Consider the following 45,599-nt stretch of genomic DNA (forward strand, 5'->3'; position numbering starts at 1 on the left):
GCGTCGCCGCGCGCACCGCACGCCAGTCGATGTGATGCAACGTGCCCGGCAGGGCCAGCGCGCTGTTCACCAGCGTGACCAGACTCACGAGAATGGCCACGCTGGCGACCGGCGCGAGGCCGAATCCGCTCGCGCCGCCGAGCACGATCATGCCCAACCCGAAACCCGTGACTGTCTGGAAGTACGTGGCGAAGCCCAGCAACAGCATCAGCGGCAAGTAGCCCAACGCGACGTGCAGCGTCATCCTCGCATGGCCGGCGCCGGCGTTCCGGTCAGTTTGGCGCGGGCCGCCTGCGCCTGCACGCAGGTGACCCCGATCACGTAATAGATGTCGTCGGCGCTGCATCCTCGCGAGAGGTCGTTCGCCGGGCGATTCAGCCCCTGCAACAGCGGACCGATGGCCTTTGCGCCGCCGATGCGTTCGGCCAGCTTGTAGCCGATGTTGCCCGCATCGAGATTCGGGAAGATCAACGTATTGGCGTGTCCCTCGACCTGCGAATGCACGACCTTGCGCTGTGCGATCTCCGAGACGATGGCGGCGTCGAGTTGCACGTCGCCGTCGATGGCCAGTTGAGGCCGGGCTTCCTTGACGAGACGGGTGGCTTCGACCACCTTGTCGACGGCCGCGTGCCGGGCGCTGCCGCTGGTCGAGAAGGACAGCATGGCCACGCGCGGTGGTTCCATCAGCAGGGCGTTGGCACTATCGGCCGCGGCCAGCGCGATCTGGGCCAACTGCGCGGCATCGGGATCGACGACGAGCGCGCAGTCCGAGAAGATCAGGCCGCCCTTCATGGTGTGGAACGGCTCGCAGAGCATCATCAGGAAGAAGCTCGACACGAGTTGGAACGACGGTTGAATCCCGATGATCTGGATCGCCATGCGCACCACGTCTGCGGTGGTGTTGACGGCCCCGGCCACCGAGCCGTCGGCGTGCCCGAGCCGCACCATCATGTTGGCGAAGCCCAGCGGCGTGCGCATTTCCTCACCGGCCTGTGCGCGTGTCATGCCCTTCTTTGCGCGCAGGCCGTGCCATGTCTCGGTGAACGCGTCGGTCATGTCCGACGTAGCGGGATCGATCAGTTCCATGCCGGCGAGATCGATGCGAGCTGCATCGGCGGCGCGTTGTGTCTTGCCGATATCGCCCACGAGCACGATGCGCGCGATCCCCTCGCGCGTGGCACGGGCGGCGGCACTCAGGACCCGTTCGTCTTCCGATTCGCACAGCACGATGCGCATCGGTGCGCGGTGCGCCGTATCGATGATGCGATGGATGGCTTTCATGATGTCGAAAAAATAAAAAAGCGCCCCCGGCACCCACAGAGCCGGGAGCGCTGTAACACGATCAACCTCAGGTGCTCAGACGTAATCCTTGTACTTGTCGAGCGTGCGCACCGGCTTTGACAGTGCGTCGCGGCGGAACGGATCGCCCAGCTCGCGGGTGCACATGATTTCGATGATCGTCGTCTTGCCGTGATTCATCTGGCGGTCGATGGCCTTCTTGAGCGCCGGGCCGACGTCTTCCAGACGATCGACCACGATGCCCTCGGCACCCATCGCGCGCGCGATGTTCGCGAAGCTCGGGCTCTCCAGCTCGCCCGCGACGAAGCGGCGGTTGTAGAAGTCCACCTGGTTCTTCTTCTCCGCACCCCACTGACGGTTGTGGAACACCACGGCCGTGACCGGAATGTTGTGACGTACACAGGTGAGCGTCTCCATCAGGCTCATGCCCCATGCGCCGTCACCGGCGTAGGAGATGGCCGGACGGTGCGGTGCGGCGACCTTGGCGCCGATGATCGTCGGAAACGCGTAGCCGCAGTTGCCCCAGCTCATTGCCGCGAAGAAGCTGCGCGGCTTGTTGAAGCGCAGGTAGCTGTTGGCCACCGAGTTGATGTTGCCGATGTCGGTCGAGACCATGACGTCTTCCGGCATCGCCTTTTCCAGCTCGCGCAGCACCTGACGCGGATGCAGATACTCGCCGCCGTTGAACGTCTTCTCCTGCTTCTGTTCCTCGATCATGTCGAGGCTGTACGGATCGCGTTCGTGGGTCCACTCGTCGAGTTCCTTCTCCCACGCAGCCTTTTCCGTCGCGATCTGATCGGCACGCGCGGCACGCGTGGCGTCGCACACGAGCGTGCGTTCGGACAGACGCTGCGACAGGGCAATCGCGGCAGCCTTCGCGTCGCCGCAGATGCCCACCGAGATCTTCTTCACGAGGCCCAGCATCTTGTGATCGGCGTCGATCTGAATGATCTTGGCGTTCTTCGGCCAGTAGTCCATGCCGTGCTGCGGCAGTGTGCCGAACGGTCCGAGACGCGAGCCGAGGGCCACGACCACATCGGCCTGTGCCAGCAGCTTCATTGCGGCCTTCGAGCCCTGATAGCCGAGCGGGCCGCACCACAGCGGGTGATTGGCCGGGAAGGAGTCGTTATGCAGATAGCTGTTGACGACCGGTGCGCCCAGACGCTCGGCGAGGGCCTTGCATTCCTCGACAGCGTCGGCCATGACCACGCCGCCGCCCGAGATGATGACCGGGAACTTGGCGTTGGCCAGCAGCTCGGCCGCTTCGTTCAGACGCTCGTCGCCACCGGCGCCGCGATCCAGGCGTTGCGGACGCGGAATCTCGGCCTTGATCTGGCCGTAGAAGTAGTCGCGCGGAATGTTGAGCTGCGTCGGGCCCATTTCTGCCATCGCGCGATCGAAGCAGCGGCCGGTGAATTCGGCCATGCGGGCCGGGTGCGTCACGTGGCCCTGATACTTCGTGAACTCCTGGAACATCGGCAGTTGCTTCGCTTCCTGGAAGCCGCCGAGGCCGATACCCATCGTGCCCGCTTCCGGCGTCACGATCACGACCGGGCTATGGGCCCAGTACGCGGCGGCGATGGCCGTCACGCAGTTGCTGATGCCGGGGCCGTTCTGGCCGATCACGACACCGTGACGACCCGACACGCGAGCGTAACCGTCGGCCATGTGGCCGGCGCCCTGTTCGTGCACGACCGGAATCAGACGGATGCCGGCCGGCGCGAAGATGTCCATTGCGTCCATGAAGGCCGAGCCCATGATGCCGAACATCTCGCTGACGCCGTTGGCGACCATCGTTTCGACGAACGCCTCCGAGGGCGTCATCGTTTGAGGACCGGCGTCGGAGGCCGTCATTTGCTGGGTGGCCGTAGCCGGATCTTTGGCGTTCATGGGTGTCTCCAGTGAAAAATAAACGGAACAAATAATTCCGATTTCATTGCGTAAGTGAAAATCTAGGTGATCTGTCTGCCGTGGTCAATCGGTATTTTTATTATTTGGTACGTTTTGTATTGAAAATTTGCATTGACCTTGGCGATGCCCTGAAACCGCGAGGGTGCGTGGGCGACATCAGAACGCCGGTCGATCCTTGCGGAACGCGTTCTTCACTTCGATCTTCCCGTCGCGCAGGGTGAAGACATCGACCATGCGGGCCTCGACACGCGAGCCGTCGGCCTTCGTGCCGCGGAACGTCGATTCGGACACGGCGCGATTGCCGGTGACGAAATGCACGCCTTCCGTCCACGAGGCATCGGGGAAGTTTTCCCATGCGGACTGGAACGCGGCGCGCACGGCGTCGCGCCCTTCGAACGTGCGGCCCAGCATGTCGGGGCCGGCGACCGCGTGGAATACGCAGTTGTCGGTCATGCAGGCCATGAGGGCGTCGATGTCGTGACGATTCCAGGCGTCGTTGAACGTCGTGAGCAACTGGATATCGGCGGATTCGTTCTGAGTCGTCATTGCAGGTTCCAAAATGAAGCGGAAGTAAAAGGGGGCCAATTCGGGGTCGCCAGTCGGCGCTCGGTCGGTCTCAACGCGCTTCGTCTTGCGCGTGGTATCGCTGATAGAGGAAGCGCTGGCCGATCCGTCGGAACGGCGCGAAGCCCTGCCACTGCACCGCGCCGAAGACGTTCGGGTATTGCAGTGCGGAGTCGTAGATCGGCAGATCCCACGACGGGTCGCGTTGTCCGGCGATGCGCTGCGCGAGGCGGCGTCCGGCATGGGCCGAGAACGACACGCCGTTGCCGCCGTAGCCCACGGCGTAGAAAAGGTTCTGGCGTGGATCGGGTTGCGTGACGCGCGGCATCATGTCGTGGCTCACGTCGACCCAGCCCCACCACGAGTAGTCGATGCGAATGCCCTTGAGCGCCGGAAACTTGCGATGGAGTCCCTCGACGAGCACCGCCATGTGTTTCGGATTTGTCGCATCGGCGCCCGTGATCGAGCTGCGGCTTCCGATCTGCAGACGGTTGTCCGGCAGCAGGCGGTAGTAGTAGCGCAGTGTGCGCGTGTCGGTAATGACTTCGTGCGTGCGGAAGTTCGTCGCGGCGATTTCGTCGGGCGTGAGCACACGCGTGACGAGCGAGTTCGACAGGATCGGCATGATCTTGGCGCGCAGCGCTTTCGTCACATCGTTGCGCGTATAGCCGCCCGTGGCGAATGCCACGGCCTTGGCGCGCACCACGCCGCGCGGCGTGCGCACGTGATGCATGCCGTTGATCGTCTCGACACCCAGCACGGGGGTGGACGGATGCACACGGGCACCGAGGGCGCGGGCCATGCGCAGATAGCCGAACGCGAGCTTGAGCGGATGCACGCCAATGCCGTCCGGCTCGTGCAGCGCGCCGCAGTTTTCCTGATCGTCGACGTACTGCTCGCTGACCTCGGCGCGCGAGAGAATGCGCGTGTCGTAACCGAATACGTCGCGCATGACCTTCGCTTCGTTGCGCAGGAACGCCATCTTGCGATCGCGGTGTGCGATATAGAGATGGCCACCCGGTTGCGGGTCGCACTCGGGTACTTCGGCGATGAGCGACTTGAAGGTGTTGAAGCCTTCGCGGATCTCGGCGTCCAGACGCAGTGCCGTTTCCTTGCCCCAGCGTGCGATCCACTGCGAGCGATAGAGTCGTCCGCTCGCGTTCTGGCCCTGGCCGCCGTTACGGCTGGTGCAACCCCAGCAAGTGCGATTGGCTTCGAGCACCGTGGCCCGGATGCCGTGTTCGCGAGCGAGGAAGAGGGCGGTAGACAAGCCGGTGAAGCCTGCACCGACGATGACTACGTCGACGTCGGCATCGCCGGGCAGGGGCCCGTCGTCTTCGGGCGGCTCACCGGCGGTGGCGACCCAGTAGGTGGGGGCGTACTCCATCCCGAGACCGGGACTGGACGAGACAAGCGGATCGTAAAGCGGATCGTATGGCGCAGCTTCGGAGCGGCGATCCAGCGCGAAGGATTCAATCGTACCCACGGTAGGCTCCTGACGGAAATGAGCCAATACTGCCAAGAACATTTTCGCGGGATTAGTACCACCGGCGCTTTGTGATGGTGCCAGCGAAAAGCACTACGGCCGCAGCGTTTCCGGCGCGGTGTGAACACATCTCTGGCACCACAGTTTTCTGCCATGTGGCTCTAAACGGCGCGATTTTTGGCTGGGGATACTGGGCCAGAACAGTGGAGACAGGACATGCTCAGATTGTTGATTGGCCTTGGATTGCCGTATCTCGGTGTGGTGGGTTTGCTGCCTTGGGCAGCTTCCGTCGAACGCTACCTGTTCGGCGTGCCGTTTATTTATGGCTGGATCTTTTTGTGGTTCGTGCTGACGTCCGGCTGCCTTTGGGTGTGCTGGATGCTCTTCGACCGGCACGCCGCCGAAGAACCGGCCTGATCCCGCGCATCGCCTAATGCCCCTCGTGGCACACGCCGGCAGGCGTCGTGCCTCTGCGGGTGCGGCCCGGTCCCCCCGATGACCCGCCGCGCCCGGCCTCGAAAATCCGGAGATTACGTCGATGGCAACCCTCATCTTTGCCGGCTTCATTCTGTTGTCGGTCTATCTCGCATTGCGCGCGCGCGGCGGACGCGGCCCGCAAAGCGTTCACGATTTTTTCGTGGCGTCACGCCAGTTCGGCGCGTGGCTGGTGTTCTTCCTCGCCGCAGGTGAGATCTACAGCATCGGCACGATGGTCGGTTTCCCTGGCGGCATTTATGCCAAGGGGCCGACGTATGGCGTGTGGTTTCTCGGCTATATCCTGCTGGCCTATCCGGTCGGTTACTTCCTCGGCCCGAAGATCTGGGACGCCGGCAAGCGCTACAACGCGATCACGCTGCCCGATCTGTTCAAAGGGCACTTCAACAATCGCTTCCTTGAACTGGTCGTGGCGGTGACGGCCATCGTCTTCCTGCTGCCGTGGGGCCAGTTGCAGTTCACCGGTCTGGTGGCCGCGCTCAAGGGACTGGGCTGGAATTTCCAGCCGCTGTGGCTCATCTGCTTTTCCGCGTTGCTGGCATTCGTCTATATCGCGATTGCGGGGGTGCGTGCGTCGGCCTACATCGCGGTGCTCAAGGACGTGCTGATGGTGGCGGCCATTGTCATCACCGGTGTGGCCGTGGCGTGGGAATCGGGCGTGACGCCCGTGTTCCAGGCAGCGAGCCAGCACGTGAGCAATGCGATGAGCACGCAGCAGCTCACGTTCGCGATGACGACCATCGTGTTCCAGTCGCTGGGCATGTACGTGATGCCGTTCGGCGTGCAGAACTTCTTCACGGCGAAGAGCGCGTCGACGATTCGCCGCACGCAGGTCGCGATGCCGCTCTACATGCTGATGTATCCGTTCCTCGTGCTGGCCTCGTATTACGCGATCAGCCAGAACATCCAGCTGGCCTCGCCCAACGAAGCATTCTTCGCCGCCGTGACGCAGCTGCTGCCGCAGTGGCTCGTCGGTCTGGTGGCGGCCGGTGCGGCACTGTCGGGGCTGCTGGTGCTCGCGGGCATCTGCCTCGCATTGGGTCCGATCGTCACGCGCAACATTCTGTCGGGCATGCCGGAGCATCGCCAGAAGCAAAGCTCGAAGCTCGTGATCGTGCTGTACCTGCTTGGCTCCATCGTGCTCACGCTCCTCACGCCGAATCTCATGCTCACGCTCATCAACATGGCGTACTACGGCGTGACGCAGTTCCTGCCAGGCGTCATCGCCGTGGTCTTCCGCATGCGCGTGCGGGCAACGGCGGTCGCGGCCGGCGTACTGGCCGGACAAGGACTCGCCCTCGTGCTTTACTACAAGAATCCTGACCTCGGCGGTGTGAACCTCGGGCTGATCTGCCTGATCGTCAACGTCGTGGTGATGTCGGTGCTCAACCTGATCCTCGGCGGCCGGCGCGCCGGATCGATGGACGCGGGCGTGGGCACGCTTTCCACCTATAAGAAGTCACAATGACAGACAGAGACAATAGTACCGATACCCGCAACGACAACGCCGCGATCCACGAGGACATCCGCGTCTACGTGGCCCGCAAGATCCTGACGATGAACCCGGCGCAGCCCGTCGCCACGCACGTGGCCGTGTGCGACGGGCGCATTCTCGCGGTCGGCGGACCCGACGACATGCGTCGCTGGACCCATGCCGCACCCATCGAAACGTTGCAAGACAAGGTGCTGATGCCCGGGCTCGTGGAAGGGCACTGTCACCTGATGGAAGGGGCGATGTGGGACGCCGTCTATGTCGGCTATTACGACCGGCGCGGCCCCGACGGCCATCTGTGGGAAGGGTTGAAAACGCCGGCGGCAGTGCTGGAGCGGTTGAAAGCGGCGCAGCGAAAGTTGACCGACGATCACAAGCCGCTGCTCGCCTGGGGCTACGATCCGATCTTCTTCGAGGATACGCCGCTGGTCGCCAGGGACATCGACGGTGTGTCGATCACGCGTCCGATCGCGATTCTCCACGCCAGCGTGCATCTGATGAACGTGAATACCGCGATGCTCGAACTTGCGGGCATCGATGGCGACACCGACATCGAGGGGATCGTCATGGGCGAGGACGGTGAGCCGACCGGCGAGCTTCAGGAGTTCGCGGCCATGTTACCCGTCTACCGGGTGATCGGCGAGGGCCTGTCCATTGCCGCGAGCGAGAGTGTGCGGGCGATCTGGAACTTCGGGCGCGTGGCGCAGCTTGCCGGGGTGACGACCACGACCGACCTCGTCAACGACCTGACGCCCACCGGCACGGCAAATCTCCGGGAGGTTACCGGCGATCCGACGTACCCGGTTCGGATCGTGCCGGCATTCGCGCCGCAACGCTGCCCGGAGGGCGGGCCGCAGCGCGTCTTGACCGCGCGTGAGGGTAACACCGACAAACTGCATTACGGTCCGGTGAAGTTCATCGTCGACGGCTCGATCCAGGGCTTCACCGCACGCCTTCGCTGGCCGGGCTATCACAACGGCAAACCCAACGGCTTGTGGCTGATTCCGCCGTCGCAACTGGTCGAGACGTTCCTGCCGTTCCACGCGGCGGGCCTGCAACTGCACATCCACACGAACGGCGACGAAGCCACGGAAGTCGTGCTCGACGCCATCGAAAAGCTGCTCGAGTTGCACCCGCGTGCGGACCATCGGCACACGCTGCAACACTGCCAGATGGCGGATGTCGCGCAACTCACGCGCGCGCAGCGGCTGGGGATGTGCGTCAACTTCTTTGCGAATCACGTCTACTACTGGGGCGACGCGCACTATCGGCAGACGATGGGGCCCGATCGCGCCAACCGAATGGATGCCGCCGAGATGGCGCGCCAGCTCGGGATACCGTTCGCGCTGCATTCCGATGCCCCGATCACGCAACTCAATCCGCTGTTCACCGCGTGGTGCGCGGCAAAGCGCGAGACGTCGTCGGGCCGTGTGCTTGGCGAGTCGTTGCGGTTGCCGGTGGCCGACGCACTGCATGCGATTACCCTGGGTGCTGCGTTCACGCTGGGCATGGACCACCTGATCGGCAGCATCGAAGTCGGCAAGTACGCCGACTTTGCGGTGCTCGACGCCGATCCGTTCGAAGTTCCGGTCGATGATCTGCGCCAGATGCCGGTGTGGGGAACCGTGCTCGGCGGCGACGTGTTCCGTGCGCCCGCATGACGACGGGGCAGACAACGCAGAACGAGACGCGCATGCCAGACGAGCCAATCCCAACGCCCGTTGCACCTGCGACGGGCGTGCGAGCGCCGATTCCGATGGTGGTCCTCGGCGGCTATCTCGGCGCGGGGAAGACGACGCTTGTCAACGCGCTGCTGCGCAATGCGAACGGTCTGCGCGTGACCGTGCTCGTGAACGACTTCGGATCGATCAACATCGACGCGTCGCTCATCCGTGAGCGCGGCGACGATGTGATCGGTCTGGAGAACGGTTGCGTATGCTGCACCATCGGCGGACGCCTGGTCGAAACGCTCATCGCCCTCGGTGAGCGCGAGGTCCGGCCCGACTTGCTGGTGATCGAAGCGAGCGGTGTGTCCGATCCGCTGCGCATCGCGCAAGTGGGGCTACTCGACCGCGCGTTCCGGCTGCACGGGATTGTCGTCGCCGTCGATGCGAACGGCATCGAGGAAACCCTGGACGACCGCTACGTGGGCGACATCGCCCGCAAGCAGATCGCGGCGGCGAGCACGATCGTGCTGACCAAAACCGATCTGATCTCCGACAGCCATCTGACGCAGGTGAGGGCTCGTCTCGATGCGCTTGGCGCCACGAAGATCGTCGTCAGGGCGGATAACGGCGTCGTGCCGCCCGCCATCCTGTTCCCGGACGACACGTTCACCTTGCCGGGCCTGTTGCGTCCGAGACCGCTGCGCGCCACGCGAGACGCCTTGCCCGCAGGGCTGAGAAGCTTCGCCTGGCAGACGGACGCGGTGCTGGATCGCACCCGTCTGAAATCCGCTTTGGCAATGTTCCCGGGGAAGCTCTTGCGCGCGAAGGGGTTTGTCGCCTTGTCGCATGGCATGAGCGAAATGCACGCCGTGGGTTCGCGCGTGGCATTCGTGCGACGCCCGGAGATCTCGTCTCGGGCGTCGTCGATCGTGTTCATCGGGGTACTCTCGGACGATGAGATCGCGCAGCTGCGCAATGCGTTGCAGGCTTCCTGACTCGACTGACACCGATACCCTTCGAACGATCAAATCCGGGCGACCGCATACGCGATCGCCCGAATTCATTTACAGCTCGTAACCCGGATCCGGCGCGCGCAGCTTGCGCCAGATCGAGCGCACGGTGAACGCGACGAGCAGGACCGTCAGGCTGGCCACGCCGAGCGCGAGCGGCGTGCGCTGATCCGGAATGAACGCCATGGCGCCGACGATCGTCAGCATGCCGACAATGGCCACCCACGTGAGATACGGAAAGCCCCACATGCGCACCTTGAGCTTGCCCGGGGCCTCGCGCTCGAGCCGTTTGCGCAGCTTCAGTTGCGAGAACGCGATGAGTACGTACACGAAGATCGCTACCGTGCCATACGAATTCACGAGGAAGGCGAACACGGTATCGGGCGACACGTAAGACATCACCACGGCGGCATAGCCGAACAGCGTGCCGACGAGAATCGCGCGCACCGGCACGCCACGTGCATTGAGCTTCGCCAGCGACCGTGGGGCATCGCCGCGACGCGTCAGTGCGAACAACATCCGCGACGACGCGTACAGGCCGGAGTTCAGCGCTGAGAGCACCGCCGTAAGCACCACCGCATTCATGATGTGCGCGGCCGCCGGAATACGCATCGCTTCGAGTGCGCTCACATACGGCGTTGCCATGCCCGCGGAATTCCAGGGCACCAGCATCACGACCAGCAGGATCGAGCCGATGTAGAAGAACAGCACCCGGCCGATCACCGAATTGGTCGCGCGCGCCACGGCCTGTTGCGGCTCGGCGGCTTCCGCTGCGGCAATCGTCACGATCTCCGCGCCGAAGTAGAAGCCGGTCGCGGCGACCGCGCCAGCCATCACGGGACCGATGCCGTTCGGCATGAACCCGCCGTGCGAGAGCAGATGGCCGGTGCTCGCAACCGCGCCGGGCCACATGCCGAACACGAAGAGCGCGCCGAGGAACAGGAACACGACGATGGCGGCCACCTTGATCGAAGCGAACCAGAACTCGAATTCGCCGTACGACGCCACCGACACCAGATTCGTCAGCGTCAGCACGACCAGCAGGGTGAGGCTGATGGCCCAGGCGGGAATGTCCGGCAACCAGAACTGGATCAGATTGGCGCCTGCCACGGCTTCGACGGCAACCACGATGACCCAGAAGTACCAATACATCCAGCCGGTGAGAAAACCGGCCAGCTCGCCACCCACGGGTTTGTCGTTCCACGCGAGGCGCGCGTATTCGTAGAACGAGCCGACGGCAGGCAGGGCGCAGGCCATCTCGCCGAGCATGCGCATGACCAGCACCACCAGCGCGCCGGTAATCAGGAAGGAGAGCACCGCAGCCGGACCGGCCGCGTGCACGACAACGCCACTGCCGACGAAAAGGCCCGCGCCGATCACGCCACCGAGCGCGATCATGCTCATGTGCCGTTGCTTCAGACTCGATTGGAGATGCGTTCCGCTGTCACGATCGGCCATGACGACCTCCCGTGCATGCATCGGCGTAGTCGGCGCGCGCCGCTGCGACGACGCGGGGGGAGTGCCGGGCGCTACGGAAAACGGGGGATGGGAAGAATGGGACTACATGGGGGGAAACAACCAATGTCTCGACTGCCACACAACCTCCTGAATGCCTTATTCGACGGCAGGTGCGGCCGGGGGAGCCGCCCTGCGTCTTTTGTGATGACCAACGGACCGCAACTGCCTTGTCAGACCTTGCCTTTCCAGGGCACCAGCACGCGCTCGAGATGGCGCATGATCAGATCGAAACCGAAAGCGAAGAAGCCGATCACGATGATCCCCATGATCACGATGTCAGACGCGAGGAACTCCGCCGCGTTGAGCACCATGAAGCCGAGGCCGCTCGATGCTGCGACCATTTCGGCGGCCACCAGCGTGGTCCAGCCCACACCGATGCCGATACGCATGCCGGTAAAGATCTCCGGCAACGCGGACTTCACGATCACGTGCATGACGATCTGGCGCGGGGAAGCGCCCATCGAATATGCCGCGTGAATCTGTTCCATCGAGACCGAGCGCACGCCGGCACGTGCGGCGATGGCGAGCGGGGCGAAGATGGCCAGGTAAATGAGGAAGACTTTCGAGAACTCGCCGATACCGAACCAGATGATGACGAGCGGCAAGTAGGCCAGCGGCGGCAGGGGACGATAGAACTCGATGGGCGGATCGAAGACCCCGCGCGCAATGCGCGACACGCCCATCAGAATGCCGACCGGAATCGCCGTCACGCAAGCCAGTGCAAAGGCGCCGAACACGCGGTAGAGGCTCGCGAGCGTGTGTTGCCACAGCGTCGATCCGGCAAAACCTTCGGTCGAGACCTGAATGAATTTCTCGACGATGGCACGCGGACCCGGCAGGAACAGCGGTTTGATCATGCCGGAGGACGTAATGGCGACCCACAGCAGCAGCAGGGCGATCACGGTCACGATGCTGATGAGCAGGCTGGGACCTTGTCCGGGCGCGCCAAACGATTCGCCGGCCTTGACCGGGCGCGGCGCGAACAGGCGGGCGAACCACCCGCGTTGACGCGGCGGGCGGGGCGAAGACGCGGGTGAGGCGGGGGAGGCCGGGCGGGGCATACCGGTGCCAGGCGTCGTGACGGGTTTGGTCATCATGATGGCAACATCTCCTGCGGCATCAGGCCGCGACAGCGTTGGCGTCGGACGTTGCCGTCTGACCTGCGCGCTCGTCGCCGTAGATGATGCTGAGCACGGTCTCGCGCATGGCGATGAAATCGGGGCTCGACTTGATGGCGCGCGCATCGCGGGACTCGAGATAGCGCTTGTTGAAGTCGAGTTCGTAGGTGTGCGTGATGCGACCCGGGCGCGGCGACATCACGATCAGGCGGCTCGCCAGAAAGAGCGCCTCTTCCACGCTGTGCGTAATGAAGAAGATCATCTTCTGCGTCTCGCGCCATACGTCGAGCAGCAGTTCCTGAATGGTTTCGCGCGTGAGGGCGTCGAGCGCGGCCATCGGCTCGTCCATGAGCAGCATCGACGGATTGCACGTGAGCGCGCGCGCAATGCCCACCCGCTGCTGCATGCCGCCCGAGAGCTGATAGATCATGTGGTTGTGGAAGTCCTGCAGGCCGACGAGCGAGAGGTTGCGCGCCGCAAGTGCACGTCGCTCTGTCTTCGGTACGCCCTGCAGCTTCAGGCCGAACTCGGTGTTTTCCATCACGTTCAGCCAGGGCAGCAGCGCGTGCTTCTGGAACACCACGCCGCGATCGGCGCCGGGACCTTCGATGGGCGCGTCGCCGAGCAGCAGTTCACCGGAGGTGGGGGCGATGAAGCCGGCCATCAGACTGAGCAGCGTGGTCTTGCCGCAACCCGAGGCGCCGAGCGCCACCACGAAATCGCCGGGTGCGATGGTCAGGTCGACATGGGCGAGCGCCTGCACCTGCTCGCCGGGACGCCGGCCGGGATACACGACGCTGACGTCGTTGACGATGAGTTGTTCCATGAAGCCCTTCTCCTGTCGATCGAGCGATCGGGGAGGGGCGACTGCGCCGCAGACTTCCGGCGCAGCGGCCCCGGTACGGCTTACTTCAGTTTGAGTGCGGCGTCGACGTAGCGCGAGGTGACGTACGGCGCATAGTCGCTCTTCACGGCGTTGATTTTCTGCTGACCCTTCAGGAAGTCGGCGGTGTCCTTGAGCGCCTTGGCCGCGCGGCTGTCCTTGCCGCCGAGCCATTCGCCCGACGCTTGCTGTTGTGCCGACGGGTAGGCGTACAGGGAGAGCGCACCGGGAACGTCTTCCGGTTTGCCGCCGATCATCTTCACGATCGCCTTGACCTGCGGCGAGGCGGGCGTCCATGCGGCCTGATTCTGACGATAGGCCGCGTCGGCATCGGCGATCACCTTGACGAACTTCGCCATGAAGTCGGCGTTCGCCTCACCCCACTTGCGATCCACGGCAATGCCGTCGAAGGTCGGCTTGCCGGCCTTCGTCAACTCGCCCGACGTGATGAGCACGTGACCGCTCTGCTTGATCTGGGCGAGCGCCGGATCCCACACGTAAGCCGCGTCGATATCGCCACGCTCCCACGCCGCCACGATCTGGTTGGGCTGCATGTTCAGCACCTGCACTTCGGTCGGCTTGATGCCCCAACGCTGAAGCGCGTACATGGTGTGGTAGTGCGTGGTCGAGACGAACGGCACGCCGATCTTCTTGCCCTTCAGGTCGGCCGGCGACTTGATGTTCGAGGCATTGCGCACGACCATCGCTTCGGCCTGGTTGATGTCGTCGAGAATCCAGAACAGTTGCAGGTCGAGGCCCTGCGAGACGGCCGCCGCCATCGGGCTGGAACCGAGCACACCGATCTTGATGTCACCCGACGCGAGCGCCGTGGCGACCTTGGCACCCGACTCGAACTGGCGCCAGTGGATCTTGTAGCCGGTCGCCTTCTCGAACTCGCCGCTGGCGATGGCGACCAGCCAGGGATCGACGATCTGCTGGTAGGCGATCGTCACCTCTTTTTCCTGCGCCTGTGCCGTGGCGGGCACCGTCAATCCGAGCGTCAGGGCGGCAGGCAATGCCGCTGCCGCCAATGCTGTGGCAGCGAACACCCGTCGCAGCCGGTTCGGAAGTCCATTCATGGTTCACCTCTAATCGGGAAGTTTTCGATGGAACACTCGGATTGACGCATTTGGCGTTTCAGATACGCGTCAAGTGACTGCATCATTGCCGCGCGCATTTTTGTTCGTTAGAGCCAGTTGGCCGTATTTGATGATGCCAACTGGTCCAGTCGGGACTGAATCGTCTCGAAAGCCGCATGAATGCTGGATTTCGACGAGATTCGCCCGGACTGCGGATAAACCCGAATTCGGAATTAACGTCACCGCTTGATGAGTAATAATTGACGCTCTGGAAGTGACAAGAAGCGGGAGGCGCGATGTCGAGCCGGATTTCAGCGGCGATGTGGAACCAGTTGTTTCTGGTGTCGGCACGTGCCGGCATGAGTCTGCAGAGCCAGATACGTCAGATGCTGGTGTCGGCCATTCTGGACGAGCGCCTGATGCGCGGTGCGGCCGTGCCGTCGTCGCGCGAACTGGCCGAAGGGCTGGGCGTGGCGCGCAACACGGTGGTGCTGGCCTACCAGCAGTTGGTCGACGAGGGGTACCTGATCGCGCGAGAACGGCGTGGGTACTTCGTCAATGGCGACATCCTCGCGCCGCGCGTCGGGTCGCAAAGCGGGGCGCAGAGAGATACCACCGAGCCCGACGCTGGCACCATTGCACCGCTGGATCCGTCCACGCCCGACTGGGAGGGGCGCTACGTGGTGCGGCCTTCGGTGCAGCGCAACATCGTCAAGCCGGTCGACTGGCAGCAATACCAGTACCCGTTCATCTACGGGCAGTTCGACCCGACGATGTTCCCGACGGCCGACTGGCGCGAGTGTTGCCAGAAGGCACTCACGGTCATGGAGATTCGCGACTGGGCGCCGGACATGATCGCCCGCGACGACGAGACGCTGATCCAGCAGATTCGCACCCGCGTGCTGCCGCGCCGGGGTGTCTGGGCGGACGCCGACGAGATCGTGCTCACCAATGGTGCGCAGCAGGCACTGTATCTGCTGGCCGACCTGCTGGTCGGTGCGCGCACGACGGTCGGCATCGAGGACCCGGGCTATCCCGACGCGCGCAATATCTTTGCCATTCGCACACCGAAGCTTGTCGGCCTGTCGGTTGACGAGCACGGCCTGCCGGTCGACGAACGTCTGTCGCAGTGCGATTACGTCTACGTCACGCCATCGCACCAGTGTCCGACCACGACGACGATGCCGCTGGCGCATCGGGAGGCGCTGCTGCGCCGGGCCGAGACCGACGACTTCGTTGTGATCGAAGACGACTACGAAAGCGAGAACAGTTATTCGGACATCCCGATTCCGGCGCTCAAGAGCCTGGACCGCAGCGATCGCGTGATCTACATCGGGAGTCTGTCGAAGTCGTTCGCGCCGGGGTTGCGGCTAGGCTACATCGTGGCGCCGGCGGCGCTGGTGGCCGAGCTGCGCGCGTTGCGACGCCTGATGATCCGCCATCCGTCGGCCTTCATTCAGCGTTCCTTTTCGATGTTCCTCGCGCTGGGGCACCACGACGCGCTGTTGCGCCGTCTGGCCGACACTTATGCGAAGCGCGCGGAAGTGTTGAGCGCTGCGCTCGCCACGCACATGCCGGAGGTGTCGTTCGTGCAGGTGAAGGGCGGGGCGTCGTGCTGGGTACGCGGACCGGACTCGCTCAATGCCAATGCGCTGGCCGCCCGGGCGAAGTCGCGCGGCATTCTGATCGAGCCGGGGGATGTGTTCTTCATGGGGGACACGCCACCGCGAAACATGTTCCGGCTGGGTTTCTCGTCGATCCGCCTCGAACACATCGAGGCGGGAATCGTGGCGCTGGCGCAGGTCATGCACGAGACGATGGCGGCGCAGGCGTAGCGGTAGCCACCCTGTCCCGGGCAAGGCCTCAGGGAGCGCCGTTGCGGCCGTAGAGTCGGAAGCCTTCCCGTGTGGAGAGCCGTTCGTAGTAGGCCGAAACGCCTTCCAGGGGCGGGTGATCGATGGGCACGCTGAACCAGCGATGTACCGACAGGCCGATGGGGATGTCGGCGAGCGTGAAGGCGTCGCCGGCCACGAACGCTTGCGTCGCCTGCAACTGACGATCGAGGACGCGCATCAGGCCGCTCCAGCGCTCGATACTGCTGGCAAGGGCGCGAGCATCGCCATAGTCGGGGGAGCGACGTACCAGCGACATGAACGGATATCGCCAGTACCAGTTCAGATCGGTGGCTTGCCAGTCGATCCACTGGTCGAGACGGGCGCGCTCGCGGGGGGCGACCGGATACAGATCGGTGCGCCCGCGCGAGGTGACCAGATAGCGCAGGATGCTGTTGGACTCCCACATCACGAAGCCGTCGTCTTCGATGACCGGCACCATCAGGTTCGGATTTAGCGCGGCGAATGCGGGATTGTCCAGCGTGCGCGACGCATCGCCATCGCCCCACGGTTCGTTCACGAACGGCAGACCGAGCTCATGGCTCAGCCACAACACCTTGCGTACATTGATGGACGACGGTCTGCCGAGAATGCGGAGCATGAGGCACCTTGATCGAGGGACGGATGCGGAGGACGGGATTGTCCGACAGCCCGATTCTAGGCGGGAAAGGGGTGCTCGGAACAGATACAGATCGTGCCTGCGTCGGGCAGAACAGAGGCGGTCAGCATTCGTGCAGCCCTCGATGTTCGGCATGCGGGAGCGGGCATGCGAGCGACTCGGGCCACGCGCGCACGCCGCCACCGGCTGGCGGCGACGTGCCCGTCAAACCGTCATTCGTCCCACGCCGGCGCGAGGCCTTCAGGGCTGACTTCGCGTCCATTGCGCTCCAGCGCGCCGATTCGCGCCATGTCATCGTCTGTCAGGCGCAGCGTCTGCGCCAGCAGGTTGCTCGCGAGGTTCTCTCGCCTGGTCGACGACGGGATCACGGAGAAGCCACGTTGCAGCGCCCATGCAAGTGCCACCTGCGCGGGTGTGGCTCGATGGCGCCGGGCGATCTCACCGATGACCGGATCACCCAACACCTTGCCGTAGCCCAGCGTCATGTACGACGTGACGCGAATCTCCGCTTGCGCCAGGAACGCGACGAGCTTCTGATTCTGGAGATACGGACTTAACTCGATCTGGTTGGTCGCGATGTTCTCCTTGCCGACCGCCGCGATCGCCTGCTTCGTAAGGTCGATATTGAAGTTCGAGACCCCGATCTGGCGCGTCAGGCCCCGGGCTTTCGCGTCCGCCAGCGCGGTCATGAATTCGTCGAGCGATACGCCGTTGCCGGGCGCCGGCCAATGAATCAGCGTGAGATCGACGTAATCGGTGCGAAGCTTGCGCAGGCTGTCTTCGAGGCTCGGCACCAGTTTGTCCTTGCCGTAGTTCTCGACCCAGATCTTGGTGGTGAGGAACAGTTCGTCGCGGCGCACGCCGGACTCGGCAATCGCCTGACCGACGTCGGCTTCGTTGCCGTAGATCTGCGCCGTATCGACGGCGCGGTAGCCGAGATCGATGCCGTTGCGAACGGAGTCGATGACGGCTTGCCCCTGCAGGCGGAACGTACCGAGACCGAAGGCGGGAATGTTGCTCATGACGAAGCTCCTTGAATGGGGAAAGTCGGTCGCAGTTTGCCCGCTTTACTTTTGATGAAAAAGTCGCTTATAAACGAAATTATTTTGATTTCAAATCAACAATGAAGATCACCCTCGATGAGCTTCAGGCCTTTGCTACCGTGGTGGACACGGGGTCGATCACGGCGGCGGCGCCGCAGCTCGGCCTGACGGTGTCGGCTACGAGCCGCACGCTGGGGCGGCTGGAGGAGAAGCTGAAGACCACGCTGCTGCGGCGCACGACACGGCGACTGGCGCTCACCGAGGAAGGCAAGGCGTTCCTGCAGAGCGCGCGCACGATCATCGATTCGGTCGAGAACGCCGAGGAGCAGATGCTCATGCGGCGCGAAAAGCCGTCGGGCCGACTGCGCGTCGACGCCGCAACGCCGTTCATGCTGCACGTGATCGTGCCGTTGGTGCAGGGCTACCGGCAACGTTATCCCGAGGTGGAACTGGAACTCAACAGTAACGAGGGCATCATCGACTTGCTGGAGCGCCGCACCGACGTTGCGATCCGCATCGGCCGGTTGAAGGACTCCACGCTGCATAGCCGCCTGATCGGCCACAGCCGCGTGCGGCTCTTCGCGAGTCCGGCCTATCTGGCGTCGCACGGTACGCCGCGTAAAGTCGAAGATCTCGCCAGACATACGCTGCTCGGCTTCACTGAGCCGGAATCGCTCAATGACTGGCCGATACCGGGGTCCGACGGCGCGCCGTACCGGATCGCACCGGACGTGACGGCGTCGAGCGGCGAGACGTTGCGGCAACTGGCGCTCGACGGCGCGGGCATCGTCAGCCTGTCGGACTTCATGACGGTGCGCGATCGAGAAGCCGGGCGCCTCGTGCAGATCCTGAGCCGTCAGACGCAGGAGGTGCGTCAGCCGATTCAGGCCGTCTACTACCGGAATACTGCCATCTCCGCGCGTATCGCCTCGTTCATCGATTATCTGGTGGAGGCACTCGATACCACGGTGTCAAAAGCGCCCGGGCGGTCGTGGACGTCCGGATGATGTCTGCAGGATTGCCACGCGATTCTCATCCTGTGGTGACGCGTTCCCGATTTCCGGACTGAACGTTTGCGTTTGATCAATTGCCGGAAAAATCATCGTGATATGGTTGATTCGCCATACTAACAATATCGCCCTTCCCCCGCGGGCACACGATGAAAATCAACCGACCAGCCTTTGTCCGTCGCGCGTTCGCGACGGTTGTCTTCGCCCTGACGATGGGGCACGGCATCTCGCAAGCCGCCACGCCCGAACCAGTGCCCGCCAACGCCGCATCGTCCGTCATCATCGACGATCTGCCGCAGAACTACCCCGCCGACATGGACGCCGCCACCCGGGCGCAAGTCATTCGGGGTCGCTATCTGGCTCGCCTGGGCGACTGCGTTGCCTGTCACACGGGCGACAAGTCGAAGCCGCTCGCCGGTGGCCTGTCGTTGCAGACGCCATTCGGCGAGCTGCATTCCACGAACATCACGCCGGACCCCGACACGGGCATCGGTCGCTACACGTTCGAGCAGTTTGAGAAGGCGATGAGAAAGGGCGTCGCTGCGGACGGCCACAACCTCTATCCGGCCATGCCCTATCCGTCCTACGCGAAGATGACGCCGCAGGACATGCGCGACCTCTATGCCTATCTGATGAAGGGGGTGACGCCCGTGCGTCAGGAGAACCGGCCGCTGGGTCTGGGCTTCCCCTTCAATCAGCGTTGGGGTCTGGCGATGTGGAACTGGATGTTCCTCGACAATACACCGTTCGTGAAGAACGAAGCGAACAGCGTGGAATGGAACCGTGGCGCGTACATCGTGCAGGGGCTGGGCCATTGCGGTGCCTGTCACACACCGCGCGGGGTCGGCTTCCAGGAAAAGGCGATGAGCGATGCCGGCAGCAACGGGAAATTCTTCCTGTCCGGCGAGACGGTGGAGCACTGGCGCGCGCTGAGTCTGCGCAATCTCTGGACGCCGCAGGAAACCGCACGCATGCTCAAGACCGGCCGCAACGACTACGGCACCGTGTCGGGCAACATGGTTGACGTGGTGCAGCACAGCACGCAGTACATGACGCAGGAAGACCTGCTGGCGATCGGCACCTACCTGAAGTCGCTGCCGGTCTCCGATGTGGAGAAGCCGATGACGGTGGCCCGCAACGGCGCAGTGAACATTGTTCCCGCGCCCGACATCGTGCCGGGTACGACGATGGCTGTCAGTGCCGCACATGAGCCCGTGGGGCTTTATACGACCCGTGGCGGCCTCGGCTACCTGCAATTCTGTGTGGACTGCCACCGTGCCGACGGCGCGGGTGTCGTGAACGTCTTCCCGCCACTGGCCGGCAACCCGGCGTTGCAGTCGGCGGACGCCTCCACGCTGGTGCACATCATGCTCACGGGATGGGCGTCGCCGAAGACCGCCGCTCATCCGCGCGTAATGACGATGCCGGGCTTCTCGCGACTCGGCGACGGCGAAATTGCCGACATCCTGACCTTTGCGCGTACCGCCTGGGGACGCGCAGGGTCGCCGCCGGTGACGAGTGCAATGGTGGCGAAGATGCGCAAGCAGCTCGACGTCAAGATCGACAATTCGACGTTCGTGACACCGCGACTGGCCGACATGCTGGCGGCGCCCAATGCGTCTCAACTGGTGCTGGGCGCACGGCTCAACATCGACACGCGCACGCTGCTGCCGCGCAACGTCGGCAACGCGTTGAACTGCGCCAGTTGCCATCTGAACGCCGGTACCGTCGCCGATGGATCGCCGTATGTCGGCGTGTCGGCTTCGTTCCCGACGTACATCGCCCGCTCGGGCCGGGTCATTACGATCGAAGAGCGCATCAACGGGTGTTTCAACCGCTCGATGAATGGTAAGCCGCTGCCGCTCGAGTCGACGGAGATGAAGGCCATGGTGGCGTACTTCGACTGGATGCGCGCCGAGACCTCGCCCGAAGGCAAGGTGGAGGGACGCGGCATCGGCAAGATCAGCCAGAAGATCGTGCCCGATAGCGTCAATGGGAAGCGCATCTACGCGGCCCAGTGCGCACTATGTCACGGTGAGAACGGCGAAGGCGTGAAGAACGCACGCGGCGAATGGACCTACCCGCCGCTGTGGGGTGACGATTCGTTCAACATCGGCGCCGGCATGGCCCGAACTTACACGGCGGCCGCGTTCGTGAAGCGCAACATGCCGATCGCCTTCCATGGCCGCTTCCCGCTCGGGCAGGGGGGGCTGACCGATCAGGAAGCCGTGGACGTCGCGGAATACTTCACGCATCAGCCGCGTCCGGACTTCGCGGGCAAGGCGAACGACTGGCCCAAAGACAAGAAGCCGGCAGACGCGCGGTACTGACGCGGCCTGATGTGACGTGCGGCGGCGTGCGGTGTCGCGCCCTCAGGCGAACGCCGCCGAGCCCATGCGGAACAGGGCCACGCCACCCGCCGCGATCACGCCGATGAAGGCGCACCACTCGGGCACGGAGAAGAACGACTTTCCGTGCTCGTGCCGGGCCCACGCGTAGAGCAGGCTGCCCGGCGCGTACAACAGCGCTGACAGCAACAGCAGGTCGATGCCGCAGATGTAGAGCAGGAACGCGGTGTAGATCGTGGCGACGATCGCGATGGCATAAAGCCGCCGCCTGACGCCCGGGTTGTCTTCGTTGGCGGCGGCACGGGCACGGATCACCTTCAGGCTGAAGAGCGCCACCAGCAGATAGGGGATCAGCGCCATCGTGCTGGTCATGCGCAGCATCATCGAGAATGCGTCGGTCGACCAATAGGTACTCACGACAAACGCCTGCACCACGCAAGACGTCAACCAGACGGCGCTGACCGGCAGCTGTTTGTCATTGACCCGCGCAAAGACCTTCGGCATCGCATGGGCGAGCGCGGTCGCGTAGATCACTTCCGCGCAGATCAGCGACCACGCGAGATACGCGCCCAATACCGACAGGATCAGTGCGCCGGAAATGAACGCCACGCCTGCCGGGCCTGCGACCGCCCCCAGCACCGAGGCCATCGATGGCTGTCGCATGACGCCAAGCTCGGACTGCGGCAGTACGGCGTAAGGCAACAACGTCACGAGGACCAGCAGCAACAGGACAAAGGCGAAGCCGAACAGCGTCGCCTTGCCGACGTCCTCACGCGTTCGCGCGTATCGGGAGTAAACGCTCGCCCCTTCAATCCCGATAAAGACGAATACCGTGACTAGCATGGTGGAACCCACTTGGGTCCCCAGTCCTGTTTCGGCTGTCGCAATATTCAACGAGAAGGCATCGGGATCGATCCGGGTAATGAGGATTCCGATAAAAACGAATATCGGTAGGATTTTGATGACGGTGACGATCGAGTTGATCAGCGTGGCCTGGCGAATACCTCGCAGCAGCATCAGGTGAAAGCACCAGATCCCAACGGACGAGACGCCGATGGCGATGGCGGTATTGCCGTCGCCGAAGGCGGGGATATAGGCGCCCAGCGTGGATTTGATGAGTACCCAGTAGGAGACGTTGCCGAAGCACCCGGCCATCCAGTAGCCGAAGGCGGAAATAAAACCGGCGTAATCGCCGAAGCCGTCGCGCGCGTAGGCAAAAATGCCTGAATCCAGGTCCGGCCGGACTTCTGCAAGGTATTGAAAGACGCGCGCGAGCATGAACATGCCGCCGCCCGCAATGCACCACGAAATGATCGCGCCCACGGGCCCGGTCGACATGCCGAAATTGCGTGGCAGTGAGTAAATGCCTGCGCCAACCATGGAGCCGACCACAATGGCCCACAGCACAGGAAGCGAGACTTTCGATTCGTCGGACGACTTCATTTTTGTCTCCTCGCGCCGCTCGAATGCTCATTTTTCCAACAATGCATGCTACATTGCCTTCTGAAAACTTCGGAAGCCGGGTTTCTCCGGTTCCCCGCAAAGATTTCACCGTGCATGATAGGCCCGTATTCCGCAACATGTTCCATCGCGATACGGGCTTTGAAAGTTAACACGTTCATTCCCCGCTCCGCATCCGTCGGCAGCGAAACGACACAAACGGCATTTCAACGGTTCAGCAGGGCGTTTCATTCGGTTTCGACTTAGCGCATTTCCCCCAGATTGCGAGGTCGCAGATGACGAATAACGAACTCAAGATGTCCCGTACTCAACTCACTGCCATGGTGGTGGGCGGGATGGTAGGGGCCGGGATCTTCTCGTTACCCCGAACGTTCGCGAATGCCACCGGACCGGTGGGCGCCATCATCGCGTGGTGTATCGCGGGTGTCGGCATGTACATGCTCGCCCGGGTCTTTCAGTTCCTCGCGCAGAAAAAGCCGGACATGGACGCCGGCGTCTTCATGTACGCGAAGGCGGGCTTCGGCGACTACCCGGGCTTCCTGTCGGCCTTCGGTTACTGGATCGGCAGTTGTATCGGCAACGTCTCCTACTGGGTGCTCATCAAATCCACGTTGGGCGCTTTCTTTCCGATCTTCGGCGATGGCAACACACTCATTGCCATCGGCACGGCGTCGGTCGGGATCTGGCTGTTCCACTACCTGATTCTGCGTGGCGTGAAGCAGGCCGCGTTCATCAACACCGTGGTCACGTTCGCGAAGGTCATCCCGATTCTCGTGTTCATCGTGATCCTGATCTTCGCCTTCAAGGCCGACATGTTCCGGCTGAACATCCAGTCGGCGTCGGTGGACGCGGGCGGCATCGTGGAGCAGGTTCGCGCCACCATGCTGGTGACGGTGTTCGTCTTCATCGGGATCGAAGGGGCGAGCGTGTATTCGCGCTATGCGAAGAAGCGCGAAGACGTGGGCTACGCGACGATTGCCGGCTTCGCCGGCGTGACGGGCCTGATGGTGCTCGTGTCGATGCTGCCCTTCGCGGTGTTGCCTCGCGGCGACGTTGGCGGTATGCGCCAGCCGTCGATGGCGGCCGTGCTCGAGAGCGTGGTGGGGCCATGGGGCGGCATCTTCGTGAGTATCGGCCTGATCGTCTCGGTGCTCGGCGCCTATCTCGCCTGGTCGCTGATCTGCGCGGAAGTGATGTTCGCTGCCGCGAAGAACAACGACATGCCCTCGCTGTTCGCGAAAGAGAACGCCAACAACGTGCCGGCCAACGCCCTGTGGATCACGAACATCATTGTGCAGTTGCTGGTGGCGAGCACGTATTTCTCGCGTGACGCCTTCTCGCTCATGCTCAACCTCACCAGCTCGATGTCGCTGATTCCGTATCTGCTGGTGGCGGCATACGGCTGGATGATTTCGCGTCGTGGAGAGGGCTACGCCGCCGGCGCAGACGACCGCAGGCGCGACCTCACCTTCGCCGTCATCGCGGTGGTCTACACGCTCTTCATGATCGTGGCGGGCGGCGTCAAATTCATTCTGCTCTCCGCCATCCTGTACGCGCCGGGCACGGTGCTTTACGCATGGGCACGTCGTGAGCGAGGGCTCAAGGTTTTCGAAACCCCGATCGAATGGGGCATCTTCATTGTGGCGGTGGTGGCTGCGGTTGCCGGGGTCGTGGCAATGGCGACCGGTGCCATGACCATCTGAACGAGCGGAGATCGACATGGCAAAGACGAAAGGCGGCAAGAAGCAGACAGACGCAAACGCCAGCCCGTTTGGCGTGTATTCGGAAGTGGGCCAGCTCCGCAAGGTGATGGTCTGTGCGCCCGGGCTCGCGCACTCGCGTCTGACGCCGAGCAATTGCGACGAACTGCTGTTCGACGACGTGCTGTGGGTCGACAACGCGAAGCGCGATCACTTCGACTTCGTCACGAAAATGCGCGATCGCGGTGTAGAAGTCGTGGAGATGCACAACCTGTTGGCCGAGACCGTGGCGATGCCTGAAGGCAAGCAGTGGATTCTCGACAATCAGGTGGTGCCGAATCAGGTCGGTCTCGGTTTCATCGACGAGTTGCGCAGTTACCTCGAAGGGCTCGACAACCGCAAGCTGGCCGAGACGCTGCTCGGCGGCCTGTCGATTCACGACTTTCCCGAGACTCACGGAGGCGCGGCGCTCAAGGTCGTGCGCGAGGCCGCCGGCGCGACAGAGTATCTGCTGCCGCCGCTGCCCAACACGCTCTACACGCGCGACACGACGTGCTGGATCTACGGCGGCGTGACGCTCAATCCGCTGTACTGGCCGGCGCGCCATGAAGAGACGATCCTGACCACGGCGATCTACCGGTTCCATCCGGACTTCGCCGGCAAGGTCAATGTGTGGTGGGGCGATCCGACGCAGGACCACGGGCTGGCCACGCTCGAAGGCGGCGACGTGATGCCCATCGGCAACAAGACCGTGCTGATCGGCATGAGCGAGCGCACGTCGCGCCAGGCGATCAGCCAACTGGCGAACGAACTGTTCAAGCGCGGTGCCGCCGAGCGCGTGATTGTTGCGGCCATGCCCAAGATTCGCGCCGCGATGCACCTCGACACGGTGTTTACCTTCGCGGATCGCGATTGCGTGCTCACGGCCCCGGACTTCATGGCAAAGACACGCACGTTCTCCTATTGGCCGAGCGACGGCCCTGCGGGCGTGGAGCTTCGCGCCGAGAAAAAGCCGTTCGTCGACGTGGTCGCGAGCGCGCTGAATCTCAAGAAGCTGCGCGTAGTCGAGGCGGGCGGTAGCGATTACCAGCGCGAGCGTACGCAATGGGACAGCGGTGCCAACCTCGTGTGCGCGTCGCCGGGCGTGGTGTTCGCCTACGACCGCAACACGTATACGAACACGCTGTTGCGCAAGGCAGGCATCGAGGTGATCACCATCGTCGGTGCGGAACTCGGCCGCGGCCGTGGCGGCGGTCACTGCATGACGTGCCCGATCATTCGCGATCCCGTGGACTATTGAGATGACGATCCTACGGCGTTCGGGGCGCAGGCTTCGCGCCGTCGCGAGGGTGGCGGCATTCGCCACCTTCGCCACCCTTGTCATACCTGCCTATGCCGCGATGTCCGTGTTGCGGCCGCCGCGCGAGGCTCGCTCCGACCAGCCGTTGGTCGTGACCATCGTCTACTCGGGCGACGCGAACGGTTTTACCGGCGAGATTCCGGCGGAGCTGACCGTCACGCTGACCAACGGCGAGGCTGCACCGCGACGCGTTGCCCTGACGCGCGATACGTCGTCACCCGCGCAAGTGGCGCTCGCTCCCGGCGAAATGAAGGCCGTTTCGTATAGCGCAGCCTGGCCCGAGTGGGCACGCGGCCTGCTGAAAATCGATGTACCCGACACGGACGTCTCGCCGTCCGTGGTGCTGCTCACACGTATGAAGGACGGTGCGCCGGTAGCCGAAGACACTTCGCCATCGTCGTCGTGGATGACGGCGGCCGCACCCACGGACGCCACGTCGCCACGCAATGACGGTACGGTGCCGATTTCACCGTCACCGCCCAGGGCATCCGACCTCGGCACGTTCCTGGGCGGACGGTTGTCGAGCTACGAGCCGATGTACTTTGCCGATGGCTTTGGCTCGCACGGCGAGAATCTCGCCAAGTTCCAGGTCAGCATCAAGTTCCGGTTCATCATGCCGGACGATCCGCGCTCGCGTCGTTTCACCGACAACATTTACTTCGGCTACACGCAGGTGTCACTGTGGGACATGCGCGAGTATTCGGCGCCATTCCGCGATACCAGCTACAAACCGGCGCTGTTCTACTACGTGGCCGACACCGGCTGGCGTACGAGCTGGTTCACGCGCATGGGGTTCGAGGGCGGCTACGAGCATGAGTCGAATGGCAAGGCTGGGCCGGATTCGCGCGGCATCGATACCTTGTTCGTCAAACCGATCTTCGAGTTTGGCGACCTCAACGCGAATTACCTGACCGTCGCACCGAAGATCTATTGGTACGAGCACAAAGCCGACGAGAACAGCGACATTGCCGATTATCGCGGCTACGTCGACCTGCTGCTGAAGTACGGCAGCAACGACGGCTGGCAGCTTGCCGCGACCCTGCGCAAGGGGATGAAGGGAGGCAAGGGCAGTATCGACACGCAATTCACTTATCCGCTCGCCAAACTCATTTCGAGTGCTTGGGGGGGATACATCTGGGTCGGCTATTTCAACGGCTATGGAGAAGACATTCTCGATTACAACAAGCATCGCTGGATAGCGCGTATCGGCTTTGCCGTCTCGAGGTAGCATCGGCGGGGACGGTTCACGATCAACGGTCGCCACAGAGAGTCGAGAGTTGTCATGCAAGCGAAATCTCGCGGTGGGTTCTGGAAGTGGAGCAAGCGCCTTCTGATTGCGCTGCTGCTGGTTTTGGCCACATTCCTTGTCTTGCGCATCTACGAGACGCAGCGTGGCCCGTCGCTCTCGCTCTGGCACACCTACGTGCCGCCCGACTGGCATGCGTCCGAGATCGACCACGCCACCTGGGCGCAATACATCGCTCACGAGAACGAGCTCTTCGACGATGTGCGCCAGCACGTCAGCGCGAAGCTGCCCCCCGGCGAGCGGGTGCTGAGCAACCGCTTCAACCCCGAAAGCGCCATCTACCCGCCGCATTTTTCACACGACTGGAACCGTTCGTACACGCTCATGCCGCAGGGCACGCCGCGCGGCGTGGTGGTGCTCCTGCATGGCCTGACCGATTCTCCCTACAGCTTGCGGCACATCGGCAGGCGCTATCAGGAGGACGGATTCGCGGTCGTCGGCATTCGTCTGCCGGGGCACGGCACCGTGCCTTCCGGGCTGACCGACGCCACGTGGGAAGACTGGCGTGCGGCCACGCGGCTGGCAGTGCGTGAGGCGCGCACGCTCGTGCCGAAGCCCGCACCGCTGCATCTCGTCGGATTCTCGAACGGCGGGGCATTGGCCATGCAGTTCGCGCTCGACGCACTGGAAGACGACAAGCTCGACCGTCCCGACAAGCTGCTGCTGATCTCGCCGATGATCGGCATCACGCGTTTCGCGCGCTTCGCCGGGCTGGCCGCGTTGCCCGCGTTCCTGCCGCCGTTTGCGAAAGCGGCCTGGCTCGGCATCGTGCCGGAGTTCAACCCGTTCAAGTACAACTCGTTTCCGGTCAACGGCGCACGTCAGTCGTTTGCGCTGACGCAGGCCTTGCAGTCGCAGATCTCGCGCATGTCGCGCGATGGCGTGCTCGACGGCCGACTTCCGCCGGTACTGACATTCCATTCGGTCCTCGATTTCACGGTGAGCACGCGTGCCGTAGTCACCGCGCTGTATCAGCATCTACCTGCCAATGGCAGCGAACTGGTGCTGTTCGACATCAACCGCTCGGCCAAGATGACGCCGTTCTTCCGGGCCGCCGCGTCCGACGCCATGCTGCGTCTGCTGCCGTCGCCGCCGCGCACCTACCGCACGACGGTCATCACGAACGCGAGCAATGACTCGCCGAACATGGTCGCGCAGGTGACCGAGGCGGGCGCTACCGAGACCGTCGTCAATCCGATTCCCTACCAGTATCCGGGCGAGATCTTCTCGCTCTCGCATGTGGCGCTGCCGTTCCCGATGTCCGACACGCTGTACGGCCTGCATCCGGACGAGCCGGAAGATTTCGGCGTGCATCTCGGCGCCATGTCCGTGCGCGGCGAAGTCGGCTTTCTCGTGATCGGCTCCGACACCTTCCTGCGTCTGTCGTCGAATCCGTTCTATCCGCTCATGGCGCAATACGTCGACAACCTGACCGGCGCCGCGCCGCATTGACCGCAACCGCTTCCTCTTCGCCAACACGCGACGTACCGTACCGTGCCAAGTGACCTTCTGATTACCGTCGGCCTGCTGTGCAGCGCCGTCGTGATGTTCATCATCGGACGCCCGCGCGCCGACGCCGTGGCGCTCATCATGATCGTGGCGCTCCCTGCGCTGGGCATTGTGTCGGTGCCGCAGGCGCTCGCGGGCTTCTCCGACCCGAACTTCATCCTGATCGCGACCCTGTTCGTCATTGGCGATGGCCTGGTGCGTACGGGCGTGGCGCACCACCTCGGTGAGTTCCTGATGGAACGTGGCGGCTCAAACGAGCAGCGACTGATGGTGCTGCTGATGGTGATCATCGGGATCATGGGGTCGGTGATGAGCTCGACGGCGGTCGTCGCGATCTTCATCCCGATCGTGCTCAACATTGCACGCAAGTCGAACATCGCGCACACGCGCCTCATCATGCCGGTCGGCGTGGCGGCGCTCACCAGCGGCATGCTGACGCTGGTGGCGACGACGTCGAATCTGGTGGTCAACAGTGCGCTGGTGTATCGCGGCTACGACGGATTCAGCTTCTTCGGCATCTCCTTTGTCGGGGTGCCGATTCTCGTGGCCGCCATCGCCTACATGTTGTTCGCGAGCCGATGGCTCAATCACAAGACGAAGACGGAAACGCAGCAACGGCCGACCATGCAGGACTGGATCGAGCGCTACTCACTGGCGGGACGTGCCTTCTGGCTGAAGGTCGGGGTGAACTCACCGCTGGTCGGGCAGACGCTGGGCAGTTTCAATCTCGACGACGACGATGACGACGACGCCGACCGTGGCGCGCATGTGGTTGCGGTGGAACGCCGCATCGGCATGGGGGCGGTCGTGATGCTCGGCACGTCGGAGACAACCATCGCCGTAGGCGACGTGCTGCTGCTCGACGCCGATGCCGAGTCGTTCAACGTGCGGGCTTTCTGCGCGCGCTACCTCGTGCTGGAGCTGTCGATGTCGGGGGCGTACTTCATGGATCAGACGCGAGACGTCGGCATGGCGGAAGTGATCGTGCCGCCGGACTCGAGTCTCGTGGGCGGTGTGGTAAGCCAGTCGGCGTTGCATCGTCACGGGGTGACGGTGGTGGGTTTGCGTCGCGCGGACGGTCCGGTCGAGAAGGGGTTGCAGGATACGCGCCTCAAGGTCGGCGACACCCTGTTGGTGATCGGGACGTGGGACAGCATCTTCGCCATGCAGTCGGTGGAACACGATCTGGTGTGTCTGGCGATGCCCATCGAGAGCGAGTCGTCGGTGCCCGCGCCGCACAAGGCGATCCAGGCCATTGGATGTCTCGCGCTGGTGGTCGCGCTGATGCTCACCCCCAGCGTCCCGAATGTCCTCGCCGGGCTGACGGGGTGTCTGCTGATGGGGCTGCTGGGCTGCATCACGCTAGACTCGGCGTACCGCGCCATTCACTGGCGCACGATCGTGTTGATCGTGGGCATGCTGCCGTTCTCGATTGCGCTGCAACGCACGGGGGGCATCGACATTGTGGCTGACGCACTGGTGCACGTGGCCAGCGAGTGGGGCGTGCACAGTCTGATTGCTGCCGTGTTCGCGTTGACGCTGGTGATCGGCACGGTCGTGTCGAGTACACCTACGGCCGTGTTGATGGCGCCGGTGGCCATCACGATGGCGGAACACCTGGGCCTGTCGCCGTATCCGTTTGCGCTCACGGTGGCGATTGCGGCGAGTGCCGCTTACATCTCGCCGATTGCCACGCCGGTCAGCGCGCTCGTGAGCAGCGCGGGTAACTACAAGCTTTGGGACTTCGTGAAGATCGGCACGCCGATGGCGCTGATCGCCGGGGCGATCAGCGTCGTGCTTGTGCCGTTGTTCTGGCACGTGTGAGCGGTTGACGTCGCGCGTGACGCGACGCCTGCACGCCGCGCATGGCGCAAGCGTGCGCTATCACTCGGTGCGGGTGCCGGCGAGGCGCACGCGCACTGTGCCCGTCTCGCCGCGACGCGTGATCGCGATGGACGCCGTGGCCGGCGACGCGTTGATCAACGCGCGAAGGTGCTCGACATCTTCCACGACTCGGCCATTGACGCCGAGAATCACGTCACCGGGGCGGATACCCGCCTTCGCTGCCGGGCCGGAAGCTTCCTGCACCAGCACGCCCGCGTCGATGCCGAGGCTGTCGGCTTCGTCGTCCGACAGCGGGCGCACGGCCACGCCGAGGCGGGGCTTCGACACACGCGTGAGGCCCTGATCCGGCCCCTGGCCTTGCGACGGCCCACCGCGCACGATGCGCTCCTTGATACGCATCGCTTCGTCGATCGGAATGGCGAACGACAGGCCCTGATAGCCACCGGTACGCGAATAGATCATCGAGTTGATGCCGATGACTTCGCCCTTCAGGTTGAACAGCGGACCGCCCGAGTTGCCGGGGTTCACCGGCACATCCGTCTGGATGAAGTGCACCGGGCTGTCTTCCGACATCTGGCGCGATTTTGCGCTGATGATGCCCGACGTCACGGTGTTGTCCAGGCCGTAAGGCGAGCCGATGGCGACAACCCATTCGCCCACGCGGCTTTGCGCGGGATCGCCGATCTTCACGGCGGGCAGGCCGCTACCGGAGATCTTGAGCACGGCGACGTCCGCGGCGCGGTCGGTGCCGATGACGCGCGCGGGAAGCTTGCGGCCGTCGGCGAGCTTGACCAGAACCTGATCCGCGCCGGAGACGACGTGGTTGTTGGTGAGGACAAAGCCGTCCTGGCTGATGATGAAGCCGGAACCGAGGCTGGCGGCCTTGCCGCCATCGGACAGCCGGCCCTTGATGGCGTCGATATGCACCACGGCCGGGCCGTAGCGCGACACGATGGACGCGAAGTCGGGTGCCTGCGCGCTGGCACCTGCACCGGCGCGCGAGGCCGGGCCGCTGGTCTCGGCTGCGCTCGCCAATCCGGGGCCCACGAGGAGGGATCCGGCAAGCGCGATGCCGAGGAGACTGCCGGCGACGCGGCCGTGACGATACGTACTGATGCCCATGATGCTTGCGGATTGCGAGGTTGCAAAAAGGTCAGGATGACCTTGGGAGTTCGCATCCTATGCCGCAAGTCTTAAGCGAGCCTTAAGAAATCCCTGAGTGGCGTGGTTCAGACGGAGACGGTGCGGTAACGTCGGCTCAACCGCATGAGCAGCGCATTGCCCGCCAGCGCGAACAGCATCAGGAAAAGCGCCACGGCCATGATCGTGTCGATGTCGCCGAGATTCATGGCGTTGGCAAGCTGATGGCCCAGCCCCTTTTGCGAGGCGAACATCTCGCCGATCAACACCCCCAGCAATGACAGCGAGAATCCCAGCCGGATCCCCGAGAACACTTCCGGCAGTGCGGCGGGCAGCACGACGCGCAGTGCGATCTGACGGCGCGACAGGTGCATCGCATGGGCGGCACGGAAGTAGACGGGCCGGATTTGCCGAATGCCGTTCATCGTGAAGACGAGGATCGGGATCAGGCCGTGCATGACACCGAAAGCGACCTTGGCGGCGAGACCGAGCCCGAAGATCAGCAGCACGAACGGATATAGCGTGACCTTCGGCAGCGAGTACAGGTTGACGAGAATCGGCTCGGCCACGTTCGCGGCAAGGCGGTTCGCGCCCAATATCAGTCCCAGCGCAATGCCGCCGACGATGGCGACGGCCAGCGAGTAGAGCAGCGCTTGCCCCGTCTCGGCGGCATCAAGCCAGAACGACGCCGTGCCCATCATCTGCCAAAGCCCCTGCGCCGTGGTGAGCGGCGAGCCGAGCGCGGCGTTGTTGACCATGTGCACACCCTGCCAGAGGGCGATGAGGCCCAGCAGGACAGCGAGCGTGCCGAGCGGATTGGCTTTCTTCATTTCCATGCAGGTCCCCGCTTCAGCGACGACGACGCGCCGCAAAGCGCGCGTCGGCGTGGTTGAGCAAGGCGTTGACCAGTGTCACGGTGACCAGCACCATGAGCATCAGCGCGTACATGTCGGCGTTCTCGAAGTTGTTGTAGGCGTAGCTGATGGCGTAGCCGATGCCCGAACCGGAGAGAATGAATTCGGAGGCGATCACGCCGATAAACGCGTGCGACACCGCCAGCCGCACACCGCTGAACAGATAGGGCAGGGCCGCAGGCAATTGAATGTGCCAGACGGTCTGCCAGCGTGTCAGACGCATCGTGCGCGCCGTTTTCGAGAACGCGCGGGGAATGCGATCGAGGCCGGTCATGGTTGCCGTGATCATCGAGACGACCGCCAGCAGCGTGGCGATGGCGATGATCGGCAGCGCCCCTACGCCGAACAGCACGATGAAGACCGGGTAGAACGCGAATGTCGGTACGGCGTAGTAGCTCGCGATGAGCGGTTCCAACGCGCGACGCACGCCGGGCATCGCATGGATCGCGAGTCCGGCAGCGAACCCGAGCGCCACGGCGCTCACCGCCGCGATGGCGATGCTCGCAAAGCTCGTGGCGATATCGTGGGTGAAGCGGCCTTCGCGCAGGACATCGAAGGCGTGCAGCGCCATCGCACTCGGGGCGATCATGACCGGCGCCGGAATCGTGCCGGTGCGGCACAACCCTTCGACGATCAGGATCAGTCCTGCGACAACACACGTGCGAATGAGGCGTTCGGCGTGAATCATGACAACGTTTTCGTACTCGGGGCTCAACGACCGCGCATGCCCGGACGGCGTGCACCGCCGTCGCGCGAGGGCTCGCCCGCCTGCATGGCCTTGAGCGACTCGTCGCGCAGGGTTTCCCACAACCGCGCGGTGATGTCGCCGAAGCGCGGCGCGGCAACGCCACGGCTGTCGCGCTGGCGATCCCAGCCGGTTTCGATGATGTCGATGAAGCGTCCCGGACGCGACGACATCACGCCCACGCGATCGGAGAGCACTGCGGCTTCGTCGAGCGCGTGCGTGATCAGCAGCACGGTGGCTGACGTTTCGCGCCAGAGGCGCAGCAATTCGTCGCCCATGAGCATGCGCGTTTGCTGGTCGAGGGCGCCGAACGGTTCGTCGAGCAGGATCAGGCGCGGGGCGATGACCAGCGTGCGTGCGATACACATGCGCTGACGCATGCCGCCGGACAACTGCGCCGGACGCGCATTCGCGAAGTCACGCAGCCCCATGAAACCGAGTGCGTAATCCACACGACGGGCGATCTCGGTACCGTCGACACCGGCCATGCGAAGGCCGAAGCCGATGTTCTCGCGCACGGTGAGCCAGGGGAACGAGGCATCTTCCTGAAAGACGACACCTACGCCATCGGGAACACCGGTCACCGGCTTGCCTTCGAATTGCACGGTGCCGGCGGTGGGCGCGGCCAGCCCGGCGATCAGTTCGAGCAACGTCGACTTGCCGCAGCCCGACGGGCCGACGACGGAGAAGAACTCGCCACGGCGAAGCGTCAGATCGACAGGGCCGAGCGCCTGCATCTTCACCTTTCGGGAGGTCTTTTCGTCAGGCGTGTCGAAGACCTTCGTCACGCCCGAGAGCACCGCATGCGGTTCGCGTCCGGTGCCCGACGTGCCGGTGCCATCGACCAGATGCAAGTGCGAGTTCTGGCACTGCGATGTCATAGCTGACCCTTTGCGCGGACGTCCGCGGGCAGGAAGCGCGAATCGATGAGCTTCGCCCAGTCGACGTCTTCCTTGATCTCGCCGATGAGCTTGAGGCCGCTGGCGACGCGATCCAGTTCGGTGCGGTCGAACTGTCCCTGACTCCACATATGCGACTGCACCATGTTGTCCACGGCTTCCTTCGCGACTTCCGGCGACAGCTTGAACTGCACCGCCAGCAGTTTTGCGGCGGCGGCCGGGTCGGCGTAGGTGGCGTCCACGCCCGCGCGGCGACCGGCAATGATCGCGCGCAGCGTGTCGGGATGCGATTGCGCGAACGCGCGCGTGGTGATGCCGACCGAAGTGGTCATGGGCTTGAGCACGTCGCCCGCGCGATAGAGCGTGCGGTATTTCGACTTGCGCAGGATCGAGAGCGGTTCGATGGCGACCGCACCGGCGACCGCGCCTTGCTCGAGCATCGTCATGCCGTTCACATAGCCGCCCGAGGCGACACGCGTGATCTTCGAGGCGTCGATGCCTTTCTCGCGGAGGACCATGAGAAACAGCATCTCGGACACGCTTTTGGGCGACGTGATGGCGACCTTCTTGCCGACGAGATCGTTCAGCGAGCGGATCGGGCTGTCGGGCATCGTGACCATCGATGCTTCGGCCACACTGCGCGTTCCGGTGTTCACGATCACGATGTCGAGCCCCTGACGCGCGGCTGCGAGCGCGGCGGAGACCGCGACTTCGCCATAAGGTGTCTTGCTCGCCAGAATGTTGCGCACGGTGGTGCCGCCGCCGCCCGAACTCAGAATGCCGGTGATGTCGATGCCCGCCTTCTTGAACAGTCCGCGATCCAGGGCCACGGCGTAGGGCAGCCCGTACAGGCTGCTGCCCCACTGCGTCACGGAAATTTCCTCGGCGTGGGCCGTACGCGCGGCGGGCATGAACAGGGCGCTGGCCAGTGCGAACAGTTGAACGAGGGGGAACAGCCTTTTCATCATCGACTCCGGGTCAAACCAGCCGGCGCATCGGTGCGCGCCGGGAACGAAATAGCGCAAAGCGCTCGATCATACGCTGCCGGCGCACTTCAGAGACAGGATTTGCGCCATGAGACGGCACATTATGGCGAATCGGGACGAGGCCATTGTCATATGCGCCAAACGCGCGCTTGCGGCGCCAGGCGCCCCCCGTGCGAGTGGCGCGCCGCTCGACGGCACCCGCAACTTAGTGTCAGAGGCTCACATGATGCGGCATTTTGCCGTTTCGCGCCGGGTTGGACCGGCGGTGCCTGTTCGAAGGGGGAAGAGAGGACGTGCACGCGACCGTAATCGTGATTAGTATGGACGGCGACAAACCACGACAACATCACATCGCATGCACGCTTCCTCGATTCAGGCCGTCATCTTCGACTTCGATCTGACGCTGGCCGACTCCTCCGACGCCATCGTCGAATGCACGCAATATGCGCTCGGACATCTCGAATGCCACGACGCGACGCCTGCGCAAATTCGCGCGGTCATCGGCCTGTCGCTGCCGATGATGTTCCAGACCCTGAGCAACGACGCCGATCCCGAGTGCGCGGCGGCGTTCGTGAAGCACTTCGTGGCGCGTGCCGATGCCATCATGGTGCAGTCGACGCGTATCTATCCCGAAGTCCCCGCCTTGCTGGCGAATCTGCGCGCGGAAGGCCTGTCGGTGGCGATCGTCTCGACGAAATTCCGTCACCGCATCGACGCGATTCTCACGGTGGCAGGCCTGCGCGAGCAGGTCGACGTGGTGATCGGCGGCGAGGACGTGCAACGTCACAAGCCGGACCCGGAGGGGATTGCACAGGCGCTTGGCCGGCTGAATCTCACTGCCTCAGAAGCGATCTATGTTGGCGATCACGCGGTGGATGCACAAGCGGCGGCGCAGGCCGGGACGGGGTTCATCGGGATGGTGACCGGCACCACGTCGCACGCGGGGTGGGCCGAGGCAGGGAAAATGGCCGTCAAGTCTCACGTAGGCGAGGTGGCCAGCCTCGTGCGCGCGATGCGGTCGCCGACGCCGCAAGCGTCTGCAGACGTAGCGTGAGCGGGCTCGCGATGACCGATGTGGCTGCTGTCGCATCCGTCGTCGTCGCGTTCCGCACCCATCTCGCTTCGTGCGGCCGAAGTATCTGTCGCACTTGATGCGAGGACTACCGCCGCACCAGCGCCACGACGTACACGCAATCCTGCTTGCCGGCATTGGTGAACGTGCACGGAGCGGGCGGCCCGAGCTGGAGGCAGTCGCCCTCCGTCAGTTGATACGTCAATTCCCCTTCCACGAACGTCAGCGTGCCTTGGCGCACCCAGATCTGCTGATGCTGGAACGTGAACGCCGATGACGGGTACGACACACTGACGCCCGCCGGCAGCGTCACCTCCAGCAACTCCAGCATGCCGCCGTTGCGCGGTGACACAGCCCGGCGCAGATAGCCGGTTTCCGGATCCTGCCAGACCAACTGGTCCGCACCGCGACTCAACCGCTCGCCCGACTGCTCCGCCAGCGACAGGAGCATCGACAACTGCAATCCGAACGCGCCCGACAGGCGGCCCAGCAACGCGGCCGTCGGACTCGCCGCACCGCGTTCGATCTTGCTGATCATCGCCTTCGACACGCCGGAACGATCGGCGAGGTCGCCTAACGACCAGCCACGGGACTCGCGTTCGATACGGATGCGCTGGGAAATCGCGGGGGTGGGATCGACCATCGGGGGAGGCATGCCTGTGTCCAGAGATTCAGTTGCGGAAATTATACAAGTCGCCCCTTGCAATGTCCGCGCTCAACCGTGCCTGCGCCCGCCACATCAACCTTCCCGACGCGCCGTACCGCAAGCATCACCCACCGAGTCCTCGCGTTAACCCTCATGTGAAACAATTTTGATCGTAGTCAAACGTCTACTATAGTAAACGGCAACGACGGTTGTGCCCGTCACCATTTTGTTGCAGACAAGGAGTCGACATGCCCCGTGAAATCCGATTTAACGCGTTCGAGATGAACTGTGTGGGTCATATCCAGCAAGGTCTCTGGACCCACCCGCGCGACCAGTCGGCGCGCTACAGCGAGCTGCAATACTGGGTGGACTACGCGAAGAAGCTGGAAAAGGGGCTGTTCGACGGGATGTTCTTCGCCGATGTGGTCGGTGTCTACGACGTCTACGGCGGCAATGCCGACGCTGCGCTGCGCAACGCCGTGCAGGTGCCGGTCAACGATCCGCTGATGCTGATCCCCGCGATGGCGGCTGCCACGCAACACCTCGGCTTCGGCGTGACGGCCAACCTGACCTACGAGCAGCCGTTCCTGTTCGCGCGCCGCATGTCGACGCTCGATCATCTGACCGGCGGTCGTATCGGCTGGAACATCGTGACCGGCTATCTCGACAGTGCTGCACGCGCCATCGGCATCGAAGGGCAGATTGCCCATGATGACCGCTACGACCTGGCCGACGAGTACATGTCGCTCGTCTACAAGCTCTGGGAAGGCAGTTGGGACGATGACGCCGTGGTGGCAGACCGTGCCAGCGGCATCTACGCCGATCCGTCGAAGGTTCGCGTCATTCATCACCACGGCAAGCAATACAAGGTCGACGCCATGCACCTGAGCGCCCCGTCGCCGCAACGCACGCCGGTGCTGTATCAGGCCGGCTCGTCGGCACGCGGTTGCCAGTTCGCCGCCACGCACGCCGAGTGCGTGTTCGTGAACGGTCAGAAGATGGACGGCGTGAAGGAGATCGTCGACACGATTCGCGCGCAGGCCGTGCAGTTCGGACGCGATGCCAACGACGTCAAGGTGTTCATGGGCGCCACGCCCATCGTCGGCCGCACCGATGCCGAGGCACAGGAGAAGTTTGAAGAGTATCGTCGTTACGTGAGTTCGGAAGGCGCGCTGGCGCACGCCGCCGCGTCGCTCGGCATCGACTTCGCGAAGTACGACATCGACGAGCCCATCGACACCGGCAAGAGCCAGGCCATCGTATCCAACGTGACGGCCATGACGCGCGCCGCCGGTCCGCAATGGACCCGCCGCAAGCTGCTCGAGCAGATGGTGCTGGGCAGCCGTCAACAGCCGTGGGTTGGCTCTGCGCAGAAGATCGCCGACCAGTTCATGGCATGGAGCGAAGCCACCGGCATCGACGGCTTCAACCTGTCGCGCACGGTCGTGCCCGAGTGCTTCGAAGACATGATCGACCTCGTCGTGCCGCTGCTTCAGGAACGCGGCGCCTACAAGACGTCGTATCGCGACGGCACCTATCGCCAGAAGCTGTTCGGTCGCGACCGTCTGCCGCAAACGCACAGCGCCGCGCAGTATCGCGCGCTCGCCAAGTAAGCGTTGTCGCCAGTCTGGCATCTGTCACGAATCGAGCGAGGGAATGGAAATGGACGAGACCACGATGGACCAAGCGATCTTCCGCGAAGCCATGGCAGGCCTGGGCGCTGCCGTGAATGTCATCACGACCGACGGCCCTGCGGGGCTGGCCGGTTGCACCGCCTCGGCGGTGTGCTCCGTGACGGACGATCCGCCCACGCTGCTCGTGTGCATCAACCGGGCGAGTCGCAACAACGCGGTAATGCGTGAGAACGGCCGCCTGTGCGTGAATGTCCTCTCCGCTGATCAACGCGATATCGCCATGCAGTTCGCCAAGAAGGATCTGTCGATCGACGCGCGCTTCGCCAGCGGCGACTGGGATCGCATGACCACGGGCGCGCCAGCACTGCACGGCGCGGTCAGCGCGCTGGACTGCGAAGTGGCGTCGGTCACCGAAGTCGGCACGCACACGGTCTTCTTCTGTGAAGTGAAGGCTGCACGCACGACGGACGCGCTCGACGGCCTGATCTACTTCGCACGCGGCTTCCACCGCGTGGGAATGGTCGCGCAAGCGGCGGCGGCCTGAGGACGTGAGCCCGATGGAACGTGTGTCATCGATGCGCGGCACCGACCCGGTAACGCGGCAACGCGCCCCGCGCGGCAAGGTCGCGTCGCTCGCGATTGTCCTGCTCGCCCAGGTGGCGGCAATGGGCGTCTGGTTTTCGTCGACGACCGCTGTGGCACTCATCAAGCGCACGCAGCCGATTGCGTCGGGTGACGAGGCGATGCTCACGGGCGCGGTGCAGTTGGGCTTCGTGCTCGGCACGTTGATCTCGGCAACGCTGGCACTGCCCGATCGCTACGACCTGCGCCGGATGTTTGCGGCGAGCGCGCTGGTCGCCGCGATCTCGACAGGCGCACTCGCCGTGCTTCCGCCGACGGGGCCGCAGGTGATCGCGTTGCGAATGATCACGGGCATGTGCATGGCCGGGGTGTACCCGGTCGGCATCCGGCTGGTGGCGACGTGGGCCAATGCGGATCTCGGCTTGCTGATCGGCCTGCTGGTGGCGGCGCTCACGCTCGGGTCGGCCAGCCCGCACCTCGTGGGCGGGTTGCCGGATCTCGACTGGCACTGGGTCTATCTCGCCGCAGCAGCGTTGGCGGTGGTGGCAGGGGTTGCCATCGGATTCGCCGGCATCGGGCCGAACATCAAGCGTGCGGCACGCGTCGATTTCTCGAAGGTGACGCAGGCGTGGCGCAATCCGGCCGTGCGACTGGCGAACCTCGGATACCTCGGCCACATGTGGGAGCTGTACGCGATGTGGGCGTGGCTTGGCGTGTTCCTGCAGCACACGCTGTCGTCGCACGGCGTCGAGGGCTTTCGGGCCAAGGCGGAAATGCTGACGTTCGGCGTGATCGCCTTCGGGGCCGTAGGGGCGTGGGCCGGCGGCTGGCTCGCCGATCGCCTGGGGCGAACCTGCGTGACGATCGGTGCGATGGCGATCAGCGCGACGTGTGCGGCGGTGATCGGCTGGCTGACGGCGGCACCGCTGGCGGTGGTGGTGGCCGTCGCCTTCGTGTGGGGCGCCTCGGTGATTGCCGATTCGGCGCAGTTCTCGGCAGCGGTCGCGGAGCTGGCCGAGCCGACCTCCGTGGGCACGCTGCTGACGGCGCAAACGTGCGCCGGCTTTCTGCTCACGCTGTTCAGTATCCGGCTGGTGCCGGTGGTTGTGGAGCATCTCGGATGGTCGGGTGGCATGAGCCTGCTGGCCATCGGTCCGGTACTCGGTTGCGTTGCCATGTGGCGACTGCGTCAGCGCCCCGAGGCGCGGCGCATGGCCGGTGGCAAGCGGTGATCCGGCGCGAACGACAAAGCACATGACACGCAGCGGGACACCGGTGCGCGTCTTTACCTCAAGATTTTCGGGACGTTGACATGTATTCCTACCCAGACATCAAGATGCTGATCGGCGGCGAGTGGCGCAGCGCCCCCGGCCAACCGGTGCTGAACCCGTCGGAAGGCACGCCGATCGGCATGGTGCCCACGGCCAGTGTGGCCGATCTCGACGACGCTCTCGCGGCTGCCGAGCAGGGCTTCCGTGTGTGGCGGCGCACGCCGCCCGCGCAGCGCGCCGAGATCATGCTGCGCGCGATCGCGCTGCTCAAGGAGCGTGTCGAGAGCATCGCGTTCGCGATCTCGCTGGAGCAGGGCAAGACGTTGGCGCAGGCACGTGCCGAAGTGCTGCGCGGTTGCGATCTGATGACGTGGGATGCCAATGAAGGCAAGCGACTTTACGGCCGCGTGATTCCCGCCGAGCCGGGCATGCGTCACACGGTGGTGCGCGAGCCGGTCGGTGTGATCGCGGCCTTCACGCCGTGGAATTTCCCGATGAGTTCGCCTGCCCGCAAGGTCGGCGGTGCGCTCGCGGCCGGCTGCGCGATCATCCTGAAGGCGGCCGAAGAAACGCCCGCCGGTGCGGTGCTGATGGCGCAGGCGTTCCGAGACGCAGGTCTGCCCGACGGCGTGTTCAACCTGGTCTTCGGCGACCCCGGCATGATCTCCGCACATCTGATTGCCAGCCCCGTGGTGCGCGGCATCACGTTCACGGGGTCGACACCGGTCGGCAAGCACCTCGCCGGGTTGACCGCGAAGCACATGAAGCCCGCCATTCTGGAGCTGGGCGGTCATGCACCGGTCATCATTTGCGACGACGCGGACCCCGAAACGGCGGCGCTCGCCTGCGTGAAGGGCAAGCTTAACAACGCCGGGCAGGTGTGCGTGGCGCCCACGCGCTTCTTCGTGCATCGCAAGGTCTACGACGCGTTCGTCGACGCCTTCGCCCGGCACGGTGGCGCCATTCGTGCGGGCCACGCACTGGAATCGTCGAGCGACATCGGCCCGGTGGTCAATGAACGACGTCTTGCCGCACTGCACTCGCTCGTCGACGACGCCGTGGCACGCGGTGCACGTGTGGTCTGCGGCGGCCATCGCTGGGAGGGCACGGGCTACGTGTTTCCGTTCACGGCACTGGCCGACGTGCCTGCCGATGCACGCGCCATGCTCGAGGAGCCGTTCGGCCCGCTGTCGCTGATCGTGCCGGTCGAGAGTCTGGACGAGGCCATCGAGCGCGCCAACAGCGTGCCTTACGGACTCGCAGGCTACGCCTTCACGCGCTCGGCGGCGAATGCCTACCGTCTGGGCGACGCGCTTGAAGTCGGCAACCTTGCCATCAACCATCTGGTCTCGGCGGTCTCCGAGACGCCGTTCGGCGGCGTGAAGGAAAGCGGCTACGGACGGGAAGGCGGTACCGAGGGGCTCGAGTGCTACACGCACGTCAAGAGCATCTCGCACCTCATGGATCCGGCGTAACCCGACGACGGATCTCACGCGGTGATCGTACGGGACACGCTTCACCGCATTCGCAGCGAGCCGGACCCTCCGGCTCGATAAGCCAACGGGAAAAACCAGGAGATTGTCAATGCGGCCCGTCTATCTTTTAGCACTCCTACCGGTACTCGCCGTGCTCGTGGGACCCTTCTTCGTCAATCGCGTGACGCCTTACGTGCTCGGCATGCCGTTTTTGCTGGCATGGCTTTCGGGGGCGCTCGTGCTCACGTCGATCGTGATGGCGATCATTTTCTACGCCGATGAGGCACGACTTGCGCGCGAAGGAGTCGATCGATGAACAGCGCTCCGATCTTCATTTTTCTGGCCATTGCACTTGCGCTGTTCCTCGGTATCCGGGCGCGTCGCGGCAAGGACATGAGCCTTGAGCAATGGGCGGTGGGCGGTCGCGGCTTTGGCGCCGCCATCGTTTTCCTGCTCATGGCGGGCGAAATCTATACGACGTTCGTGTTCCTCGGCGGTAGCGGCTATGCCTACGGGCATGGCGCGGGCGCGTACTACCTGCTCGGCTATGGCAGCCTGCCGTTCATTCTGTCGTATTTCCTGTTGCCGCCGATCTGGCGCTATGCCAAGCAGCGCAAGCTGATCTCGCAGCCCGACTTCTTCGCGGCGAAGTACGAGAGCAAAGTCCTGGGCGTGCTCGTCGCGGTTGTCGGCTTTGCCGCGCTGATTCCTTACCTGGTGCTGCAGCTCAAAGGCCTGGGCATCATCGTAAGCGTGTCGTCGTACTCGGCGCTCTCTTCGAATCAGGGCGTGCTTATCGGTGCCGTGGTGGTTGCCGTCTACGTGGCGCTGTCAGGCGTGCACGGCTCGGCATGGACATCCGTGGTCAAGGACGCGCTCGTCATGTTCGTCGCGGTCTTCCTCGGCCTGTATCTGCCGTATCACTACTACGGTGGTGTCGGCGAGATGTTCGCGGCCATCGAGAAGGCAAAGCCCGGCTTCCTGGCGCTGCGCGACGTGGGCGAGAGCCCGGTGTGGATGGTCTCGACGGTGATTCTCTCGACGCTGGGCTTCTACATGTGGCCGCACATGTTCATGGCCGTCTACACGGCCAAGCGTGAAGAGGTGCTGCGCCGTAATGCGTTCGTGCTGCCGATCTACCAGCTCATGTTGCTGTTCATTCTGTTCGTCGGCTTCTCGGCGGTGCTCGCGGTGCCGGGCCTGACGGGCGGCGATATCGATCTGGCGCTGTTCAAGGTCTCGCTCAAGACGTTCGATCCGTGGTTCGTCGGCGTGATCGGTGCGGCGGGCGTACTCACGGCGCTCGTGCCGGGCTCGATGATTCTGATGACGTCGGCCACGCTGCTCGCGAACAACGTGTATCGCCCGCTGCGTCCGCAGGCGTCCGACGCGCAGGTGGCACGGGTGGCCAAGTGGCTCGCCCCGGCCATCATGGCGCTGGCCGTGCTGTTCACGCTCAACGGCGGGCAGACTATCGTCGCGCTGCTGCTGATGGCTTACGCACTGGTCACGCAACTGTTCCCGGCGCTGCTGGCCAGCCTGTTCGCGAAGAACTGGGTGACGCGTCCGGCGGCGTTCGCCAGCATCATCGTTGGCGAAGGCACGGTGGCCTGGGTGTCGCTCACGAAGAAGTCGGTGGCCACGCTGTTCCCGTTCCTGCCCGATGCGCTCAAGGATCTGAACGTCGGCATCGTGGCGCTGGTGTTCAACGTGATCGCGCTGGTGGTGGTGTCGCTGCTCACGCGTCGCACGGCATCGGCCGTGCGGTTGTCGGCAGATGCCTCGTAATTTGCAACGCCGCTGGTAAGAAGAGCGCGAGGGTCGCGTGTCAATTGACGCAAGGCCCTCGCGCGAATGACCTGACATGATGAATACCTCTGATATCAAGCGTGTCGCGTTCGTGCAGGCAGGGTGGCATGCCGACCTGCTGCACGGCGCGCGCGATGCATTCCAGACCCGCATGGCGGAGCTGGGGGTGCCGGCCGACCGGATCGCGTACTTCGACGTGCCCGGCGCTTTCGAAATCCCCTTGTTCGCCCGACGGCTCGCCATGACCGGCGAGTACGACGCCATTGTCGGCGCAGCCCTCGTGGTCAATGGCGGCATTTATCGTCACGAGTTCGTGGCGCAGGCGGTCGTCGACGGCCTGATGCGCGTGCAACTTGACACCGACGTGCCGGTGTTCTCGATGTCGCTCACGCCGCATCACTTCCATTCGCACGACGAACACCATGCTTTCTTCGCGGAGCACTTGAAGCACAAGGGCCGCGAAGTGGCGGATGCCTGTACCGGCATGCTGCGCGCACTCGCCGCCGTGGGGCGCGATGCGTCGCCCCGCTGAAGCCCCCGAAACGAATTTCACGGACATTCCGACATGACGCCTTCGAGCGATCTGGACGCGCTGCTCGCCAGCAGCGATGACACCCTGCGCGCCTTGCGACGCGATTTGCACGCACACCCCGAACTGCGCTTCGAGGAGCGGCGCACGGCCGATGTCGTTGCGCGCTATCTGAGCGATCTCGGCTACGAGGTCGACCGCGGCATGGCGGGCACCGGTGTGGTGGCGAGCCTGCCCGGTGCCGATCCGTCGCGCGGCATCGTGCTGCGCGCCGACATGGACGCACTGCCGATTCAGGAAGCGAACACCTTCGCGCACACCTCGTGCCATCACGGCGTGATGCACGCCTGCGGACACGACGGCCATACGGCCATGCTGCTGGGCGCAGCGCGCGTGCTCAAGCAGTTGCCGCAATTGCCGGGATCGGTGCACTTCGTTTTCCAGCCGGGCGAGGAGGGGGGCGCAGGCGCACAGAAGATGATCGACGATGGTCTCTTCGAGCGTTTCCCGACTGAAGCGGCGTTCGGCATGCACAACTGGCCGAGCCTGCCGGCGGGGGAGTTTGGCTTGCGCACGGGGCCGATCATGGCCGCCGGGGTGCGCTTCCGGATCACGGTGCGGGGCAAGGGCGCCCATGCGGCGCAGCCGCATCTCGGGTTGGACCCGATCCCGCTCGCTTGTTCCATGGTGTTGCAGTGTCAGACGCTCGCGGCGCGTCACAAGGACCCGGTCGCGCCGGCCGTGGTGTCCGTGTGCATGATCCACGCGGGTGACACCGATAACGTCATTCCGGACACCGCCGAGTTGCGCGGTACGATCCGCACGCTGTCGTCCGGGGTGCTGAACCAGCTTCAGGACGACATTCGCCGTGTCTGCGAGGGCATGGCCGCCGCCTACGGCGCGGCGGTGGACGTCGAGTTCTTCCAGTACTACCCGGCAACGGTCAACACGGCGCGCGCAGCGGCCCTGTGCGAACGGGTGATTCGTCGGACATTCGGCGACGCGGCCACGCACGCCGATGTGCCGCCGAACATGACGTCGGAAGACTTCGGCTTCATGCTCGAAGCGAAGCCGGGCGCCTATGTGCTGATCGGCAATGCGCCGCGAGACAGCGCAGGCGTCGGCCTGCACCATCCGGCATACGACTTCAACGACGACATTCTTCGCGACGGCGTGCGGTACTGGGTGTCGCTGGCGACGGCGTACTTCGATGAGGCGCCCGTCTGAGCGCCTCATCTGACGGATTGCTGGTGACGGATTACGCGTCGGACGTCAGCACGTT

38 protein-coding genes and 1 pseudogene are annotated in these 45,599 nt (G+C 64.1%); 21 read left to right on the forward strand and 18 right to left on the reverse strand.

Annotated elements, in window-relative coordinates:
- The 5 genes and pseudogenes from ABWO90_RS23095 to ABWO90_RS23115 all read right to left on the reverse strand — a co-directional run.
- A pseudogene (locus tag ABWO90_RS23095) lies at positions 1–244 on the reverse strand (hypothetical protein); the annotation flags it as partial.
- Complete coding sequence (gene pta / locus ABWO90_RS23100; RefSeq protein ID WP_353193569.1) at positions 241–1,281, reverse strand: phosphate acetyltransferase; 1,041 nt, start codon at positions 1,279–1,281, stop codon at positions 241–243. The pseudogene ABWO90_RS23095 and the gene pta, both read right to left, overlap by 4 nt.
- Positions 1,282–1,356: 75 nt before the next feature.
- The gene (gene xsc / locus ABWO90_RS23105) at positions 1,357–3,189 is read right to left on the reverse strand and encodes a sulfoacetaldehyde acetyltransferase (protein ID WP_502922683.1); all 1,833 of its coding nucleotides are present in this window, start codon (positions 3,187–3,189) and stop codon (positions 1,357–1,359) included.
- A gap of 177 nt (positions 3,190–3,366) precedes the next feature.
- Positions 3,367–3,756, reverse strand: coding sequence for a nuclear transport factor 2 family protein (locus ABWO90_RS23110; protein ID WP_353193570.1), 390 nt, complete (start codon positions 3,754–3,756; stop codon positions 3,367–3,369).
- A gap of 70 nt (positions 3,757–3,826) precedes the next feature.
- A complete protein-coding gene (locus tag ABWO90_RS23115; RefSeq protein WP_353193571.1) occupies positions 3,827–5,260 on the reverse strand; it encodes an NAD(P)/FAD-dependent oxidoreductase in 1,434 nt (477 codons plus the stop codon).
- 216 nt (positions 5,261–5,476) lie between these two features.
- Between ABWO90_RS23115 and ABWO90_RS23120 the strand changes: the two genes are divergently transcribed.
- The 4 genes from ABWO90_RS23120 to ABWO90_RS23135 all read left to right on the forward strand — a co-directional run bounded on the left by ABWO90_RS23120 (position 5,477) and on the right by ABWO90_RS23135 (position 9,909).
- Positions 5,477–5,677 (forward strand): DUF3311 domain-containing protein, encoded by a 201-nt coding sequence (locus ABWO90_RS23120; protein ID WP_353193572.1) that lies wholly within the window; start codon positions 5,477–5,479, stop codon positions 5,675–5,677.
- A 121-nt stretch (positions 5,678–5,798) separates the two neighbouring features.
- Complete coding sequence (locus tag ABWO90_RS23125) at positions 5,799–7,223, forward strand: sodium:solute symporter family protein (protein WP_353193573.1); 1,425 nt, start codon at positions 5,799–5,801, stop codon at positions 7,221–7,223.
- Complete coding sequence (locus tag ABWO90_RS23130; RefSeq protein WP_353193574.1) at positions 7,220–8,908, forward strand: amidohydrolase; 1,689 nt, start codon at positions 7,220–7,222, stop codon at positions 8,906–8,908. Before ABWO90_RS23125 ends, ABWO90_RS23130 begins: the two co-directional genes overlap by 4 nt.
- Positions 8,909–8,940: 32 nt before the next feature.
- Positions 8,941–9,909: a CobW family GTP-binding protein gene (locus ABWO90_RS23135; RefSeq protein ID WP_353193575.1), complete on the forward strand. Its 969-nt coding sequence runs from the start codon at positions 8,941–8,943 to the stop codon at positions 9,907–9,909.
- A gap of 69 nt (positions 9,910–9,978) precedes the next feature.
- On the opposite strand, the gene ABWO90_RS23140 is transcribed toward ABWO90_RS23135, so the two are convergent.
- From ABWO90_RS23140 to tauA, 4 genes are all read right to left on the reverse strand, one after another.
- Positions 9,979–11,382: an amino acid permease gene (locus ABWO90_RS23140; RefSeq protein ID WP_353193576.1), complete on the reverse strand. Its 1,404-nt coding sequence runs from the start codon at positions 11,380–11,382 to the stop codon at positions 9,979–9,981.
- 230 nt (positions 11,383–11,612) lie between these two features.
- Positions 11,613–12,539 carry an ABC transporter permease subunit gene (locus ABWO90_RS23145; RefSeq protein WP_502922684.1) on the reverse strand — a complete coding sequence of 309 codons (927 nt, stop codon included), beginning with the start codon at positions 12,537–12,539 and terminating at the stop codon, positions 11,613–11,615.
- A 22-nt stretch (positions 12,540–12,561) separates the two neighbouring features.
- On the reverse strand, positions 12,562–13,386 hold the full coding sequence (locus ABWO90_RS23150) for a taurine ABC transporter ATP-binding protein (RefSeq protein ID WP_353193577.1): 825 nt from the start codon (positions 13,384–13,386) through the stop codon (positions 12,562–12,564).
- An 80-nt stretch (positions 13,387–13,466) separates the two neighbouring features.
- Positions 13,467–14,522, reverse strand: a complete 1,056-nt coding sequence (tauA, locus tag ABWO90_RS23155; RefSeq protein WP_353193578.1) for a taurine ABC transporter substrate-binding protein — start codon at positions 14,520–14,522, stop codon at positions 13,467–13,469.
- Positions 14,523–14,818: 296 nt separating this feature from the next.
- Here tauA and pdxR point away from each other — a divergent pair, with 296 nt between their 5' ends.
- Positions 14,819–16,357 (forward strand): MocR-like pyridoxine biosynthesis transcription factor PdxR, encoded by a 1,539-nt coding sequence (gene pdxR / locus ABWO90_RS23160; RefSeq protein WP_353193579.1) that lies wholly within the window; start codon positions 14,819–14,821, stop codon positions 16,355–16,357.
- Positions 16,358–16,385: 28 nt separating this feature from the next.
- Here the strand turns inward: pdxR and ABWO90_RS23165 are convergent, their stop codons facing one another.
- Positions 16,386–17,015, reverse strand: coding sequence for a glutathione S-transferase family protein (locus ABWO90_RS23165; protein ID WP_353193580.1), 630 nt, complete (start codon positions 17,013–17,015; stop codon positions 16,386–16,388).
- 230 nt (positions 17,016–17,245) lie between these two features.
- Positions 17,246–18,055 (reverse strand): 2,5-didehydrogluconate reductase DkgB, encoded by an 810-nt coding sequence (gene dkgB, locus ABWO90_RS23170; protein WP_353193581.1) that lies wholly within the window; start codon positions 18,053–18,055, stop codon positions 17,246–17,248.
- Between the two features lie 101 nt (positions 18,056–18,156).
- On the opposite strand from dkgB, the gene ABWO90_RS23175 reads away from it, so the two are divergent.
- Together ABWO90_RS23175 and ABWO90_RS23180 are read left to right on the forward strand one after the other, a co-directional pair.
- Positions 18,157–19,083 (forward strand): LysR substrate-binding domain-containing protein, encoded by a 927-nt coding sequence (locus ABWO90_RS23175; protein ID WP_353193582.1) that lies wholly within the window; start codon positions 18,157–18,159, stop codon positions 19,081–19,083.
- A 215-nt stretch (positions 19,084–19,298) separates the two neighbouring features.
- Complete coding sequence (locus tag ABWO90_RS23180; RefSeq protein ID WP_353193605.1) at positions 19,299–21,416, forward strand: c-type cytochrome; 2,118 nt, start codon at positions 19,299–19,301, stop codon at positions 21,414–21,416.
- A gap of 42 nt (positions 21,417–21,458) precedes the next feature.
- On the opposite strand, the gene ABWO90_RS23185 is transcribed toward ABWO90_RS23180, so the two are convergent.
- Positions 21,459–22,877, reverse strand: coding sequence for a basic amino acid/polyamine antiporter (locus ABWO90_RS23185; protein ID WP_353193583.1), 1,419 nt, complete (start codon positions 22,875–22,877; stop codon positions 21,459–21,461).
- A 293-nt stretch (positions 22,878–23,170) separates the two neighbouring features.
- On the opposite strand from ABWO90_RS23185, the gene ABWO90_RS23190 reads away from it, so the two are divergent.
- From ABWO90_RS23190 to ABWO90_RS23210, 5 genes are all read left to right on the forward strand, one after another.
- The gene (locus ABWO90_RS23190; RefSeq protein ID WP_502922685.1) at positions 23,171–24,598 is read left to right on the forward strand and encodes a basic amino acid/polyamine antiporter; all 1,428 of its coding nucleotides are present in this window, start codon (positions 23,171–23,173) and stop codon (positions 24,596–24,598) included.
- Positions 24,599–24,704: 106 nt separating this feature from the next.
- Positions 24,705–25,895: an arginine deiminase gene (locus ABWO90_RS23195; RefSeq protein ID WP_502922687.1), complete on the forward strand. Its 1,191-nt coding sequence runs from the start codon at positions 24,705–24,707 to the stop codon at positions 25,893–25,895.
- Position 25,896: 1 nt separating this feature from the next.
- Positions 25,897–27,183 carry a phospholipase A gene (locus ABWO90_RS23200; protein WP_353193586.1) on the forward strand — a complete coding sequence of 429 codons (1,287 nt, stop codon included), beginning with the start codon at positions 25,897–25,899 and terminating at the stop codon, positions 27,181–27,183.
- 54 nt (positions 27,184–27,237) lie between these two features.
- Positions 27,238–28,713: an alpha/beta hydrolase gene (locus tag ABWO90_RS23205; protein WP_353193587.1), complete on the forward strand. Its 1,476-nt coding sequence runs from the start codon at positions 27,238–27,240 to the stop codon at positions 28,711–28,713.
- A gap of 42 nt (positions 28,714–28,755) precedes the next feature.
- Complete coding sequence (locus tag ABWO90_RS23210; RefSeq protein ID WP_353193588.1) at positions 28,756–30,594, forward strand: SLC13 family permease; 1,839 nt, start codon at positions 28,756–28,758, stop codon at positions 30,592–30,594.
- A gap of 60 nt (positions 30,595–30,654) precedes the next feature.
- Here ABWO90_RS23210 and ABWO90_RS23215 read toward each other — a convergent pair whose 3' ends face one another.
- The 5 genes from ABWO90_RS23215 to ABWO90_RS23235 form a co-directional block, all read right to left on the reverse strand.
- The gene (locus ABWO90_RS23215) at positions 30,655–31,737 is read right to left on the reverse strand and encodes a S1C family serine protease (protein WP_502922686.1); all 1,083 of its coding nucleotides are present in this window, start codon (positions 31,735–31,737) and stop codon (positions 30,655–30,657) included.
- Between the two features lie 107 nt (positions 31,738–31,844).
- A complete protein-coding gene (locus tag ABWO90_RS23220; protein WP_353193589.1) occupies positions 31,845–32,591 on the reverse strand; it encodes an ABC transporter permease in 747 nt (248 codons plus the stop codon).
- Between the two features lie 13 nt (positions 32,592–32,604).
- Complete coding sequence (locus ABWO90_RS23225) at positions 32,605–33,357, reverse strand: ABC transporter permease (RefSeq protein ID WP_353193590.1); 753 nt, start codon at positions 33,355–33,357, stop codon at positions 32,605–32,607.
- 23 nt (positions 33,358–33,380) lie between these two features.
- Positions 33,381–34,295, reverse strand: coding sequence for an ABC transporter ATP-binding protein (locus ABWO90_RS23230; protein ID WP_353193591.1), 915 nt, complete (start codon positions 34,293–34,295; stop codon positions 33,381–33,383).
- Positions 34,292–35,278 carry an ABC transporter substrate-binding protein gene (locus ABWO90_RS23235; protein ID WP_353193592.1) on the reverse strand — a complete coding sequence of 329 codons (987 nt, stop codon included), beginning with the start codon at positions 35,276–35,278 and terminating at the stop codon, positions 34,292–34,294. The genes ABWO90_RS23230 and ABWO90_RS23235 overlap by 4 nt, the downstream gene beginning before the upstream one ends.
- A gap of 376 nt (positions 35,279–35,654) precedes the next feature.
- On the opposite strand from ABWO90_RS23235, the gene ABWO90_RS23240 reads away from it, so the two are divergent.
- On the forward strand, positions 35,655–36,353 hold the full coding sequence (locus ABWO90_RS23240; protein WP_353193593.1) for an HAD family hydrolase: 699 nt from the start codon (positions 35,655–35,657) through the stop codon (positions 36,351–36,353).
- A gap of 106 nt (positions 36,354–36,459) precedes the next feature.
- On the opposite strand, the gene ABWO90_RS23245 is transcribed toward ABWO90_RS23240, so the two are convergent.
- Positions 36,460–37,026: a helix-turn-helix domain-containing protein gene (locus ABWO90_RS23245; protein ID WP_353193594.1), complete on the reverse strand. Its 567-nt coding sequence runs from the start codon at positions 37,024–37,026 to the stop codon at positions 36,460–36,462.
- 239 nt (positions 37,027–37,265) lie between these two features.
- Here ABWO90_RS23245 and ABWO90_RS23250 point away from each other — a divergent pair, with 239 nt between their 5' ends.
- The 8 genes from ABWO90_RS23250 to ABWO90_RS23285 all read left to right on the forward strand — a co-directional run bounded on the left by ABWO90_RS23250 (position 37,266) and on the right by ABWO90_RS23285 (position 45,544).
- On the forward strand, positions 37,266–38,630 hold the full coding sequence (locus tag ABWO90_RS23250) for an LLM class flavin-dependent oxidoreductase (protein WP_353193595.1): 1,365 nt from the start codon (positions 37,266–37,268) through the stop codon (positions 38,628–38,630).
- Between the two features lie 64 nt (positions 38,631–38,694).
- Positions 38,695–39,195, forward strand: a complete 501-nt coding sequence (locus ABWO90_RS23255) for a flavin reductase (RefSeq protein WP_353193596.1) — start codon at positions 38,695–38,697, stop codon at positions 39,193–39,195.
- 13 nt (positions 39,196–39,208) lie between these two features.
- Positions 39,209–40,465 (forward strand): MFS transporter, encoded by a 1,257-nt coding sequence (locus ABWO90_RS23260; protein WP_353193597.1) that lies wholly within the window; start codon positions 39,209–39,211, stop codon positions 40,463–40,465.
- Between the two features lie 80 nt (positions 40,466–40,545).
- Positions 40,546–41,979, forward strand: coding sequence for an NAD-dependent succinate-semialdehyde dehydrogenase (locus ABWO90_RS23265; RefSeq protein ID WP_353193598.1), 1,434 nt, complete (start codon positions 40,546–40,548; stop codon positions 41,977–41,979).
- A 109-nt stretch (positions 41,980–42,088) separates the two neighbouring features.
- The gene (locus tag ABWO90_RS23270; RefSeq protein ID WP_353193599.1) at positions 42,089–42,295 is read left to right on the forward strand and encodes a DUF3311 domain-containing protein; all 207 of its coding nucleotides are present in this window, start codon (positions 42,089–42,091) and stop codon (positions 42,293–42,295) included.
- Positions 42,292–43,767 carry a sodium:solute symporter family protein gene (locus ABWO90_RS23275; RefSeq protein WP_353193600.1) on the forward strand — a complete coding sequence of 492 codons (1,476 nt, stop codon included), beginning with the start codon at positions 42,292–42,294 and terminating at the stop codon, positions 43,765–43,767. Before ABWO90_RS23270 ends, ABWO90_RS23275 begins: the two co-directional genes overlap by 4 nt.
- Before the next feature lie 76 nt (positions 43,768–43,843).
- The gene (locus ABWO90_RS23280) at positions 43,844–44,320 is read left to right on the forward strand and encodes a 6,7-dimethyl-8-ribityllumazine synthase (RefSeq protein WP_353193601.1); all 477 of its coding nucleotides are present in this window, start codon (positions 43,844–43,846) and stop codon (positions 44,318–44,320) included.
- Positions 44,321–44,353: 33 nt separating this feature from the next.
- Positions 44,354–45,544, forward strand: a complete 1,191-nt coding sequence (locus ABWO90_RS23285; RefSeq protein WP_353193602.1) for a M20 aminoacylase family protein — start codon at positions 44,354–44,356, stop codon at positions 45,542–45,544.
- Positions 45,545–45,599: the final 55 nt, after the last annotated feature.

Origin of the sequence: Pandoraea pnomenusa, from assembly GCF_040391475.1 — a bacterium.
Classification (GTDB): Bacteria; Pseudomonadota; Gammaproteobacteria; order Burkholderiales; family Burkholderiaceae; genus Pandoraea; species Pandoraea pnomenusa_C.

Coding starts and splice junctions, on each gene's coding strand:
- ABWO90_RS23260 (WP_353193597.1), top strand. CDS start 39,209: ATGGAACGTGTGTCATCGATGCGCGGCACCGACCCGGTAACGCGGCAA.
- ABWO90_RS23185 (WP_353193583.1), bottom strand. CDS start 22,877: ATGAAGTCGTCCGACGAATCGAAAGTCTCGCTTCCTGTGCTGTGGGCC.
- ABWO90_RS23120 (WP_353193572.1), top strand. CDS start 5,477: ATGCTCAGATTGTTGATTGGCCTTGGATTGCCGTATCTCGGTGTGGTG.
- ABWO90_RS23110 (WP_353193570.1), bottom strand. CDS start 3,756: ATGACGACTCAGAACGAATCCGCCGATATCCAGTTGCTCACGACGTTC.
- ABWO90_RS23220 (WP_353193589.1), bottom strand. CDS start 32,591: ATGGAAATGAAGAAAGCCAATCCGCTCGGCACGCTCGCTGTCCTGCTG.
- ABWO90_RS23255 (WP_353193596.1), top strand. CDS start 38,695: ATGGACCAAGCGATCTTCCGCGAAGCCATGGCAGGCCTGGGCGCTGCC.
- ABWO90_RS23165 (WP_353193580.1), bottom strand. CDS start 17,015: ATGCTCCGCATTCTCGGCAGACCGTCGTCCATCAATGTACGCAAGGTG.
- ABWO90_RS23230 (WP_353193591.1), bottom strand. CDS start 34,295: ATGACATCGCAGTGCCAGAACTCGCACTTGCATCTGGTCGATGGCACC.
- ABWO90_RS23205 (WP_353193587.1), top strand. CDS start 27,238: ATGCAAGCGAAATCTCGCGGTGGGTTCTGGAAGTGGAGCAAGCGCCTT.
- ABWO90_RS23200 (WP_353193586.1), top strand. CDS start 25,897: ATGACGATCCTACGGCGTTCGGGGCGCAGGCTTCGCGCCGTCGCGAGG.
- ABWO90_RS23145 (WP_502922684.1), bottom strand. CDS start 12,539: ATGATGACCAAACCCGTCACGACGCCTGGCACCGGTATGCCCCGCCCG.
- ABWO90_RS23195 (WP_502922687.1), top strand. CDS start 24,705: ATGGTCTGTGCGCCCGGGCTCGCGCACTCGCGTCTGACGCCGAGCAAT.
- tauA (WP_353193578.1), bottom strand. CDS start 14,522: ATGAATGGACTTCCGAACCGGCTGCGACGGGTGTTCGCTGCCACAGCA.
- ABWO90_RS23175 (WP_353193582.1), top strand. CDS start 18,157: ATGAAGATCACCCTCGATGAGCTTCAGGCCTTTGCTACCGTGGTGGAC.
- ABWO90_RS23150 (WP_353193577.1), bottom strand. CDS start 13,386: ATGGAACAACTCATCGTCAACGACGTCAGCGTCGTGTATCCCGGCCGG.
- dkgB (WP_353193581.1), bottom strand. CDS start 18,055: ATGAGCAACATTCCCGCCTTCGGTCTCGGTACGTTCCGCCTGCAGGGG.
- ABWO90_RS23190 (WP_502922685.1), top strand. CDS start 23,171: ATGACGAATAACGAACTCAAGATGTCCCGTACTCAACTCACTGCCATG.
- xsc (WP_502922683.1), bottom strand. CDS start 3,189: ATGAACGCCAAAGATCCGGCTACGGCCACCCAGCAAATGACGGCCTCC.
- ABWO90_RS23240 (WP_353193593.1), top strand. CDS start 35,655: ATGCACGCTTCCTCGATTCAGGCCGTCATCTTCGACTTCGATCTGACG.
- ABWO90_RS23215 (WP_502922686.1), bottom strand. CDS start 31,737: ATGGGCATCAGTACGTATCGTCACGGCCGCGTCGCCGGCAGTCTCCTC.
- ABWO90_RS23275 (WP_353193600.1), top strand. CDS start 42,292: ATGAACAGCGCTCCGATCTTCATTTTTCTGGCCATTGCACTTGCGCTG.
- ABWO90_RS23130 (WP_353193574.1), top strand. CDS start 7,220: ATGACAGACAGAGACAATAGTACCGATACCCGCAACGACAACGCCGCG.
- ABWO90_RS23265 (WP_353193598.1), top strand. CDS start 40,546: ATGTATTCCTACCCAGACATCAAGATGCTGATCGGCGGCGAGTGGCGC.
- pdxR (WP_353193579.1), top strand. CDS start 14,819: ATGTCGAGCCGGATTTCAGCGGCGATGTGGAACCAGTTGTTTCTGGTG.
- pta (WP_353193569.1), bottom strand. CDS start 1,281: ATGAAAGCCATCCATCGCATCATCGATACGGCGCACCGCGCACCGATG.
- ABWO90_RS23270 (WP_353193599.1), top strand. CDS start 42,089: ATGCGGCCCGTCTATCTTTTAGCACTCCTACCGGTACTCGCCGTGCTC.
- ABWO90_RS23140 (WP_353193576.1), bottom strand. CDS start 11,382: ATGGCCGATCGTGACAGCGGAACGCATCTCCAATCGAGTCTGAAGCAA.
- ABWO90_RS23245 (WP_353193594.1), bottom strand. CDS start 37,026: ATGCCTCCCCCGATGGTCGATCCCACCCCCGCGATTTCCCAGCGCATC.
- ABWO90_RS23135 (WP_353193575.1), top strand. CDS start 8,941: ATGCCAGACGAGCCAATCCCAACGCCCGTTGCACCTGCGACGGGCGTG.
- ABWO90_RS23225 (WP_353193590.1), bottom strand. CDS start 33,357: ATGATTCACGCCGAACGCCTCATTCGCACGTGTGTTGTCGCAGGACTG.
- ABWO90_RS23125 (WP_353193573.1), top strand. CDS start 5,799: ATGGCAACCCTCATCTTTGCCGGCTTCATTCTGTTGTCGGTCTATCTC.
- ABWO90_RS23235 (WP_353193592.1), bottom strand. CDS start 35,278: ATGAAAAGGCTGTTCCCCCTCGTTCAACTGTTCGCACTGGCCAGCGCC.
- ABWO90_RS23180 (WP_353193605.1), top strand. CDS start 19,299: ATGGGGCACGGCATCTCGCAAGCCGCCACGCCCGAACCAGTGCCCGCC.
- ABWO90_RS23250 (WP_353193595.1), top strand. CDS start 37,266: ATGCCCCGTGAAATCCGATTTAACGCGTTCGAGATGAACTGTGTGGGT.
- ABWO90_RS23280 (WP_353193601.1), top strand. CDS start 43,844: ATGATGAATACCTCTGATATCAAGCGTGTCGCGTTCGTGCAGGCAGGG.
- ABWO90_RS23285 (WP_353193602.1), top strand. CDS start 44,354: ATGACGCCTTCGAGCGATCTGGACGCGCTGCTCGCCAGCAGCGATGAC.